Below are 57,671 nucleotides of genomic sequence, written 5' to 3'. Positions count from 1 at the left end.
CCGAGGAACCGCCCGCAGCTCCCTGTTGGCCAGTGCCGTCGACCTGATCGCCGCGCACGGCGTGAACGCGGTCGGCGTGGACGCCATCGCCGACCGCGCCGGCACCACCAAACGCACGCTCTACCAGCATTTCGCGAGCAAGGACGCACTCGTCGCCGAGGCGCTCTCGGCCAACAGCACGACCTGGCACGAGCGAGTGTCGGCAGCCGTCGCGGCCCGCGCCGAGGACCCCGAAGGCCAGCTGCTGGCGCTGTTCGACCTCATCGGCGAGGACGCGGCCCGGCCGGCGTACCGGGGGTGCGTCTTCGTCAACGCCGCCGCCGACCTGCCCGACCCGGCCCATCCCGCGCGGCCGGTCGCCAGCCGCCACAAGCAGCGGCTGCTCGACTTCCTCACCGAGCGGACGAGCCGGCTGGGCGTACGCGATCCGCAGCGGCTCGCCCGGCAGATCAAGGTGCTGCTGGAGGGCGTGGTCGCCACCGCGCTCGTCGATCCCGGACCGCAGCCGGCCCAGGACGCCCGGGCCGCCGCCGAAATCCTCATCATGACCGAGAAGGGCGCATCGTGACCGATGAGACCGGGCGCGGCACCGCCGACGCCACCCCCGACACCACTGTGGACCTCCTGTCGACCTGGCTGGCCGACCTCGCCACCGCCGTACGCCGACGCTTCACCGATCTTCCCGACGACGCGGTCGCGTACCGGCCCGATCCCGGGGGCAACAGTGTCGGGCTGACGCTGTGGCATTTCACCCGCTGGCTCGATCTGCTGACCCAGCGGGCCTGGCGCGGCCTGCCCGTCGCCGGCGAGCTGTGGCACAGCGACGGGTGGGCGGCGCGTACGGGCTATGACCCGAGCGGGCACGGGTTCCAGGGATTCGGCGTCGTCACCGGCTATACCGCCGAGGAGGTCGCCGAGGTGCCGTTCCTGCCCGCCGACCAGCTCCTCGCCTACTTCGAGGAGGTCGTCCGGAGCCTGGCGAAGGAACTCGGCGCGCTGGCCCCCGACCAGCTGAACGAGGCCGCGCCGGGGCTGGGTGGCGAGCGCAGCCGGTACAGCTGGCTCGCACCGGTCCTGCAGGGCAGCTTCGGGCACGTGGGCGAGATCGACGCACTCCTCGCGATGCGCGCCCGCGCCGCCGTCTAGGCTGGGCGGCCGTGGAGCCGTCGAACCCCTGGCTCGCCGATCCGGCACCGGCGAAGCGCCTCGACCGCGAGCGGCTGGAGGAGCGGATCCTCCAGCTCCTGGCCTCGCAGAACATGTGCGTCCTCGCGACGGCGGGCCCCGACGGTCCACTTGCGACACCGGTGCGCTATTCGTCGCTCGGGTTCGCGGTCATGTTCACCGCCAGTCCCCGGTCGCCGAAGATGCGCAACCTCGCCGCCGATCCACGTGTGTCCGTCGGCGTCTTCGCGCCGCTGGTCGGGCTGGCGAGCAGCCGCGGCGCCCAGCTGTTCGGGACCGCCCTGGTCCTCGGCCCCGAGGACCCCCGGCGCGCCCGCTACTGGCCGGCGTTCCGGTGGGAGAACGAGCACGCCGAACGCGGGCGGCCGCTGACCGAGCCGCCCGCCGACACCCTCGTGGTGGTGGCGGCGGAGCGGATCGTCTACACCGAGCACTGGCTGCGCCGCGAGGGGTACGCCCCACGCCAGTTCTGGCGGCGCGCCCCTGACTGACGGGGAGGCGGACCCATGGTGGGCCGGGGATCAGGCGGGAACGAGGTGGCGGGCTCTCGGACGGCGGAGGATCCACTCGACGAAGGCGATGTTGATCACCCAGCCGGCCGCCATCAGGACGGCCCGGACGTTGTGCGTCGGAACCCCGACCAGCAGCGCGTAGGGGACGTGCGTGAAGACCTGCGTACCGGCGCCCATCGCCAGGGCGTAGCCGCGCATCATCCACGCCCGGTGCGTACGCACCTCGCGGCGGCGGATCGCGAGGAAGGCCAGCACGATCGAGACGAGCATGCCGACGCTCACGAACAGCCGGATCACCCGCACCGGCAGCCCGTCGCCGGGCGCGTCCGGGTAGAAGACCGTCATCCAGAGGCCGGACAGGCCGACCGCCAGTCCGGCGACCACGGTCACCCGGCCGGCCACGCGGTGCCAGCCCCGGCCGCCCCGGCGCAGGCCCGGGACGAACTGGAAGGCGCCGAGCAGCGCGAAGACCGCGGCACCGAAGATGTGGACCAGCACCGGGACGGGCGCGTCGAAGAACCGCGCGTTCTCCCGCGTCACCTCGGCGCCGCTCACGAGCGAGGCGACGCGTACGGCGCCGCCGGCCATGGGAACCAGGGAGAACAGGACCAGTCCGGCCGGGATCAGCCACTGGCGCCGGGTAGTGGAGGTGGGTCGCGTCATGCTTCGATCGTCGCGACCGCAGCCGTCCGCTTCATCGTTCCGCAGGCCCGCGTCGCGGCTTCGCGGTAGGGCGGAATCGGGCGTACTTTCGGCCGGCCGCGCACCTCACCGTTCCGCGGCGCGGACCCGGCCCGTCTCGTACGCCCAGATCGCGACCTCCACCCGGTTGCGGGCGCCGAGCTTCCCCATCAGGCTCGCGATGTGGGTCTTCACGGTGCTGAGGCTGATGTACAGGTCGGCGCCGATCTCCTGGTTCGTCCGGCCCCGGGCCACCTCGAGCAGGATCTGCTCCTCCCGGTCGGTCAGGGGCTCGATGGGCTGGCGTGCCGGTGTACCGGGGGCCGCCTCGGCGAACGCCCGCAGCAGCCGCGTCGTCACGTTCGGCGCGATGAGCGCGTCGCCGCCGGCCGCGGCGTGCACGGCCTGGGCGAGCAGCGCGGGACCGGCGTCCTTGAGCAGGAAGCCGCGGGCGCCGGCGCGCAGCGCGGCGTAGACGTACTCGTCCAGATCGAACGTCGTGATCACCACGACCGCGGGCGGCTGCGCCGACGCGTTCAGCCGGCGGGTGGCCTCGATGCCGTCGACGCCCGGCATCCGGATGTCGACGAGGCACACGTCGGGCCGGACCTCCAGGGCGAGTTCGACGAGCCGCAGACCGTCGGCCGCCTCGCCGACCACCTCGATGCCCGGCTGCGCGTTGAGGATCATCACCAGGCCGGTCCGCACGATCTCCTGGTCGTCGGCCACCACCACGCGTACCACGCCGGTCATGCGGCGGGCGCCTTCCTGGGCAGCGCGGCGGTCACGAGCCAGCCGCGCTCCGGGCCCGGCCCGGCCGTGCAGACGCCGCCGAGCAGGTTCGCCCGCTCGTGCATGCCGACCAGTCCGTAGCCGGGCTCCGCGCGCCGGCCGGGGACGATCTCACCGTCGTCGCTGACGCGCAGGCGTACCTCGTCCTCGGCTGCGGTCACGCTCACCGTGACCCGGGTGGCGTGCCGCGCGTGGCGGCGCGCGTTGGTCAGCGACTCCTGGACCAGCCGGTAGACGGCCGTGTCCACAGCGGACGGCAGGTCGGCCAGGTCGCCGTCGAGCCGCACCCGCACCTCCGGCCCCGACCCGAACCGGCCGGCGAGCCGCTCCAGGTCGCGGATCCGGGGCTGCGGCGACAGGTCGGCCGGTTCGTCACGGCGCAGCACGCGGACCATCGAACGCAGTTCGGCCAGCGCGCGGGTCGCCTCCGCCTCGATGAGCCGCAGCGCCTCGACGGCCGCCTCGGGCCGGGTCGCCGCCACCGCCTGGCCCGCCTGCGCCCGGATCGCCATCGCCGACACGTGGTGCGCCACCGTGTCGTGCAGGTCACGGGCCAGGTTCTCGCGTTCCAGCAGCTTCATCCGGTCCAGCTCACGCTGGCGGGCCCGGCCGCGGTAACGCAGCGCCGCCCCCAGCGCGCACACGGCCGTCAGCACGGCCGCCCCGCCGATGCTGTCGCCCAGGCTGACGTGCCCGGTTCCCAGCGAGAACCCGAGACTCGCGAGCAGGAGCCCGGAACCGATCACCATGGCCCGGCCCGAGCCCCAGCGGTACAGGCTGAAGGGCAGCAGGAGCAGATAGGCCGTCGCGTACATCTCCGCCTTGCCGCCGTCGATGAGCAGCGGGACCAGCGCGCTGATCGAGAACGCCGCGGCCACCGTCAGCGCCGGCCGGCTGCGCCGCCACAGCAGCGTCGGGACCAGGCCCGCCGTCACCACCACGGACACCGCGCGGTGGGCGAGATCGGTGCGCAGCCACGCCTCCAGCGCGATCAGAGCCAGGAGTACGCCGGCCAGGGCGAGGTCGCGTACCCGCCGGCCCGGGGGCGGTTCGGGGGCGGGTTCACGCCAGAAGGACCGGAGCAGCAGCACACGCCCATGGTACGAAGCCACCTGCCCGGCCAGATCGGCCCAAAGTATGACCGGCGTACGCGCAGCCGCCCCATTCTCCGATGTGGACGCCAGCCGCGTGGCGGAACTATTTCACATGCGATACCATTATCGAATCTGAAACTAGTTCGGAGGAGATCGCATGCGGGAGGTGCCCGGGCAGCTGCTGCCCGTCAACGGCCGCACCGTCTACGTGGAACAGTCCGGCCGCACCGGCGACCCGGGACAGCCCGGCGCCGGGAAGCACGTCGTGTTCGAGGCCGGCTCCGGTTGCGGCCGCACCTTCTGGGATCCGTTGCTGCCGCTGCTGGCGGACGAGGCCCACCTGGTCACCTACGACCGGGCGGGCCGCGTGCGCACCGGTCCCCTGTCGACACCGCTGACCGTCGACGGGATGGCCGACGACCTCGTGGCCCTGGTCGACGCCGTGGTGCCGGGCGACTTCGTGCTGGTGGCGCACAGCCTGGGCGGTCTGGTCACCCGCCGGGCCGCCGAACGCCTCGGTACGCGCCTGCGCGGCCTGCTGCTGATCGACACGCTGCCGGAGAACTCGCCGGTCTACGACGAGGTCGCGTGGGCGAAGACCACCCAGCAGGTCGACCGGGTGCTGGCGGTGGGCCAGGCGCTCAGCCGGTTCCGGCCGCTGGGCCGCCTGTTCAGCGCGAACGTCCGGCCGTACTACTCGGCCGACACCTACGAGACCATGCTGGCCGAGGACTTCACTCCGGCCGGGACGGCGCAGACCCGCCGCGAGATGCAGGCGGTCGCCGCCGCGATTCCGCAGTTCCGCGCGGATCCGCCGAAGCCGCCCGCCTGCCCGGCGATCCTGCTCTCGGCCGCGAAGCCGGCCAAGGGACGCGAGCGCCAGAACGCCCTCACCCGCGAACACCAGCGCCGGTACGCCGAATCCCTGCCCGACTGCCGCTACGAGAGCGTCGACTCGGCACACCTCGTCCAGGCCGAACAGCCCGAGCTGGTGGCCGCCCGAATCCGGGAACTGCTCGCCCACGCGTGACACACCACGGCGGACGCACACCACCTCGGCGATCTTGCGCGAATATCTCGAAAATCGTCGGCAATGCCCGAATAGCCCGGACATTCGCGCAAGATCGCCGCAGACGGGCGGGGGCGGGGGCGGGGGTTACGGGTGGTTGCCGGGGGTGTGGCCGAACGTCCGGCGGAACACGTCGATGAACGCGCTGGCCGACGCCCATCCGCACCGGTGCGCCACCGCCGTCACCGGAACCCCTTCGGCGAGCAGGATCAGCGCGTGGTGCAGCCGCAGCTGCGTACGCCACTGGGGGAAGGTCATCCCCAGGTCGGCCCGGAACAGCCGCGACAGCGTCCGGTCGCTGGCTCCGACCGCGCGGCCGAGTTCGGCGAGCGTGCGCCCGTCGGCCGGGTCGGCGCGCAGCAGGTCGCAGACCTCTCGCAGCAGCGGGACGGTCGGTGCCGGGACGTGCAGCGGCTGCTGCGGTGACGCCCGGATCTGGTCGAGCAGCACCGCCCGCAGCCGCGCCCGTTGCGGTCCCCCGTCCCCCGGATCCCGCGTGTACGCGACGATCAGTTCCCGCAGCAGCGGCCCCACCGCGAGCACGGTCGGCGTACGCAGCCGCAGCGGGTCGCCGGGGATCCCGATCAGGTGGAGTTCGACCTCGCCGTGGGCCTGGTGGGCGTGCACAGTCCCGGCCGGCACCCAGATCGCCCGGTTGCCGGCGGCCACCCACGAACCCGCGTCGGTCGTGACGGTCAGGACGCCGCGGCCCGCGTACGCGATCTGGTGGTCGTCGTGCCGGTGCGCGTCGATCACGCCGCCGGCCGCCAGCCGCTGGGCGCGGGTGGGGGCGACCGGATCGTGGCGGATTTGCGGCATCACCCGGCAGTTTATCGGAAGCGCGACAGGGCGTCCGGGCCGGATCATGACCGGGTGCGCCGAACCTCCGCCATCCCCCTGCTGTCCGTCGGACATGCCAGCGTCGACGTCTACCAGGGCATCGTGGCCGCCCTCGTGCCGTACTTCGTCGCCGAGCGCGCGTACGGCTATGCCACCGTGTCCGGCCTCGTGCTCGCCGCGTCGCTTCTCTCTTCGGTGGCGCAGCCGGTCTTCGGCGCGCTGACCGACCGCTTCGCGATGCCCTGGCTGCTGCCGGCCAGCACCCTGCTGTCCGGTGCGGGGGCCGCGCTGAGCGGGCTCGCCGGCTCGTACCGGCTGACGCTCGTGTTCATGGCGGTCTGCGGGGTGGGCGTGGCCGCGTACCACCCGGAGTCGGCGCGCGTCGCCCGGCTCGCCAGCGACGGCAGTCACCGCGCGATGAGCTGGTTCTCCGTCGGCGGCAACATCGGATTCGCGGCCGCCCCGCTGGTCGTCGCCGCCGTCGTCGGCACCGGCGGGCTGCGCCGCACCCCGCTGCTCCTCCTGCCCGCCCTCCTCGGCGCCGCGGTCTGCCTGCCGGTCCTGCGCGGCCTGCGCCGCACCGGCACCGCCGCGACCGCCGCGGCCCGCTCCGGCACCGACGACGTCCCGTCCTTCCTGCGGCTGTCCTGCGCCGTCGTCTGCCGCTCGATCGTCTTCACCGGCCTCGCCACCTTCCTTTCCCTGTACGCGCACCAGCGCGTACCGGATGTCCCGGCGGCCGGGACCGCGGCCCTGTTCGTGCTGTACCTGGGCGGCGCCTTCGGTTCCGTCCTCGGCGGTACGCTCGCCCAGCGCTTCGATCGCGTACGCGTCTCGCAGTGGTCGTACCTGGTGACGGTCGCAGCGGTCGCCGGGGTGGTGTTCGTGCCCGGCCCGGCCTTCTTCGCGTTCGTGGCGCTCACGTCGGCCGGGCTCTACATCCCGTTCTCCCTGCAGGTGACCCTCGGCCAGGATTACCTGCCGTCGCGGGTCGGCACCGCCAGCGGCATCACCCTGGGGCTGACCGTCTCCATCGGCGGCCTCGCCAGCCCGGTGATCGGCCGCGTCGCCGACGTGACCTCCCTGCGTACCGCGCTGGCGCCGCTGGTGGTACTGCCGGCCCTGGCCTGGCTGCTGTTCCGGACCCTGCCGGAGCCGGCGTTACCGCTCACATCGCCGGGTGCGGAGGTTCCGTCAGCGGCGTCGACGGCCGCAGCATCGCCTCCCCGAGCGGCGTGACGGTGTGCAGCGCGGTCCGGCCGTACCGGATCGTCGTGATGAGACCCGCGTTGCGCAGCACGGTCGCGTGCTCGCTCGCCGACGCCGCCGAGATACGCAGCCCCCGGGCCAGTTCCCCGGTGAGACTGCCCGGCGACGCCGCGATGGCGGCCAGCAGGTACGCGCGCGTACGCCCGAGCAGGGCGGCCAGCGAATTCTGCCCGCGCAGCACGGCCGGCCGGCCGTCGGTGGTCGCCGGATACACCAGCGTCGGCGGCCCGTCCCGGCGATCGTGGTGCCACAGCGCCGGCTGCGCGCCGGTGAACACGGACGGCTGCAGGTGCAGCCCGCGCCCGCCGAGGTGGACGTCCGCCTCGTAGGTCGTGGACAACCCCACCCGCAGCACCGGCTCGCGCCAGCTGATCTGATGGTGCAACGTGTTGAGCAGCCGGTCGAGCCCGCCGTCGGCCAGCACCCGATGGCGCACCGCGAGGTCGCCGTCCACCAGCGACCGCACGTCGTTCCAGTAGGGACCGATGGCGGTGTCGAAGTACGCGGTCACCGCCGAGCTGAGGTCGCGCAGCCCGGCGCTGCCCTCGTCGGCGTACCGGGCGGTGGCCGACGGCACGTCGTAGTAGGTTCCGATGTCGTTCAGGTAGCCCCGGATGGTCGGCGTCGTCGTCGACACCACCTGCGCGAGGCGCTGCTCCCCCGAGCCCTCGATCGTCCTCGGGTCCAGAAAGTCGGGCAGCACCCAGCCGTACGGTACGAACTCCATCAGCGGGCGTACGCGCTGGTCGAACCGGCCGCGCAGGGCCCGCCGCCAGTTCGCCAGCCGGTGCGAGCCCGGCGTCAGGCCGCGGATCGCCCGCAGGCTCATGGTCATCTCGATCATCGGGCTCGGTGCGGTGGTCAGCCGCGTACGGGCGAGGTCGTCGGCGGTGAAATGGATACGTAGTGCCCCCATGGCGGCGCCTCCGGTCGTACAGGTCGATACGGACACAGCGGTCGTCTCTGCATCCGTATCGACACGCATACCGGATTGAATGGGTTGCAGCGGAAAAGTGAGACGAGGCACACGGGGCGGGATGGCAACCCGTCCCGCCCCGTGTGCGAGGGGTCAGCGCGCAGCCGTCAGGGCAGGCGCGATGGATCCAGAATCGGGTAAGGCAGCTGATAGGGCAGTTGCGTGTACCCGGTCACCTGCGTCTGCACGTCCACGTAGGTCTTCGCCTTCATCCACCAGAACGAGCGCGTCTTCCGCAGGACCTTTCGCACCTGAATGATCGGGACGACGGTGAAGTACTGGGTGTACGGCACGTTGGCCTGAGGTTGTGCGAGGAGGAGCTTCTGTGCCGTGGTCGAGGAACTGCTCGAGCTCGAATTGCTGGAATAGTTGCCGTTGAAGGTGACGAACTTGGTGAAGGTGGCGCTCACCCCCCAGCTCTTGGTCTTCACCACGGACTGCACGTCCGTGACCGACAGTTCCACCGGGCCCGGCGTCGTGTTGGGCGGAATCGAACCGGCCTGCCCGATGGTGGTGGAGTAGTCCACGAACGTCGTCCATCCTGCGTTGATGACGGTTCCGCATTCGCCGAACGCCGGCGGGTCGCAGTCGTCGCCGAGTACCGGCAGGGCGTCGACCGCCGCCTGATCGAGATGCGGATAAGGGAGCAGCTGGTCGTACCCGTGAGCGTCGGCGGGGTACGCCATTCCCGACCCGGGGACGGCGACGGTGCCGCTGCTGGTGGGGGCCGGCGGAGGGGCGGGGTCGGAGTCGGGGTCGCCGTTGTTGACGGGGTGGTAGTCGGGGTCCCGGGTGTGACCCTGCCGGGGCTGGTCAGGACCGCCACCGAGGTAGATCTCGGATGGCCCGTACCACTTGTCCTCGGTGCGCAGGCCCGACGGGTCGCTGCGGTTGACCGGGTCGTCGGCGCCGTACGCGAAACCGCCGATCTGGTCGAGATCCGCCGTTTCCAGGACGGGATCGGGTTGCAGGAACCGGCCGAGCAGCGAGTCGTACTGCCGTGGCCCGATGAGCGTCAGGCCGGAAGCGGCGTCGGTCGGCTTGTTGAGGAACGTGCGCTCGTCGGGCCAGGTGCCGAGAGCGTACGAGCCCTGATCGGGGCCACGGGCGTTGCCGTAGGGATCGAAGGTCCGCCGGGCGACCGCCTGGGTGTGGCCGTCGACGTCGACGGTGGAGGTGCCGTGCGGATCCGCGAACGTGAACGTGACCGCCCCGTCGCTGCTTTCGATCGACTGCGCGCCGCCGGGGCCGGCGATGTGCCGGATCCCGGATGCGGTCGCGGTCGCGGTGTTGTAGTGGACCTCCTGGCTGCCCAGGTAGAGGACGTTCTCACCGGGATCGTGCTGAATCAGCAGCGAGCCGCCGGCGTCGTACACGTAGGAACTGGCAGCCGACCCGGTGGTCGCGGTGGCGACCCGGCCCGTGCTGTCGTAGCCGAAGCTCTGACTTCCCTTGGTTCGGTTCTTCGTGCCACCGCTGGCGTTGTAGGTGTATGTGTCCGTGCTGGTCCCGGGTGGACCAGTCGTTGTCACTGATTGCAGGAGGTTGGACGCGGCCGGGTACGCGTACGCGTGCTTGACGTCCTTGGACGTGACCCCGGTGATGTCGTGGATCGTGTCCGCTGTGCGGTCCCCGTTGGACTTGTAGCCGTAGGTGCTCCAGTACGGTGTGGGGCCGCCGATCTGGCTCGCCGCGGTGGCCGAGGTCGGTGCCGCGTGGGCGCACGCGCCGGTGTTCGGCAGGAACTGCGTTCCGGCGGACGTCACCGTGCCGGTGTCGGTCCACGCGGTGGTGACCCGGCCGGCGTAGTCGTAGCCGAAGCACTGCAGGTCCGTGCCGCCGGTGCTGCGGGCGTCCCTGACCGCGGTGATCTGCCCGGCCGGGTTGTAGTAGGTGTCGACGGTGTCGAGCGCCGCCGACTGCGACTCCTCGTTGAACGTCTGGGTGAGCAGGCGTCCGCTGGCGGCGTCGTAGGCGTACGTGACCGCGGCCTGGTTGGGCTTGGTGCCCAGGGTGGTGCGGATCGGCTTGCCGAGCGGATCGTAGGCGACGTCGGTCACCGCCGACACGCTCGATCCGACCGAGACCAGTTCGCCGGGCACGTCGTACGCGCTGGTGACGTCCTCCTGCGCCAGGCCGCCCGCGGCGGGCAGCGTGGTGACGGCGGGCAGGCCGATGTTGGGCGTGAACGTCTGCGCGGTGGTGTAGGTGCCGTCGATGCCGGTGTTGCCGTCACCGGCCGGGATCACGATCTTCGAGCCCGTCGGCGTGTACGCGCCGGCCATGGTCGCGGCGTATCCGCTGACGGTCGTCGTGTACGCGAATCCGTTGTGGTACGCCGTCGAGGACACCGGCTGCCCCTTGGCACCCGACATCCCGGTGTCGTACGTCCAGGCGGCGACCTGCGTACCGGTGCCGGGGGTGGCCGAACCGGTGAACTGGGTCAGTTTGCGGCCCAGCACGTCGTAGGTGAACGTGTTGTAGATCCCGTCGGCATCCTTCGTGGACAGTACGCGGTTGTCGTCGTCGTACGCCGTCGTCGTGTCGCCGGCGGACGGGTCGTGGCTGACCGTCCTGCGACCCCGCAGGTCGTACTGGAATCGCCAGTTGTCGCCGTTGGGGTCGAGGATCGCGGTCTGCCGTCCGGCCGCGTCGTAGGTGTAGGCGAGGACGTCCGCGTCGGTGCGCACGCCGGTGGCGGCCGGTCCGGTGTAGCGCCACAGTTCGGTGGTGTGGCCGCGTACGTCGGTGAAGGTCGAGGTCGGTGCGGTTCCGGCCGGCGGGGTCACGTCGACCCGGCCGGCGCCCGGGTACGCGGTCGTGGTGCTCGTCTGGACGACCGCGAACTGGTAGATCGTGGCCCGCACCGCCCGGCCGAGCCCGTCGTAGGTGGTCGCCGCCGAGCCCGGGACGGCGTCGTCGTCGGTGATCTGGAGAGTGCTGGTCGGGCCGGCGTCCTTGTTGAAGTAGGTGGTGTGCGTCTTGGCCGCCCAGCCGTGCGAGTCGTAGTAGTTGTCGGTGATCAGGCGGCCGGCGGTCCCGTTGAGGGTGTCGGTCTGCGACTGGCGGACCTCGCCGAACCCGTCGAGGATCGCGTACGCGCTGGCGTACCCGCCGTTCTCGCGCAGGGTCTGCGTCAGCGTGTACGCGGGCACGCCGCCGCCGAGGCCGTAGGAGTACTTCTGGTTCGGGCTGTCGGGGAAGGCGGACATGGCCCGGCCCGGCAGCCACACCTGGGTCAACCGGCCCAGTGGGTCGTACCGCAGGTCGGTGAGGCGGCCGTTGGGGTCGGTGATCTCCGTCGGCGCCGAGCGGCCAGGATCGACCGTCGTGGTCGTGACGAAGCCCTTCGGGTTGACGGAGACGAGCTGCGTCGGCAGGGCTCCGGTGGCCGGCGTGTAGACCGTTCTCGTGATGCCGGCCGCCGGGTGGGCCGGGTCGGCGTTCGGGTCGGTCGCCGTCAGCGTCCGCCCGTACGCGTCGAACGTCGCCGTCGCGGTGTTGACATAGGACGGTGTGCTTCCGTTGTAGGAGGCGAGGATCTGCGTACCGGTGACGTCGGCGACCGGCTGGCCGCCCGCGTACGCGGCGTTGTCGAGCGATCCCGCGGCGGTGTTGCCGTCGTACAGCGTGACCGCGTCGCCGAGTGTGGTCGTCGGGCCCGGCGTCGTGGCGCAGCCGCCCGCGACGGTCAGCCTCTCGTAGGGGTAGGTCAGCAGGTTCGGGTTGGCCGACGTCGCGTACTTGACGAGGGAGCAGGTCTCGGGCGATGAGGCCGAGCCGTCGCCCTTGTCGTCGGTGGCGGTGAGCCGGTCGCCGTGCGCGGCGTCGTAGGTGTAGTCCACCTCGTGGGTCCGCCAGGTGCCGCCGGCGAGCAGGTCGCGGGTGACGGTCTTGGTGGTGTCGGTCTGCACGGAGGTCTGCGCCGGCAGCGGCGTCGGCCGGACGTGCGTGGCGAGCGGAGACGAGACGTGCGGCGTGCTCACGACGTCGCTGACGACATGGCCGCCGTCGCTGTCGAAGGTCTCGGTCTCCAGGACGGTGCCCGCGAGGGCGTCCGTGTCGCGGTACGCGGCGCCCTGGCTGTCGGTGACGGTGACGGACCGGGTGGTGCCGGTCGCGCTGAGGTCGCCGTCGAGGCCGCGCAGGTAGGTGACCTGCGACTTGGTCACCGGGTCCGGCGCGGCGCCGGTCCGGGTGATCACCTTCTGGTAGCCGCGCCACTGGTCCCAGGTGCGGTCCTCGTTCTTGACGAACTCGCTGTCGTTGTCGTGCCACGCCGGGGTGCCGACGTACTCGTAGGTCGTGACGCGGGCCGGTGAGGCGGTGGCCGTGATCGAGTCGTTGACGGTCACGGACTTCACGACGTATTTGGTGAACCAGTCGGTGATCTTCGCGCCGCCGACCGGCGTCCAGTTGACCGGGTAGCAGAGCATCGTGTTCGCGTCCGCCGAGGCGGGCAGGTTCACCGGTGCCGACTGCGAGCAGGTGGGGTCGGAGTAGGCGACGGTCACCTTTGCACCGAGCTCGTCGGTGATCGTCTGCAGCCGGTAGTGGATCATCGACGGCAGCGTCTGGCCGTTGGCCGTGCGCCCGGGGACGCGGTTGGCCATCTGCTTGCCCGTGAAGGAGATCGCGGGCTCCGCCTGGCCGGTCACCCCGTCGGCGGCGTACCCGGTGTGCTGCACCGAATCCAGCCACAGGCTCGCGGGGTAGCCGTCGCCGGGCTCCGGCCACGAGTGCGCCAGGGTGTAGGTGTCCACCGGCCGCGGCGTACCGCCGACGGTGACCTGCGTGGTGATCGCGTGCAGCATCCGGGTCGACCAGAAGGTCGGCGAGTACTGCGTACAGGTTCCGGTGGCCGGGCAGTTCAGGTAGAACGGCGTGTCCCGCCAGTAGCCGGCCGTCGAGCCGTTGAGGCCGCCCGGCTGGCAGCCGCCCGGGTCGCCCATGCACCGCTCGACCACGTCGAAGTCGACCTCGGCCGCGGGCTTCGCGGTCCCGGTCGCCACGTCCCCGGTACGCCAGCCGTAGCCGATCTTCCGCAGGTTGCCCGCCCGGACATAGGACGTGACCGTGCCCGCCGCGAGGCCGTCGTATCCCCGCGTGTAGTTGCCGGTCTCCTGCTCGTAGGTGTAGACGGTGGTGTTGCCGTGGGGGTCCACGACGTAGTCCAGGTTCCAGCGGTAGCCCTGCTGGCACCAGGACGACGAGAAGCCGGCCGAGTTGTAGCAGGGCTGGCCGGCCGCGGTCGCGTACACGGGTTCGGTGAACGCGGCGTTGGACGCCGGGTCCGCTCCGGTGCCGCCGGCCGACGGCGGCAGGTGCCCGGCGCCGTAGAAGTACTTCGTCCCGTCCGGCATGGTGATCTGCCAGTAGGTCCGGTCGGCGGTCCCGTTGGACGGGAAGGTCGAGGGCAGCGTCTTCTCCTCGACGGTGGTGCCGTCGTCCGTCGCGAGCTTCCACACGCCGTTGGCGTCGTTGCGGACCAGGCCGCCCGCGTGGGAGCCGCCCGCCAGCGTCGCGTTGTCGTTCTTCCAGCACAGGTCGCCGGTGTGCTGGCCGGCGTCGGCGCAGGACTGGAAGGAGCGTTCGATGAAGCCCGGGTTGTACCCCCAGCCGTCGCCGATCCAGGACGCCTGCGAGTTGGCGTTGACGGACTCGCCGTCCACGCTGCCCGAGTCGTAGTTCAGGGCGACGTTGGGGGTGGCGCCGCCGAGCGCGGGCGGGACCTTGACCGGCACCGAGTACGTGAGCGCGCCGGAGTTGCCGCCCGCGCTCCAGGTGTCCGAACTCTTCAGCGACGTGGCCGAGTACGAGCCGTTCGGGCTCGACGCGGCGGCCGTCGTGGCGACGAGCATCGGGGTGGCGGAGACGCTGACCGCGCTGGTGGCGGCCAGCGGCGTCTGGGTGCGGCAGCCGGCCGCCGACGGCGTCGTCAGGGCGCAGGCGGGCAGCTTCACCAGGTGCAGGGAGGCCGCGTAGTCACCGCCGTACGCGCCGGCGAGCGCGGCGGAGTCCAGGCCGACCGCGAGCGGGGTCGGGCTCGCCGCCGACAGGCTCATGAGGACGCCGTCGACACCGGCGGCGAGTGCCTTCGCGTGGTCGGCGACGGCGACGGAGACGTGGGTGGGCGTACCGGTGCGCAGGGTCAGGCCGGTGCCCGGTACGGCGGTCGGCGCGTCGGGGACGGCGATGTCCACCGTGTGCGCGCCGGGCCATTTCGCGGCGTGGGCCGCGCGGGTGGCGGGCATCGCCGAGCGGGCGGCGCCCGGCTTGCCCGTTGCGGGGTGGCCCGCCACCGACTTCGTCGTCGGCAGCGGGAAAGGGGACCAGACCTTGTGGCTGTCCCCCTGCGACGGCCGGGCGAATGCCGCGTCCGGTGTCGCGAGGCTGAGCACGAGGACGCCCGCGGACAGGGCCGCGAGCATGCTCGTGCGGACGGGCCGGCGCCGTGGCGCCGGCCCGTGGCGGAGTTCTCCCACCAGGACCTCACTTCGTGAGTGCATACAGGTGCGGCCAGCTTTTCGCCGTCCGCCGGGTACTCCGGACATATTTCGGGCAGCGGCGAAACGACGCGCCACCGCGATCGGGCCGGTGCGACGGTCCCAGCCATGAGTCCTTCGACGTCCGCCGGAAAGCGCAGTGAGGCGCTGCGGTCCGGCCCAGCAGGCGCGCGCCTCGCGCGCGGACTTCTTCCCACCCTGGTCGCGGCCCTGGCCGTAGCGACCCTCCCGTACGCGGTCCCGGCCGCCGCCGATGCCGGCCCGGCCCGTACGGCTCCGAACGCGCTCGCCCCCGCTGTCGCCACTCCGGTACGCGGAGCGGCCCGATCCCTCGACGCCCCGCGGCGGACGGCGTCGGCGAAGGCCCGCACGACCGGCAAAGCCGTGCCGGTGACCGAACTGACCGACGAGTACTCGACCACCGTGGCGAATCCCGACGGCACTTTCACCCTGCACACCGCCGTGACGCCGCAACGGGTCAAGCAGAACGGCGCCTGGACCGGCCTGGACACGACGCTCGTGGCCAATCCCGACGGCACGTTCTCGCCCCGCGCTTCGCTGCACCCGGTACGCCTGTCCGGCGGTGCCGCCGGCGTACCGTTGCTGGCTCTGGAGAACGGATCGGCCCGGCTCGCGTACGCGTGGCCGGGTTCCCTGCCCCGGCCGCGGATCGCCGGCAACGAGGCCGTCTACCCCGGCGTGTACCCGGGCGTCGACCTGCGGGTGACCGTGGACGCCAACGGCGGCGCCGAGGACACGCTCGTGATCCGGGACGCGTCCGCCGCGGCGAACCCGGCCCTGCGGCATCTGCGTCTCGGCGTACGGGCGCGGGGCGTGACGCTGCGCCGGGACGCGGCCGGCACGGTCCAGGCGGTGCTGGCGGACGGCAAGGTCGCGTTCTCGTCCGGCGACGCCCGGATGTGGGACTCCAACCACACCGCACCGCCGAAGGGCGCGGCCGACCAGCCGTCCACTGCGGACGGTCCCGGCCGGGGAGCCCGGGTGGCGCACGTCGGCCAGACCATCTCCGCGACCGCCGCCGACATCACCCCCGATCCGGCTCTGCTGACCGGAAGCGGCGTGAAGTACCCGGTGTTCGTCGACCCCGCGGTCGTCAACAGCCCGACGACGGCGCAGCACTTCAACCAGCTGACCCAGGCCGAGCCGGGCGCCACCGCGACCTTCGACCGGGCCCAGCCGTCCGGTGAGGGCGTCGGCTACCAGGGCGGCTACTACGGCGGCTCGACCGGCGGCGGCGCGTACGCGTCCGGCGACCAGTGCCCCTGCGGCATCGACCGGTCCGACTTCCAGATCGGCATACCCACGACCATCTGGGGCGCGACGATCCAGCACGCGTACCTGCAGGCGACCGCGCGGTTCGAGTCGGACCAGTACAACCACAGCGCCACGCTGTCGATGTACTCCACCTGCGCGCTCGTCGCCGGCCAGCGGTGGAACGTGCCGCCGTGCATCGACGCGTCGGCGAACCCGTTCTATCCCGCCCCGGTGTCGACGTTCGACCTGCACACGCCGGAGCGCACGCCGCCGACGAACTATCCCGGCCAGTCGATCCAGATCGGCAACACCAACAGCAGCGACTGGCATGTCACCGCGGCGATGCAGAAGGTCGCCGATCTGCACCTGAGCGCGTGGTCGGTGGAGATCCGCGGGGACGAGTCCAACGCGTACAACTTCATCCGCATCGACCAGACCGCGATCGACTTCGTCATTCAGTACGACTTCCCGCCCGACGCGCCGACCGCGCTGCACTCGTCGCCCAACCCGCACAACGGGGACGGCTCCGCACCCGTGTCCTGTATGAACAATGGCTGGCTCGGCGCCGCCGACGGCAACGCCGTGACGCTGTCCGACTGGGTCACCTCCCGCGTCCACACGTCGACGACCCTCACCAACGCGGTCACGCTGACCGACACCACCACGGGCACGGTCACCAAGCCGACCGCCAGCACCGGCCTGGTCCCCACCGGCGCCCAGGCCAACGCCACGGTCACCGGCCTGCTCGACGGCCACCACTACACCTGGTACCCGACGGTCACCAGCAACGCGCTCAACGGCTACGCCGGGTTGAGCACGACCGGCTCGACCTGCGCGTTCACCACCGACTTCGACCGGCCGACGAACGTCGGCGCGGCGTCGACGGACTTCCCCGCCGCCGGCGCCGGCTACAGCCACCTGGCCGCCGGCCAGGCCGGCACGTTCACCCTGTCCGCGAGCGACCCCGCGCCGTCGAGCGGCTCGGCGTCGGGCCTGTGGTGCTACGGCTACGCGTTCGACTCCCACGTCAGCGTCCCCGGCAACGGCTCCACCTGCACGCCGAACCCCGGCACCGACAGCGGCGTCGTCCTGGCCGGCGCCAACGGCAGCGCTCAGATCAGCTGGACGCCCGCGTGGGGCACGCACACCCTCGAGGTGTACGCGATCGACCGGGCCGGCAACACCGCCGGGCAGACGCAGACGTACACGTTCTACGCGCCGGAGAACCCGAAGGCGTCCCCGTCGCCGGGTGACGTGACCGGGGACGGCGTACCGGACATGCTGCTCCCCGACAGCAGTGGCAACCTGCGCGTCTACCAGATGAGCGTGGACCCGGCGTCGGGCGGCGCGATCGCCGCCGCGGCCGCGGACGCGCCGCCCGGCAGCACCAACGGCTGGGCCGACCCGAACCTCCTGGTGACCCACCGCGGCTCGATGCACGGGCTGTTCGTCGACGACCTGCTCGTGCACCTGCGCGGCAACCCCGTCCTGTACATCTACCGCAACGACAGCACCGGGCACTTCTCCGCCGGCGGCCGGGTCGTGCTGACCCAGCCGTCCTGCCCGGGCTGCGGCAACGGCTATCCCACCGACGGCAGCTGGGCGAACCTGGTGGGGCTGACCGCCCTGGGCGACAGCGACAAGGGCGCGGTCGGCGACGTCCTCGGCTCGGGCATCGGCTCCGACCCGGCGGACTTCCTGGCCACCATGACCGAGGGCACGAAGCGGCACCTGTGGCTGTTCCACCAGTACTCCGCCAACTCGCTGTCCCCGACGGTGATCCTGGCGTCCAACGCGGCCACCGACTCGGCGACGAGCTGGACCACTCCCTCCTTCAGCCCCGGCGACTCCACCGGCGACGGGCTGCCCGACGTCTGGACCCGCGACGGATCCGGCAACCTCCTGCGGTACGCGTCCGCGAAGAAGGCCGACGGCACGGTCGACTGGACGGGCATCGGCGGCGGCCACGGCACGACCACCCTCACGACCGGGCTGACCGCCGCGGCGTACCCGGTGGTGTCGAGCGCCGGCGACCTGACCGGTGACGCCCAGCCCGACCTGTGGGGCACGGGCACGGCCAACGGCGGCCAGCTGCTCGTGTGGCCGGGCAAGGCGGCCTCGCCCTACTTCGCGGCCCCGGTCGTGGTGGCCGGTTCGTCCTACAGCACCTCGCCGGCGTCGGCCCCGCCGGTGCTCACGTGGCTGTTCGGCAACTTCCGGTACACCGACGGCAGCACCGACCTGGTGAGCTCCGGCGGCGTGCTGACCGACAAGGACACCTCCGGCGGCGGCAACGCCGGTACGCTCTCGGCCGGTGTGACCGCCGGCCAGGGCCACGACGGGGCCGACGTGCACCTCAACGGCACGAGCGGCGTGGTGACCAGCGCGGCGAAGGCGGTCGACACCACGGCCGGGTTCACCGTCGCCGCGTGGGTCAACGCGACCGCGGGCACCACCGGTACGCGTACCGCGGTCAGCCAGAGCGGCACGTCGACCTCGCAGTTCGCGCTGCAGTACGACGCCGGGACGGGCAAGTGGGCGTTCACGGTCGCCGGGTCGGACGCCACGGGTCCCGCCTTCACCCGCTCGGTCGCGACGGCCGCCCCCGCCTTCGGCGTGTGGACGCACCTGACCGGCGTGTACGACGCGTCGGCGAAGACCGTCCAGCTGTACGTGAACGGGGCGGCTCAGGGCAGCCCGGTCGCGTACACGGCCGCGTGGAGTGCGACCGGATCCCTGCTGGCCGGTGCGGACCGGCGCAACGCAGCGACGGCCGACTTCTGGAACGGCGACCTGGACGACGTCGAGGTGTACGCGCGTACCCTGCCGGCCGCCGAGGTCGCGGGGCTCTACAACAACCAGAAGGCGCTGCTGCTCAAGCCGACGGCGACGAGCACCGTCCCGGCTCCGGTCAACCCGGCGACGGCCGGCTGCTCCCCGACCGGGCCGTACGGCGTGGTCGCGCCGACGGCGGCGTACCCGGTGCCGGCCCTGGACGTGACGGTCAGCGACACCGACCCGACGGTCACCGCGTCGGCCGACTTCGCCCTGTGGGACGAGACGGCCGGGCAGACCACCGGCCCCTGGAACGCCGGTACGCGCTTCGGCGGAGCGGCGTCGCACGAGTACCGGTTCACCCCGGCGCTCACCAGCGGCCACCGGTACGCGTGGTACGCGCGCACGAACGACGGGTCGACGACCTCGCCGCCGAGCGACGTCTGCCACTTCACGTACTCGGTCCCGTTCGGCATGTGGCCGGGCACCGCCACCCCCTCCCATGTGGACTCCGGCGACGGCGGCGCGATCGAGGTCGGCGTACGCTTCCGGGTCAGCCAGGCGGCGGTGGTCTCCGGTGTCGCGTTCTACAAGTCCGACGCCAACACCGGTACGCACACCGGCAGCCTCTGGACGAACACCGGCCAGCTCGTGGCGAGCGGCACCTTCGCCGGCGAGACGGCCGCCGGCTGGCAGACGCTGACGTTCGCCAGCCCGGTGTTCATCCCGGCCGGCACGACGTACGTGGCGTCGTACTACACGCCCAACGGGCACTACTCGTACGACTCCGGCACCTTCCTGACCGGCGGGGTCTCCGCGAGCGACGCGTCGGGCCTGCAGGTCACCGGGCTGCAGTACGGTGTGGACGGTCCGAACGCGACCTTCCACTACGGTTCGGCCGGCTTCCCGGCCACCGACGCCGGTGCGGCCAACAACTACTGGGTGCAGCCCCTGGTCCGGCTCGGCCTGGACAACGGGCCGCACGTCGTCTCCGCGACGCCCGTGGGCGGCAACGCCGACCCGGTCTACCCGGGTATCGAGGCCACCTTCGCGGCCCCGATCGACCCGGCCACCGTCACGTTCGCCCTGTCCTCACCGGCCGGGACCATGCCGGGCACCGCGACCTACGACGGATCGGGAGTCGGCTTCACGCCGCGCGGCCAGCTCACGCCGGGCACCACCTACACGGCGAGCGTCCGGGCCGCCGATCCGGCCGGCAACGCGATGCCCAGCGCGTACACGTGGACCTTCACGGTGAGCAGCGCGGCGCCGGACACCTGGCAGTGCACCTACGCCCCCTGCGGGCTGTGGGACAACGGCGTGCAGCCGGCGGTGGCGGACTTCGGTGACGGCAGCGCGAACGAACTGGGCACGGCCTTCACGACGGCGGCCGCCGCGCAGGTGACAGGGATCGCGTTCTACAAGAGCAGCGCCAACACCGGTACCCACACCGGCTCGCTCTGGCGGTCCGACGGCACGCTCCTGGCAACGGGCACGTTCACCGGCGAGACGGACAGCGGCTGGCAGACGCTGACGTTCGCGACGCCGCAGCCGATCGTGCCGGGCACGACCTACATCGCGTCGTACTCCGCCCCCAACGGGCACTACGCCGCCGACGTGGGCTACTTCACCAGCCCGCAGACGTACTACCCGATCACCGCGCCGGGGGCCGGCAACGGGGTCTACCGGTCGGGGGCGGGCTTCCCCGGCAACGCCAGCTCCAACCAGTCCAACTACTGGGTCCAGCCGCTGTTCACAGTGAGCTGACCCGCTGACCGGGCGTCCGGTGTGGCCACTGCCCCTGTCCACACCGGACGCCCTCCATACACGATCAAATTCCAGATCATATTCACGGCCCGGGTTCGTCGATCTCACCTCCGCTCCTCCCGCGGGAGACCGCTCCGGCCCCGCCAAACCCGGGCGGGGCCTGCACTGCCAGGCGAGTGGGGCGACGCATCCATCGCCACGGTCCGGTCGCGGTTTCATCCCAGGCATCCGCGATCGCGACCGGGGCGTCGCTGGTTCGACGATGGTGGCCGACCGGGTGATCAAGTACCCGGATTCTGTTGAGGTTGATCTCCATGGCTTGATCAAGTACCCGGGAGCTGCGGAATCAGCCGGTTTTCCGCAGGATTCGGGAACTTGATCACGCCGGCACTCCATGATCGAGCCGCCCAGCGGGGCCATGGCCCGCCGCCGGCCGCGGTGCGTAATAGCGGTATTTGATCACCCACAACCGGCCGGTTCGAACGAACCGCCACGCCGTCCGGCCGGTGCCCACCCGGACAAATGCGGAGAGACGCCGGCCATCGGCGACACGTCCTCGGGCGAGAGCGAGGATGATGGCGGGGTGCGGACGTCGACGAAGAGGAGATTGCCGGATGCCGAGACCTGTCGCGGTGCTGTTCGACTCCGGTGGCGTACTGATGCGGCCGAAGGGCGGCCGGTGGAACCCCCGGGCCGACTTCGAGGACATCCTGCGCGAACACTTTCCCACGCTGACCGACGCGGACCTGGCCGGCGCGGTCGAGGCCGGGGACGCGTACTTCGCCGGCGCGCTGTCCACACCGGACTATGACGACTACCACCGGGTGATGCTGGCGCGGCTGGGCCTCACCGCCACGCCGGAACTGCTGGCCGACCTGCGCCGTCCCGTCGACCCGAAGGTCATCCTGGAGACCTTCCCGGACGTCCTGCCGACCCTGCGCGCGCTCCGCGGGCGGGGCGTACGCATGGCCGTGGTCTCCGACGCCTGGGCGGAACTGCCGCAGCTGCACGATGCCCTCGGCCTCGGCGGCTTCTTCGAGGCGTACGCGATCTCGCAGCTGCTCGGCTGCCACAAGCCCGATCCGCGCATGTATCGGTACGCCAGCGACGCGCTCGGACTGCAGCCCGCCCAGTGCCTGTTCGTGGACGACGCTCCCGACCTGGTCGAGGCCGCGATCGCCCTGGGTTACCAGGGCCGGGCCGTCCTGCGCGAGCCGCCGGCGCAACCGTGCACGGTGGACTGGATCACCGGTATCGATCAGGTGCTTTCGCTGGTCTGAGCCCTTACTATGGCCGGATGATCGAGGCAAGCCAGGACATCCGGCGTCCCATGTGGATGCTCATCGGCCCCGGGTTGGGCACCATGCTCGCGGCGTACCAGGTCGGGGCGCTGCTCGGGCCGGTCCGCGAGACCGTCCAGCGGAACTTGGGCCTCAGCACCGTGACGACGCTGCTGCTCCTGCTCGGCCACCTCGTCGCCCTGGTGGTCGGCGCGGCCGCCGGATTCGCGCTGGGCCGGCGCATTCCCACGTCGATCGCGGTACCGGCGGTCGGCCTGATGCTCCTCGGCGACCTGATGATCGCTCTGGCCCCCAACGGTCTGGTGATGATCGTCGCGGCGCTGATCACCGGCTTCGGCGGCGGCGCGGTCTCCGGCGTCGCCCTGGGCCTGGCCGCCCAGACCGGCGAACGCCGCCTGGCACTGTTGGCCGCAGTCGGCGGGGTCGCGTTCGCCGGCCTGCTGTGCGGCCTGGTGTTCGGCTGGTTCATGACGACGGCGGTCAGCTGGCGGTGGACGTATTTCCTGGCGGTCCCGATGGCGCTGATCACGCTGGCGGTCACCGGCGGCGTCGGCCTCTTCGCCGTGACCCGGAAAGCCTGACCGGAAAGCCTCAGAACCGCACCGACCACAGGTCGACGGCACTGCCGGACACCGCGATCGTGCCGCCGCGCGGCGACCAGGAGACCGACACTGTGCCATGCGGGACGGCCGCCGACCCGAGCAGTTCGCCGTCCTCGGCACGGAAGATCCGCAGGGTCGGATCCTGGTCGAGGGCGGCGAGGTGCCGCCCGTCCGGCGCGTACGCGAGACCGGTGACCCGGCAGCCGTCGAACGACTCCAGGACGGTGTGGTAGCGCGCCTCGGCCAGGTCCCAGATCCGCAACGTGGCGTCGACGCCGCCCGAGGCGAGGTGGCGGCCGTCCGGCGAGTAGGCCACGCTCGTCACCGCACCCCGGTGACCCGCGATCCCGCCGGCGGCCGTGGCCGCGCCCGGCTCCCAGAGGCGGACGATCCCGTCGTGCCCCGCCGAGGCGAGCCACAGCCCGTCCGGCGACCAGTCGACCGAGTGGACGATCCCGGCGTGGGCCGCCATCCCGACGAGCGGGCCCAGATCCTGCGCCTGCCAGAGCCGGACCGTGCCGTCGTTGGCACCGCTGGCGACCATCGAACCGTTCGGCGCGTACGCGACCGTCCGGACCTCGTCCGCGTGCCCGAACGCCTGCCCGAGCCGTCGGCCCGACCGCACGTCGATGAGGTTCACCCGGCCGTCCGAGGAACCGGACGCGATCGTGCCGCCGCGGGGACTCCACGAGACGCAGCCGACCGCGGCCTCGTGGGTCGCGCGTACCAGCGGTTCACCGGAATCGACGTCCCACACGACCACGGCCTGGTCGAAACCCGCGACCGCGAGAGCCGCCCCCGACGGCGACCACGCGGTCGCGAAGCCGGCGCCCGTGCCGGGATGCGCGAACGACGCGGTCTTCTCCATCCACATAGGTACATCGTCACGCCCGCCGTACGCTGATCGGATCGACTGGTCGACACCTATCCGATGCCGGGTGAGCCGGACGACTCCGGACGAATGCGGCCAAGGTCCCGCTGATCATCCGACCGGGCTGTCGACGGAGACGACACACGGCGGGCGGACGGCCGGATCTCCATCGACAGCTGAGAACGACGGAGATCCGGCGACCGTGTGTCAGCCGGTGATGCGCCAGACGCGTACGCCGGTGGGGCCGGCGGGCAGGGTCACCGCCCCGTTGCGCGCCGTCTCGTCCGCGGCCTGGTAGACCCCGGTGAGGTCGGCGTCGAGGGGAAGGCGTACGGGGGCGTGGCCGGCCCGCGCCGCGAGGACGAGCAACGACTCCGTCGGCGTCTCGCGGAGGAAGACGAGCACGTCCGCGTCGGCGTGCAGCCACCGCAGGCCGCCGCGGCGCAGCGCCGGCTCCGCCGCCCGCAGCCCGAACAGCTCCCGGTACGCGGCGAGCGTCGGCTCGTCGACGTCGCCGGGACGGTTCCACGGCATCGGCGTACGCGCGTGTTCGCCGTTCTGTCCGGTGAGGCCGAACTCGTCGCCGCCGCAGATCATCGGCGTACCCGGGAGGGTGGCTTGAAGACCGGCACCGACGAGGTGGTTCTCCCGGGACATGGTGACGGAGCGGAAGCGGCCGACGTCGTAGGAGTCGAGGAGCTGCCAGGAGCGGTTGTAGGTGGACCAGGAGACGCCCGCGGCGACCTGGCGGATGCTGGCCAGCGCGCCGCGGCCGTCGCGCCGGGGTACGCCGCCCGGGGCGTCGATGAAGTAGCGGATGGTGGTGCCGTCGCCGCGCAGCCAGCCCCACAGCGGCCGGGTGAAGCCGGCGTAGTTCATCGTGCCCTGCCAGCCGCCGCGGTCGAGATCGTTCGCGGCGTCGTAGTTGTGCTCGGCGACGACGAGGGCGTCGGGGCGGACGGCGTCGATCTCGGCGCGCAGGCCGGCGGCGATCTCGTGGGCGCGGTCCTCGTCGCGGTTGCGGCCGGTCATGTTGGCGCAGTCGACGCGCCAGCCGTCGTAGACGTCCAGCCAGCGGCGCACGACGGCGGTCATGCGCTCGCGGACGAGGTCGCTGCCCCAGTTGAACTTGGGCAGCGACGGGATGCCGTACCAGGCCTCGTAGCCGCCGTCGGCGTCGAAGTAGAACATCTCGCGCTCGGGGGCGGCCGGGTCGGCCTGGGCGGCGCGGAACCACTCGTGGGTGTCTCCACAGTGGTTGGTAGTGATGTCGCCGATGAGCCGCAGGCCGCGGGCGTGGACGGCATCCGCCAGGCGGGTCAGCGCCGCGTCGCCGCCGAGCAGCGGGTCGACGCTGTCGAAGGTCGTCGCGTTGTAGCGGTGGTTGGACGCGGCCGGGAAGACCGGGCGCAGGTAGATCGCGGTGACGTTGAGCGACTGCAGGTGGTCGAGGTGCTCCGCGATGCCGTCGAGGGTGCCGCCGAAGAACTGCAGCGGGGTGTCCGGGCCCTCGTAGACGACCTCGTCGCGGTCCCACTCGGCGGGGACGGCCCAGTCCGGCAGGTCCGCCGGGTCCGGCGCGTCGGCCGAGCGGGCGTACCGGTCCGGGAAGATCTCGTAGACGACCGCTTCGGCGGCCCAGTCGGGGCCAGGGTCGTGGGTGACGAGGCGGAAGTCGGTGGTGTCGCGGACCTCGTGGCCGACGGCACCGGCCGCGGTCAGCCAGCCGGACTCGCCGGGCCCGCCGAGGAGCAGGAACCGGTAGTTGGTGACGGGGTTGCGCACGGGCACGTCGGCGTACCACCAGACGTCCTTGGCGCCGTAGCCGCCGAAGACCCGGCCGGACCGGTCGTGGTCGATCGCCGCCGGCGTGTAGCGGACGTCCCCGTCGGGAGTCGTCCGGACGCGGACGTCCGTGACCCCCGCGGTGGCGGGTACGCGTACCCAGACGCGGACGGTGCCGCCGAGGACGGGCCGGGCCGGATCGGTGTACAGCGGAGACCCGTCATGGTGCGGATGCTCGCCGAGGGCGTCGGAGTCGAACACCGCGCCACCTCCATTGTGTCCGAAGTCGTTGAGCCGCAGGCCTCGTCGCCCGAGTTCATAGACTGTTATCAGTTTGCTTACTAGTCAACATTATGTTCGGTGCGAACGTACGCGAGCGCGCGGAAGCCTGTCAACCGGCGACGGCCGCGACAAGGCCGTCCGCTCCCTCGTCGACCCCGCGTACGCGCAGCCGCCACGCGTCCAGCGACGCCGGCAGCAGGCGGCTGGTGAGGCAGGAGTTGGCGGGGCGGCAGGCGTACGGGCCTGAGTCGCGGGTCACGGGACCGATCAGGGCCGCCGGGTAGCCCAGCCGCGCGGCGAGCCGGTGTGCCCAGTCGAACCGGCTGATCCGTTCGGGGCCGCCGAGATGCAGCAGCGGCGGGGCGCCGCGGACGGCCGCCAGCGTCACGGCGGCGACGTCGGCCACGTGGACCGGGGTCGTCCACTGGTCGACCGGGGCGGGCACGACCTCGTCCGCCTGCCAGCCGCGTACGCAGGCCGCCGCGAAGTTCGTCCGCTTGCCCGGCCGCGCCGTCTCGGGCCCGTAGACGAGGCTGACCCGCAGCACGGTCGCGTCCGGGTGCCCGGCCAGTTCCGCCTCGGCCGCCAGTTTCGCCGCCCCGTACGCGTTCGCCGGCGCCGTCGCGGTCTCCTCGTCGTTGTCCGGGCTCCGGCCGTCGAAGACGTTGTCGGTCGAGATGAGCACGAGCCGGGTGCGGCCGAGCGCGCGTACGAGGTTGCGGGTCGCGTCGCGGTGCGCGGCCAGGGCGGCCGCGGGCTGCTGCTCGCACCAGGTCACGTCGGACGGGCCGTGGACGGCGACGACCGCGTCCGGGCGTACGCGCTGGACGGCCTGGGCACACCCGGCGGGATCCGTGGCGTCGAGGCGTACCCAGCGGGCGGTGCCGGGAACCGGACGGCGGGACGCCAGCACGGCATGCCCGCCGTCCCGTTCGACCGCCGCCGCCACGGCCTGCCCCACGAACCCCGACCCGACGATCAAGACCCTCATCCCGCGACCCCGTCCAGGGTCAGGAGGCGTCCGGCGCCGAGCAGGCTGTGGTCGTCGTCCGGCTCCCCCATCGTCACGAGGCCGTCGATCTCGGCCGGGCTCAGGCCGAAGCAGCCGGCCTCGTGCAGCGCCTCGGTGAGCAGTTCGGCGTACCGGGCGCCGATCGCGGTCGCGAAACCGCCGATGACGCGGAACCGGCGTACGCCGATGGCACAGAAAACCGACGTCAACGCGGCCGCGAGCGGGCGCAGGGCGGTACGCAGCGTCTCGGTGGCCAGCGGATCGCCGGCACGGACGGCGGCCACGAGGATCTCGTTGGTGAGCCGGTCCCGCGGCCCGTAGGAGACGTGGTCGTAGCGGGCGTCGGACCGGGCGGCGGCGAGCACCCCGCGACCGGAGGCGATGCCGCCGAGGTGCCCGCGGCCCCCGCAGTCGCATGGTGGCGCGTCCGCGTCGGTACGCCACGTCCAGTGGCCGAGTTCCCCGCCGTGCCCCTCGTCGAGCAGGACCCGGCCGTCCCAGTAGACCTTGTTCCCGATCCCGGAGCTGACCGTGACCAGGCAGAACGGCGGCTCGCCGGGGCCGGACACGTACCGCCAGACGGCCGCGGTGAGGTCGTTGACCACCGTCACCGGCACGCCCAGCCGGTCGCGGAGCAGGTCGGCGAGGTCGATCGGGACGCCGCCGCCGCCCCAGACCGTCGGCCCGGCGAGCACCCGCCCGGCCGTGGTCACCGGTCCGGCGAACGCGATGCCGACGGCGGACGCGCCCGACGCGATCAGCGTGGTCTCCGCCTCCGCCGCGATCTGCTCGACGACACGGCGCTGGAGGTCCGCGACCGGCGTACCGGGGTCGAGGCCGATGCCGGCCGTGGGCACCCGCCGCACGCCGGTCACCCGCCCGTCGGGCAGGTAGTGGCCGGTCCGGGTGGTCGTCCCGCCGACGTCCATGACGACGAACCCCGTGTCACCCATGAACCACCGCCTGCACCTCGCCGCTCTCCAGCACGATCGCGCCGTCGACGTGCGCCCCGGGCGGCACGATCGCGCCGGGCAGGACCACGCTGTCGGTCACCACCGCGCCCGCGTGCACCACCGCTCCGGGAAACAGCACCGAGTACGCGACGTCGCCGCGTACGGCCGCGTCGGCCGGGACGACGCTGTGCCGGATCCCGGGGGCGTCCTGGACGAGACGGCGGTCGACGCCCGGCCGGATCGTCCGGGGCATCGCCGCGACGGGTACGGCCGCCGGGTCCTGGCGTACGGACTGGAGATGGGCGCGGTGGTAGCGCTCGACCGTGCCGATGTCGGCCCACGGCCCGTCGACCGGGTAGCCCTCGATGTGCTCGCCCGCCGCGAGCATCGCCGGGATCACGTCCCGGCTGATGTCGTGCTGCCACCCGGTGCGGCCGTCGAGGATGCCCAGGTACTTCTCCAGCTTCGCCGCGTCGAACACGCAGAACGCGGCGAACACGAGGTCGCTCGTGGGATTCTCCGGCTTCTCGACGAACTTCGTCAGCCGTCCCTGCCCGTCGAACTCGACCATCCCGAACAGCCGCACGTACTCCCGCTCGATCCGCTGGTACGCGAGCGTCAGCGCGGCCCCCGTCGCGCGGTGCCGGGCGAACAGCGGCCGGTAGTCGAACCGGTAGACGTGGTCGGCGTGCAGCACGAGGACGTCGCGTACGCCGGGGGTGAAGATGAACTCGGCCTTGCGCAGCAACGCGTCGGCGGTCCCCCGCTCGGGCGGCCCCTCGGGCGGATCGAGGTGCTCGGGCACCCCGGCCCAGTACGCCGTGTCGAAAGGTCCGAAGTGGACCCGGAAGTCCGGCCGCCACCAGGTCCGGCGCAGGTCGTCCATGAGCTGCTTCTCGGCGAACTGGGACAGCAGCAGGACGTCGCCGAGGCCGGAGTCGCGAGCGTTGGCGAGGCTGAAGTCGACGAGCCGGCAGGATCCGCCGAACGGGATGAGCGGCTTGGACCGGCCGGTGCCGAGCGGGCCCATCCGGCGGCCCTCTCCCCCGGCGAGCAGGACCGCCCGGACGTCGTCAGTCATCGCCGGGCTCCGGGGACAGCAGATCCCAGGCGCAGCGGCCGTCCGGCAGCGTGATCAGCAGGTGCCAGGGGCCGGGCTCGGTGACCGCCACCCGGAACCAGTCGCCCTGCCGGACCATGGGCCGCACGGTCGGCAGCGCCCGGCCGCCGGTCGCCGCGCCGGGCAGGACGAGGTCGACCCGGGCCGCGTGCGGCAGCCGGTAGCGCAGGCCGTCGGGGTGGAGGGCGTACCGCTCCCGCAGGCGGGTGGCGAGGTCGGGGAACTCCGCCGCGATCGCCCGGCAGGCCGGAAGGTCGGCCCGGGCCCAGGCGGCGTCGTAGAACCGCTCCGCCGCGGCCGGGTTCAGCTCCCGCACCCGCCGGTACGCGTCGAGGTCGCCCCAGCGCAGCGCGGCCTCGGCGATCTCGTCGGGCCGTGCCGTCCACACGGGAGTGTCGAGCAGGTCGAACCAGCCGTGCTCCAGCGCGCGTTCGACGGGCAGCTCCGGCGTGACACCGTTCCAGAGCGGTTCGAAGGCGGCGAGATGCCGGCGGGCACACCGTTCCCAGGTGAACTGGCGCGCGTTGGCGACGGCGTTCACCGAGAGGCGCGCGTACGCGGCCGGGTCGTCGTGCCACAGCCGGATCGCGCCGTGGATCCGGTCGACGAGCGCGGCAACGAGGAGCGGATCGTCCTCGGCGAACGACCGGCCGACGGCCCAGCCGGTCGCGGTGGCCGCATGCGGCCCGGTCAGCGGGTCGGCCACGTGGCCGTAGTGGGCCATGCCGAGCTGGGCGGTCGCGATCGGCACCGCCCCGGCCGCCATCGCCTCGCCCTGCGCGATGAGGAACGTGTCCATCTCGAACTTCGAGGGGAAGACGCAGAAGTCGGCGGCCGCGGCGTACTGCATGAGCTGCTTGTCGTCGATGCGGGCGGTCTCGACGTAGAGGCGGCCCGGGTGCCGGGCGGCGACCTCGTCGAACAGCGGGTGCAGGCCGAAGTCGGACAGGCAGCGCAGGATGAAGTTGGCCTCGGCCCCTTCGTCGAGGACCCGGCCGACCGCGCGGATCAGCTCGATCTGTCCTTTGTGGTGGACGGCGAACCGGGCGTTGTGGAAGAACGTCGGCAGCGCCGGATCGAGGCCGAGCCCGGTCAGGACGGCCGCCCGGTCGACGGTACCGAAGTCGCTGACCGAACTTCTGGCGGCTCGCGCAAGCGCTCCCCGGCTGGCAGTCCACGCATCGCCGACCGCGCAGCCCGCCTCGAAGTGCTTGTACGCGTTGCGCCGCACCACGTCCGCCACCGGCAGCCGCCGGAACACCTGCTCGAACGGCGTGTCCGCGAGGTCGGACTGGAACCGCTGCTGCCCGGCGGACAGGAAGCCCACCAGGTCCGCATGCTCGGCGACGAGGTCGTGGATGCGTACGTGGTCGGGCGGGTATTCGTAGTGCAGATGCGTCAGCTGCTGGTACGCGCCCGGCACGGCCAGGTCGGCGGGCGGCGGCGGGTCCACCGGCGGCAGCTCGACCGGCGTACCGAGGAAGGCCAGCAGCGTCTCGACCTCGGGCCGGTAGACGCTCTTGGTGATCGGCATGTTGCTCTGCACCGTGCTGACCATCAGCTTCGTCGGGTCGTCGCGGAACGCCGCCGGCATCAGGTAGTGGTAGAACGGTTCGTGCGCGTGCACGATCGCCCGCTCGTCGGCGAACCGGTGGCGGATGAACCGGATGCTGTCCACCTGATAGACGAGCGGCTTGAAGAAGACCAGGTCGTTGCCCTTGGACTCGTAGGGCGGGTACATCCGGTCGGGCAGCCGGTCGAGCATCTCGTTGGACAGGAAGTACAGGTCGACGCCGTCGAGCCGGAGCCGGTGCGCGGTCGTGGTGAGGTTCATGTCGATCTCGTCGGCGAACCCCTCCCGCCAGGTACGCCGATCGAGCACGAGCGGCAGCCGGTAGCGGTCGGAGTAGTCGAGGTCCTCGACGTCGTGCAGGCGGCGCAGGTCGTCGAGGCGACCGTGGGCCGGGGCGACGATCGAGACCCGGTGGTCCTGGCGGGCCAGCGAGCGGGCCAGGTTCCACAGGTAGACGGACGTGCCGCCCTGGATGAGCCGGTGGTCGAAGCCGCCGCACTCGAAGTACGTCTCGATGATGTGCATCGTCAGCTCCCGCTCTGCTCGACGGCGTGCCGCAGCGTGATCGCGGCGTAGTAGGTGCGTTCGTGTTCGTAGGCGTACGCGAGTTCGTGGAGGATCCGCCGCGTTCGCAGCAGCCGCCACGCCGGATGGACGGCCGGGGCGTAGCCGCGCAGGAACAGGTCGCTGATGCGGTTCTGCCAGCCCACCGTCGCCGATCGCAACCGGTCCAGCCGGGCGAGCCGGTCGTCCGTCCACCCGGGACGGTCCGGGGGCAGCCCGGCCGCGCGCAGGAACTCCCACCGGCAGACGTCCTCCTTGCCCGGCACCGGATCGGCGGCGGGGTCCGGGGCGGCGGGCTCGGCGGCGAGATCCCGGGCGGCGCGGGCGGCGTACTCGTCGGCGGTGAAGCAGGCCAGGCCGCGCAGCAGCGCCACGGCGTCCTGCCACGGCGACTGGGCGCTGTGGCGGGGATCGGCCGGGTCGAGCGGCGGCGTCGACAGGTCGATCAGCACCATCCGCCAGCCGCCGTCGGACGCCACCGTCCGCAGGAAGTGCGACAGGTGCAGGTCGCCGTGGCTCGCCCCGGCCGGCCAGTCGACCGGTTCGGCGCAGCCCGCGTACAGGGCGTCGAGCACGGCCCGCCGGGCGGGCATCGGGTAGCCGTCGTCGGCCAGGATCACCGGGGCCAGCTCGGCGATCCGGTCGCGGGTCTCGGCGAGGACGTCGTCGGCGCGTACCGGGGGCGCCGGGCCGAGTCGCCGGGCGAGCTCGCCGTGGAACTCGCGCAGGAACGCCCCCGCGCCGGTCAGCGCCGCGGCCAGGTCGTCGGCGGTCGCCCGCCCGGCCCAGGTCGCGTGCAGGTTGTCCCGCAGCGGCACGTCGAGGCCGTCGCCGTCGGCGTACTCGTAGATCATGCCCAGCGGTACGCGGTCCGTGGCCGTCCGGTACGCGTACTCCCCGAGGGGTTTCTGGGTCTGCCCGCTACCGGACAGGGCGCGCAGCAGACCGGGTTCGCGGCTGCCCGGGGTGATCCTGCGGTAGGTCTTGTGCGCGCAGGCGGTGCCGCGCAGGTCGAGCAGGGACAGCGAGTTGGACGACCAGCCCGGGTCGAACGCGAGCCCGCCGGTGTACGCCTCGGGCGTGCCCCGGAAGTCGATGCTGTGCCCGGCGCGGGTGGGCAGGGTGAGCCCGGCGCGCATGGCGTCGACGACGGCGCGGTCGAAGGCGCCGGTACGGCAGGCGTCCGTGTCGCCGAGGACGGGCGCGAAGTAGCGGGCGTCGCCGCCGGGGTGGCCGAGGATGAGCAGGCGCACCTCGCCGAGGACGGCATCGTCCAGAATGGACAGCCCGGGATCGGCCCACGGCGCGGTGGCCAGCCAGCCCGGCAGCCGGGGCGGGGCGGTCAGCACGGCCCGACCTGGCGCAGCGCGCGGTCGAGCCGCTCCAGGCCCTGGGCCAATTCGTCGTCGGTGAGCGTGAACGGCGGCGCGAGGCGCAGGATGTGCCCGCCCAGCGCGGTACGCAGCCCGGCGTCGAGGGCCGCGCGGTAGACGGCGCGGGCGAGATCGGGCGCGGGTTCACGCGTCTCGCGGTCGCGGACGAATTCGAGGCCGAACAGCAGCCCGGCGCCGCGGACGTCGCCGATCATCGGGTGCCGTTCCCGCAGCTCGGCGAGGCCGGCGGCGAGCCTGTCGCCGAGGGCGGCCGCGCGGGCGATCAGGTCGTCGCGGTCCAGGACGGTGAGGGTGGCGAGGGCGACGGCGATGCCGAGCGGGTTGCCGCCGAACGTGGAGGCGGTCGACCCGGCGGCGGCCGCCTCGGGGCTGCGCAACAGGTCGGAGCGCCCGGCCAGGACGGCGAACGGGAAGCCCGAGCCGAGTCCCTTGGCCAGCAGGACGAGATCGGGTTCGACACCGAGCCAGGTGCACGCCAGGAACGCCCCCGTACGCCCGCCGCCGGTGAGCACCTCGTCGGCGACCAGTAGGACGCCGTTGTCCCGGCACGCCTGGGCGATCTTCTCCCAGTAGCCGGGCGGCGGGACGATCACGCCGCCCGCGCCGAGGACGGGTTCGAAGACGAGCGCGCTGATCTGCGGCTTGGTGGCGACGTGCTTGACCACGAGATCGGCGCAGCGCGTCTCGCAGCTGGGATAGGTCAGGCCGAGCGGGCAGCGGTAGCAGTAGGGCGAGTAGCCGAGGATGCTGTTGCCCGCGAACGACTGGTGGCCGATGTCCCAGTGCACGAGCATCCGGGCGCCCATCGTCTTGCCGTGGAAGCCGTTGCGCAGCGCCCCGATCCGGTTGCGGCCGGGCTCGGCGACGGCGGCGACCACCCGCAGCGCGGCCTCGACGACCTCCGCGCCGGTGCTGAAGTACGCGTACGTGTCGAGGTGTTCGGGCAGCAGGGCGGACAGGAGTTCGCCGAGCGCCGCGCGGTCCTCGGTCGCGCTGTCGTGCACGTTCCACAGCCGGCCCGCCTGCCGCGTCAGGGCGGCGACGACGTCCGGGTGGCAGTGGCCGAGGGACTGGGTCAGCGTACCGGCGGCGAAGTCGAGGTACTCGTGTCCGTCCACATCGGTCAGGACGCTGCCTGCACCGGTCGCGAAGACGCGCCCGCCCGCTTCGGCCTCGTCCGTCGCGCCGGGGGCGAGGTGGGCGGCCTCCCGGGCGAGCAGTTCACGCGTACGCGGGCCGGTCATGCGGGCGCCTTCTCGAAAACGAGCAGGTGCAGGTCCTCATGGCCGTCGTTGACCAGCCCGTGCCGCCCGTACGCGTGGTTGGCGATCAGGTCGCCGGCGGTCACCGGGAACGTCTCGTCGTCCAGGGTCATCGTGCCCGAGCCGCGCAGGATGACGTAGGTCTCCTCGTCGTCGCCGTGCCGGTGCAGCCCGACCGAGCTGCCCGGCGGCAGGATCACGAGGTCGATGAACGCGATCCCGCTCGGACTGGCCGCCCGGTCGAACGCCCGGTACGCGTACAGGGCGCCGACGCCGTCGTGATCGTTGTGGACGGTGCGCATGAGGTCCGCCAGCCGCTGGATCATCGGACCGCCCCCACGAGCGGGGCCTCGGCGGCCAGGTCGGCGAGGGCGGCGGTGAGCAGGCTGTCGGGGACGTCTTCGAGGTCGTCGATGAAGACCGCCGAACCGATGCCGTCGGGGACCACCAGGTGCAGCCGGCGGCCCCGCCGGGACCAGGCGGAGCGCATGGCGGCGTGCAGGCGGTCGGGCGTACAGGTGGCGGGGTCGTAGACGGGCAGGCCGAGAGCGCGCAGCAGGCCGGTGATGCGGGCGCAGGTGGCGGCGTCGATGAGGCCGAGCCGGCGGGCCAGGTGGCAGGAGACGGCGATGTCGATGGCGACGGACTCGCCGTGGGCGATCCGGTAGCCGCTGTCGGTCTCGATCGCGGGGCCGAAGGTGTGTCCGAAGTCGACGAGCCGGGCGAGATCGACCTCGCGCAGGTTGGGGCAGAGCTCTTCGAGCATCAGCTCCATCGACCGGCGCAGCACGTAGTCGTCGTGCTCGCCGCCGGGCCGCTGGAAGACACCGGGGTCGCGTTCGAGGGTCGCGAAGAGGCGGGCGTCGCGGATGACGGCCATCTTCACGATCTCGCCGAGCCCGCAGGCGATCTCCCGCCGGGGCAGGGTCGCGAGGAAGCCGGGATCGTTGAGCGACCCGTGCGGCGGATGGTACGCGCCGAGCATGTTCTTCGTCCCGTACGCGTTGACGCCCGTCTTCACCCCCACGCCGACGTCCACCTGCGCGACGAGCGTCGTGTTGACCTTGACGTGCCGGATGCCGCGGGCGTAGACGGCGGCGGCGAACCCGACGATGTCGCTGGCGATCCCGCCGCCGAGGGCGAGCATGACGCCGTGCCGGTCGAGGCCGCTCTCCTTGGCGATGGCGCAGATCCGCTCGACCGAGGCCATCGTCTTGTGCTGCTCGCCGGTGGGGATGACGTGGACGTCCCAGCTGCCCGGGGCGAGCCAGGCCGACAGGTACCGGCGCAGGTCGGCCCCGTAGAGCCGGTCGACGGTCGGCCCGGCGAACGCCAGCACCCGCCGGTCGGCGAGGTAGCCGGCGAGCCGGGGATTGGCCGGATGCAGCACGCCGGGCTCGATGTCCACCCGGTAGGCCACCCCGTCGGGGCTGCGCAGGCTGAACCCGTCCGGGTCGGCCGCGACGCCGTGTCTCGCCATCGTCGTCCTCAGAGCGTCGAAGTCATCTGTCGGAGCGCGCGTACGCCGGCAGCCGCCGGTCGCCCGCCGCACCAGGAGGTGGTGCGGCCGCCGCGGACGGCGGCCGCACCCGAGGGTCAGTACTGCCAGCTGACCGTGGTCGAGCCGACGCCCGAGCAGGGTGTCGTGTAGCTGTGGTTCGAGCCGTTCTCCCAGGTGACGACGCCACCGGAAGTGATCTTCTCGAACTTGAACTGGATCGTCGTGCACGCCGGCACGCTCGCCGTGACGAACCAGTTCGGGTAGTTCGGCGTGTTCATCGGCCCGATGGCGATGTTCTTGCTCGTGGACCAGTTGCCGAGCTCGGCGACGCTACCGGTGAGGTAGATGTTGTCGCCGGGGCTGGTCGGTGAGGCGTTGTTGACCGTGAAGGTCACCGGCACCTGCGCCGCGGTCTCGTTGGTGACGTCGTAGCCGTTGCTCGTGCCACCGCCCGTGGTCACCGTGACCGACGCGGTTCCGGCGGTGACGCCGCTCGGCACGGTGCCGATGATCCGGTTGGCGGTCCAGCTCGTGGTGGTGGCGGTGACGCCGCCGACCTTGAGCGTGCCGGACGAGCCGAAGCCGCGGCCCTCGACCGTGATCGTGTTGCCGGTCCGGGTCAGCGTCGGGCCGACGCTGCCGATCAGCGGCGCCGACGGCTCGCTGGCCGCCTTGTAGGACCACACCGCCGTGTTGCCCGCCGCCAGCGTGAACGTGCTGACGGGGTTGTTGCCGCCGCTGCCGGCAGAAACCGTGATGCTGCTGCCGCCGAGCAGGCCGGTCAGCTGGTCGGAGTAGGTGCCCGCCGGCATCGCCGTGTTCAGGCCGGTGATCGAGTAGTTCGACGTGCCCTTGTTGATGGCGGTGAGCACGACGTCGGTGCCGAACTTGCGCTCGTAGATGTAGACGTCGTTGTTCATCCAGCGCTCCTGGTGCGTGCCGTACGCGAGCGCCGGGTTGGACTGGCGCAGCGCGGACAGCTTCGCGATCTCCTGGTACGCCGTCGTGGTCGTCGACCAGCTCGACATCATCGGCCGGTTGTACGGGTCGCCGCCGCCGCTGGTGTCGTTGTGCAGGTACTGCTCGGTGCCGTAGTAGAGGCAGGGCGTACCGCGCAGGGTCATCATGAACGCGATCGCCTGCTGCAGCAGCGAGTTGTTGTTGTTGGCCGTCAGGAACCGCGACATGTCGTGGTTGTCGAGGAACGTGACCAGGTTTTCCTTGTACTTGTAGTCCGTGCCGGTCTTGGTCACGGCCGCGTCGAGCGCCGACATCGACCCGCCGTACGCGAACGCGTTGCGCATCGCGATGTTCATGTAGAAGTCGAGCACCGAGATGCCGCTGGTGTTGGCGAAGCGGACGTTGGCGTCGTAGGTCGCGTCGGTCTGGCTGCCGAGGTACCACTCACCGAAGAGGGTGGTGTCCTTGTGGTTGAGCACGGTGTCGGCGAACGACTGCTGCCAGCCCGGGGTCATGTGCTTGACGGCGTCCATGCGGATGCCGTCGACGCCGCGGTCCATCCAGTAGTTCGCGTCGGTCTTCAGCAGCGAGTTGACCGTGGTGTTCTGCTGCTCCAGGTCGGCCAGGTCGGCCATGTTCAGGTACTGGTCCTGGTAGCGGTCGTCGTAGTTCGTGATGCCGCCGTTGTGGTGGAAGACGCCGTTGGGGTCCGAGCCGTACTTGGCGACCAGCGTCCCGTTGTCGTACAGGGCGCCGTTGTCGGCGAACGTGGCGTCGGTCGAGCTGGCCGGGCTGGAGTGGTTCGGCGCCCAATCCATGATGACCTTGATACCGGCCGTGTGCGCCGCGGCGATCAGGTTGTCGAAGTCCGTGAGCGAGCCGAAGTGCTCCTCGGTCTTCTTGAAGTCCCGCGTCCAGTAGCCGTGGTAGCCGGTGTTGGTCACGCCGCTGTAGCTGACCGGGACGTCGATGTTGTCGGTGTGCGGCGAGATCCAGATCGACGTGACGCCCATGTTCTTCAGGTACGTCAGCTTGGCCTGGATGCCGGCGAAGTCCCCGCCCCAGTATTCCTTCCAGTTGGTCTTCGTCGAGTCGTACAGGCCCGGGCTCTTGGCCGGGTTGTCGTTGCTCGTGTCGCCGTTGTTGAAGCGGTCGGTGACGATCTGGTAGCAGAGGTCCTGCTTGAGGCTGGACCGGTTGCTCACCGGTGCGTCGGCGTGACCGACCGCGGCTGCGCCGAAGGTCGCCAGCAGAACTGCGGCGGACGCTGCGGACAGCACGCGGCGACGGGACGGTCGCTGCATCATTACTCCTTCGAGTAAATCGCGGGGCGTCAGGTGTGGGCGGAAGCCTCGTGGTGCGGTGGGTGCGGTGGATGTGGTGGTGCGCCCCGCGCTGGGAGACGTCAGCGCTGGGCGAGGTGCTTGCGGAGGTGCTGGACGAGGCCGGTGAGGTGGTCGAGCAGGTCGGCCGCGGCCGGGTCGCCGAACTCGGCGAACCGGGCCGCGTTGAGCTCCGACCGCTCGGTCTCGGCGGCGGCCAGCCGGGCCGCGCCGATCGGGGTCAGGTACACCCGCACCAGCCGCTGGTCGCTGGGGTCGGGCCGGATCTCGGCCAGGCCCGCCTCGACGAGCCGCTGGACGAGCCGGGTGACGTTGCCCCGGGTGCACAGGGTCAGCTCGGCGAGCCGGGTGATGGTCCGCCCGGTCCGCCGGTCGGGCGCGAGCTGCCGCAGCAGGTTGAAGTGGGCCGGGGTGAGTCCGGCGCCGCGCATGGCGCCGCGGTCACCGTCGTCCAGCAGGACGCCGATCTCCTGCACGGTCTGGCAGATGCGCTCGGCGAGTTCGGCCCGGTCCACTTGTCACCTCCACGGCGCGCGTCGCACCGGACAACAATGATTGACGATTACCTATTTGTTGACTAGGCATCGAATTGGCTGACCGCGATCGTAAGAACGCGCCGAGAGTCCTGTCAACGCTTGTCGCCAAACCGGCAGTCCTTGCAGGGCATTTCGGAAATCTCTTGCAGTCGCGGTTGACTAGGTTCCCGGCCCGTCGTAGATTCGGCCCACTCGGAGTTTGGTGATTGGTAAATAAATCGTCTGTTGCCAATGTATTAGCGCATTCGTCGGGACGCGAAAGGATCGCCATGCCGCTGCGGGAACCGGACCGGCTCGCCGCGCTGGAGCTGCCCGACGGCGGGCGCGCGTACCATCCGTCGCCGGTGGACTGGCGCGACGAGGTCGGCTACTCGATCCTCGTCGACCGGTTCGCGCACGACCGGTTCCGGCGTACGCACGGGGATCCGGCGCACGGGGAGACCCGGCACGGCGGCAACCTGCCCGGCGTCACCGCCCGGCTCGACTACCTGCGCACGCTCGGCGTCACCCTGCTCCAGCTGTCACCGGTCACCCTCGCCGCCCCCGGCTGCTACCACCACTACGGCCCGCTGCACCTCACCCGCGTCGACCCGCACCTGGGCACGCTCGACGATCTCGTCGAGCTGGTCGACCAGGCCCACCGGCGCGGGCAGCGCGTCCTGCTCGATCTGGTCGTCAACCACATGGACCGGATCTTCGAGTACGCCGACGGCGACCACTTCCGCGCCGAACCGGCCACCGTGGACGAGCTGGCCGCCGAAGTCGGGCCGGCCGAGTTCGCCGATCCGCGGCGGTTCACCCGGCGCGGCGTGATCCACGACTGGAAGCACCCCGACCAGGCCGTCCGCGGCGACTTCCCGCCCGGTCTGCGGCGGCTGGCCAGCGAGGACCCGCGGACCGCGGACCTGCTCGTCACCGTCGCGAAGTGGTGGATCGCCGCGACCGACGTGGACGGTTTCCGGATCGACGCCATCCGCCACCTCGAACCCGCCTTCGTCACGCGGCTGACCACCGAGGTGAAGGCGTACGCGGCCGGGCTCGGGAAGGCCGACTTCCTGATCCTCGGCGAGTACTCCGCCACCGACGACCAGCCGATCGCCGACTGCCTGCGACTGGGCATCGACACGGTCTACAACTACCCCGAGTACCGGCGGCAGAGCTGGGCCCTGCACGGCCAGGCGCCCACCACCGACCTGGAACGCAGCCTGCTGACCGCCCGGGCCGCCTGGGGCGGGACCGCGCACGACCGCAGCGTCCGATTCATCGACAACCATGACGTCTACCGGTTCCTGCGCGACGGCGAACCCACCGGGCGGCTCGCGGTGGCGACGGCGTTCCTCCTCTTCTCCACCGGTCTGCCGATGCTCTACTACGGCACCGAGCAGGGTTTCCGCCAGCCCACCCAGCGGCTGGAACGCGAATGCTCGGCCGATCGCGCGTCGCCGCACAACCGCGAGGACATGTTCGCCGACGGCGCGTTCGTGTCCCCCAGTTCCACCGGCGACCGGTTCGACACCGGCAGCGCGACCTTCGACTGGACCCGCCGCCTGCTCGGCGTACGCGCGGAGTGGCCGGCCCTGCGCCGCGGCCGGCAGGCGCCCCGGTACGCCGACCCCGACGGCCCCGGCCTGTACGCGTTCAGCCGCCACACCGACACGCAGGAAGTCCTCGTGGTGCTGAACACCAGCGGCGAACCGCGGAAGGCCACCGTCCCAGCGGGACAGTTGCTCGACGGACGCCTGCTGACCGACGTCCTCGACCCGGCGTACACGGTGGTGGGCGGGGCTGACGTGCACGTTCCCGGCTTCGGAGCGCGCGTGCTGGTGGACGCCCCATGAGTTTCGAGCGGATCGTCATCGAACAGGTCGCGCCCGTCGCGGAGGCCGGGCGGTATCCGGCCAAGACCGTCGTCGGCGAGCACCTGCCGGTCCGCGCGGTCGTCTGGCGGGACGGCTACCCGCCGGTGACCGTGGCCGTCCGCTGGACCGCGCCCGACGGCAAGCACACGCTGATCCCGATGACCGAGGACCCGGGCGAGCCCGACGTCTGGCGCGCCGACGTGGTCGCGACCGCTCCCGGCGACTGGACTTTCCAGGTCACCGCGTGGACGGACGGCGAGGTGCGGCAGTACGAGACGGCCGGTACGGCGTACCCGGTGTTCGCCGAGCGGGAACGGGCCGCCTTCGGAGCCTGGTACGAGGTGTTCCCCCGCTCGACGGGCGGCCGGGACGCCGAGGGACGCCCGGTGCACGGGACGTTGCGTACGGCGGCCGAGGATCTGCCCCGCATCGCCGCGCTCGGGTTCGACGTCGTCCACCTCACCCCCATCCACCCGATCGGCCGCCGGGAACGCAAGGGCCGGGGCAACAGCCCGGTCGCCGGACCCGGCGATCCCGGTTGCCCGTGGGCGATCGGCGCGGCCGAGGGCGGTCACGACGCGATCCATCCCGACCTCGGCGACGAGGCCGACTTCGTCGCGTACGCGGACCGGGCCCGGGAACTGGGGCTCGAAGTGGCGCTGGAACTCGCCTGGCAGTGCGCGCCCGACCATCCCTGGCTCACCGAACATCCGGAGTGGTTCACCGTACGCCCCGACGGCACGATCGCCTGCGCCGAGAACCCGCCGCGGGTGTGGACCGACATCCACCCGCTGAACTTCGACAACGACCCCGAGGGCCTGTACGCCGAACTGCGCCGGATCGTCGCGTACTGGGCCGGGCTGGGGGTGACGGCGTTCCGGGTGGACAACCCGCACACGAAACCGGCCGGGTTCTGGCAACGGCTGATCGCCGACGTGAAGCAGGCGTACCCGGGCGTGGTCTTCCTCGCCGAGGCGTTCACCCGGCCGGCCGTCCAGCAGGGACTGTCGCGGCTCGGCTTCGACCAGACGCTCACCTACTTCATGTGGCGCGAGACGAAGGCTGAGCTGACCGCGTTCGGGGCTGACCTCGTCGCCGGGGCGGACTTCCTGCGGCCGAACCTGTTCCCGAGCAACCACGACGTGCTCCCCGTGCACCTGCACCACCAGGGCCCGGCCATGTACGCGATCCGCGCGACCCTCGCGGCCACGCTCGGCCCGAGCTGGGGGATCTACAGCGGCTACGAGATCTGCGAGAGCGAACCGGCCGCGCCGGGCCGCCCGGTCCCGGCGGACGCCGAGAAGTACGAGCTGCGTCCCCGCGACTTCGAAGCCGCCCGGGCCGCCGGCCGCTCGGCCGAGGACTGGATCACCACCCTCAACCGCGTACGCCGGGCGCACCCCGCCTGGCGGTCGCTGCGCACGCTCCGGTTCCACCCGGTCGACGACGACGCGCTGATCGCGTACTCGAAAAGGGACCCGGAGACCGGCGGCGCGGTGCTGTGCGTGGTGAACCTCGACCCCGACGGGCCTCGGACGGGAACCGTGGCGGTGACGCCCGGCGACCTCGGCCTGGGCGCGGGCCGCCTCACCGACGAGATCTCCGGCCAGACGCTGACCTGGGACGGTCCGTTGGCCGTCACCCTCGACCCGCGGCAATCCGTTGCCGCGTTGTACCGCATGGAAATGATCACCGAAGTTCAGGAGCAGGCATGAGCACCGACATCGACGTCCTCGTTCTCGGCGGGTCCGGAGTGGACACCATCGTCTACGTCCCCGAGCTCCCGCTGGCGTACGCCGACAGCTACATGGTGCCGCCGATCGAGCAGAAGGCCGGGCAGACCGGGGACAACGTGGCGCTCGGCGTGCACGCGCTGGGGCTCGCGACGCACCACATCGACCTGCTGGGCGCCGACCACGAGGGCGACCTGCTGCGGGCGCTGCACCGGGACAACGGGATCCCGTTCACCGACGTCCCCGTCGCCTCGGGTACCAAGCGGGCCGTCAACCTCGTCGGCCCCGACGGCCGACGGCTGTCGCTGTACGACGCGACCCGGGGCGAGGGCGACGACCGGCTGCCGCCCGGCACCGTCCGCGATCTCGCCCGGCGCAGCCGGCACGCGCACGTGTCGATCACCTACCCGTGCGGGCACGCCCTGCCGATCCTGCGCGAGGCCGGCGTCACGATCTCGACCGACCTGCACAACTGGGACGGCGTGGAGAGCTACCACGAGACGTTCGCGTACGCGGCCGACATCGTGATCCTGTCGGCGACCGCGCTGGCCGACCCGCACGCCGTCATCCGCAAGATCGCCGACCGGGGCCGGGCGCAGGTGGTCGTGGCCACCGACGGCGCGCGCGGTTCCCACGTCTGGGCCGACGGCGAGATCACCCACGTGCCGGCGGTCGCTCCGGCGGACCCGGTCGTCGACTCCAACGGCGCGGGCGACGCGTTCGTGTCCGGGTTCCTGTTCGGCTGGCTCGACGGGCAGAAGCCGCTGCGCAGCGCGTTCTACGGCGCGCTCGCGGGCGCGTACGCGTGCACGATCCCGGCGACCCGGACGGCCTCGATCGGCCGGGCGGAGCTGCTGGACTGGGTCGCCCGGCTGGAGCAGACCGAATGAGCGTCTACGATGTCGTCATTCTGGGCGGCGGGGTCGCGGGTTGCGTGCTGGCCGCCCGGCTCAGTGAGGACCCCGGCCGCACCGTCTGCCTCGTCGAGGCCGGCCCCGACTACGGCCCCGACGTGCGCGCCTGGCCCGACGCGCTGCGGGATGCCCGCGCCCTGCCCCGCGACGACGTGTGGGAGCGGCACGTGCCCATGCACCGCGTACGCGCGAAGGTGCTGGGCGGCTCGTCCTGCGTCAACGGCTGCTGGCACACCTGGCCGTCGGCGGCCGACCATCGCGAGTGGACGGACCTCGTCGGGCCGCAGTGGTCGGCCGCCGCCCTGGAACCGTTCCGGCAGCGGGCGATCGCCCAGATGGAGCTGATCCCGCCGCCCGCCACCGAGCTGTCGGCGTTCGCCACGGCGGCCGTCGACGCCGCCCGGGCCCTGGGATTCGCCGAGGTCGACATGGCCGCGACCGGCAGCACGCCCGGGTACGGCGTACCGCTGCTGAACGCGATCGACGGGGTGCGGTGGAACGCCGCGTTCGCCTACCTGTCGGCTGCGCGTACGCGGCCCAACCTGACCGTTCTCGGCGACTCCCCGGTCCGGCGGCTGATCGTCCGCGACGGGCGCGTCCGCGGCGTCGTCGTGGACGGCCGGGCCGAGCCGGTCACCGGCGGCGCCTACGTGCTGGCGGCCGGCGCGCTCGGCTCCCCCGCGATCCTGCTGCGCAGCGGCGTCGGGCCGGCCCGGCATCTCAAGGAGGTCGGCGTCGAGACCGAGGTCGACCTGCCCGGCGTCGGCGCGAACCTCAGCGACCAGCCCGGGGTGTTCATGCCGCTCGCGCCGACCCCGGAACTGAACGCGACCCTCGCCGCCCAGCAGGCCGCCGGTGACCTCTACGTCAGCCGCGTCCTCGCCCGGGCCGCGACCGCCGGTGCCCCCGCGGGCGGCTGGGACCTGCACATCCTGCCGGTCGCCGGGCCGCCCCTGTTCGGCAAGCTGCCACCTGGCCAGTACGAGGCGGGGATCTCGGCGTACCTGATGAAACCCGCGTCCCGCGGCCACGTACGCCTGCACTCCGCCGACCCGGCCGACCCGCTCGACATCGACCCGGCGGTGCTGTCCGACCCGGACGGTCTCGACCTGGCGACGATGCGGGCGGGGCTGCGCCTGGTGGAGCGGTTCGCCGACCAGCCCGCGGTCGCCCGCTGGACCCGCCGGACCGGCCCCTCCCCGGCGGAGCTGACCGACGAGGAGCTGCGGCGGCGCGCGAGCGTCTACTGGCATCCCGTCGGCACGTGCGCGGCCGGTCCCGACGCCGATCCCGACGCGGTGGTCGACGGCGAGGGCCGCGTACGCGGCATCGCGAACCTGCGGGTGGCCGACGCGTCGATCCTGCCGACGGCGCCGGCCGCCAACACCCAGCTTCCCGTCCTGGCCATCGCCGAGCAGCTGGCCGACACGCTCCGGCGGACGCTGTGAGCACGGAGATCGCCGCGGGCACGGACGTCCGGGAGCACCGGATTCTCTACGGCTGCATGGGTCTGGGCGGCGGCTGGGACACCGAGCCGTACACGGCGGCCGACGTCGACACCGCGGAGGCCGCCGTCCGGGCCGCGCTCGACGCGGGCATCACCGCCTTCGACCACGCCGACATCTACAAGCACGGCAAGGCCGAGGCGGTCTTCGGCGAACTGCTCGCCCGCGACCCGCAGCTGCGCGGCCGGATCACGCTGCAGACCAAGTGCGGCATCCGGGTACCCGCGCGCGGCCGGGTGGGGCTGTACGACCTGCGGGCCGACACCATCCGGCAGCGGGTGGCCGAGAGCCTGGAGCGGCTGCGTACCGACCATGTCGACGTGCTCCTGCTGCACCGGCCGGATCCGCTCATGGAGCCCGCGCAGATCGCCGCGGCCTTCGCCGACCTGCACCGGCAGGGCCTCGTGCGCCAGTTCGGCGTGTCCAACATGGACGCATCCACGATCGGCTTCCTCCGGGCGCAGGTGAGCGTGCCGCTCGTCGTGAACCAGGTCGAGCTGAGCCTGGCCCGCCGGGAGCTCGTCGAGTCGCCGGGCACCCTGGAGCACTGCCGGGCGCACGGGATCGGCGTACAGGCGTGGGGGCCGCTCGCCCGCGGCCGCTACACCGGCGCCGGACCCGACGACGAGACCACCCGACTGGTGGCCGAACTCGCCGAGCGCAAGGGCACCACCCCGGAGACGATCGTGCTGTGGTGGCTGCGCCGCCATCCGGCCCGGATCGCCCCGGTCATCGGCACCGCCCGGCCCGAGCGGATCCGCGCCTGCCGCGACGCTGCGAACGCCGAACCCGACCTCAGCCACGACGAGTGGTACCAGCTCTGGATCTCCGCGCGCGGCGCGGCCCTGCCGTAGGAAAGGCTGAGTCATGGCGTTGCCCAGCGCCACGCGTACGGCGGCGGCGATCAGCGGCCACCTGCGCGGTGCCCCCTGGCTGGACGAGACCGGCCGGGCGGCCCACCGCTTCGACCTCGTCGACCACATCGAGCTGGAGCCCGGCACCGGCACCGCGATCGCCCTCGTCGCGCCGGACACCGACCCCGACCGCTGGTACGCCGTACCCCTCGACGGCTCCGGCGGACCGCGCGAGGGCGGACCCGCGTTCGACGCGCTCGTCGTCGCCGTCCTGCGCGAGAACCGTCGCATCACGACGGCCCGGGGCGGTGTGCTGGAGTTCCACGGCGACCCGCCCGCCTTCGAGGGACCGCTCCCGTTCGACGGCGGCTATTCGACCAACGCCCTGTCCCTGGTACGCCTCGGCGGCCACCCGCACGTGCACAAGCGCTACCGGGTGCTGCCGCCGGACGGCCACGAGCCGGCGGCGCTGCGCCGGTCGCGGGGTGGCGACTGCCTGCCCGAGTACGCCGGGCACTACGCGTACGTGAGCCCGGCCGGGCAGCGGCGCCCGGTGGGCCTGCTGTACCGCCTCGTCGAGGGACGGCCGCTGGAGGACCTGCTGCGGACCAACCTGCGGACACTGTGGACGGAGGTGGACACCGAGGCGGCCGTGCGGCGGCACGTCGACCGGATCGGCCCCGTCCTGACGGAGGTGGGTGCCCTGGTCGGCCGGCTGCACCGGTCGCTGGCGACCCCCGCGGCGGTGGCCTACCGCGGCGACCTGACCACGCCGCTGGAGAACGTCACCGCGCTCCTGCTCGCCGACGAGCGGCACCCCGCGGCCGTCCGCGCCGAGCTCGCCCGACGCCTGGCGGCAGCCGTCCCCGCGACCCGGCCGCCGATCGCCGCAGGGATCGCGCACGGCGACCTGCACCTGTCGCACCTGCTCTACCGGTCCACACCGGACGGTTGGACGGTACGCGCGATCGACCCCTCCCCCGCCGCCATGGACCCGGCCGACCCGGCGTACGCGTACCAGACGCCGGGGCAGGATCTCGTGGCCGTCCAGCGGAGCCTCGAATCATTCGCGGCGCACGAGGCGGCGGTGGAGACCGGGCGGCTGCTCGGCGTACACCGGCGGGAGGTGTGCCGGGCGGCGGTCGGCGACCTGCTCCCCGGATCGGCCGTCGACCCGGTCCGCGCGCAGGTGTTCGCCACCGGCCGCCAGTGGACCCGGATCGTCGTGGAGCACATCCTGGCCGGCTACCGCACGCCGGAACCCCTTGCGGAACGCGGGCGTCCGCAAGCACGTTCGGCGCACACGCGTGCGGCCGAGCCGAACGAAGCTTGGTGGCGGGCGCTGTACCTCCAGCGGATGCTGCACGAACTGGCCTACAACTACGCCCACCGCCGCCATTACCAGGTCGATGTGGACCTCCGGCACGCGGGCGGGTTGCGATGAGCGGATTCCGGGTGGTCGCCACCGACCTCGACGGCACGCTGCTGCGCTCCGACCTCACCGTGTCGGCGCGTACCCGGTCCGCGCTGGCCGCACTGCCCCGCCACGGCGTACGCCATCTGGTGGTGACGGGCCGGCAGATGGCCGGCTGCCGGGACCTGCTCGCGGGACTCGGCTACCGCGGCCTCGCCGTGTGCGGCCAGGGTACGCAGCTCTACGACGCCGACACCGGCCGGTTGGTCTGGTCGACCACATTGGACATCGCCGCGGCCCGTGCGGCGGCCGACCGCATCCGCCGCGCGTACGCCCCGGTGTGGATCGGCGTGGCCACCGCGGGCCCGGCGGGGCACATCCTGGTCGAGCCGGGCTTCTACAGCCGGGCGAGCGGCGACTGCGTGGCGGTCCCGGCGGGTGAGCTGTGGGCGGGGCCGATCGAGAAGGTGTTCGTCCGCAGCCGGGCGGTCCCGGCGGCCGATCTGGCCGAAGGGCTGGCCGCGCTGTGCGGGGACGCGTTCACGGTGACCCACGCCCACCCGACGGTGGTCGAACTGCTGCCGCCGGGCGTGACCAAGGCGCACGGCCTGACCCTCGCGGCGGACCGGCTCGGGTTCGCCGCGGCCGACACGATCGCGTTCGGCGACATGCCCAACGACATCCCCATGTTCGCCTGGTCCGGCTACGGCGTCGCGATGGGCAACGGCGACCCGCGCGTGCTCGCCGCCGCCGACGAGGTCGGGCCCGGCAACGACGACGACGGCGTCGCGGCCGTCCTCGAACGCCTCTGGAGCGCCTCATGATCTCCGACACCCCCATCGCCGGTACCGCGCTGGTCAAGCGGTTCGGCGAGTTCACCGCCGTCAACGGCATCGACCTGGCGGTACGCCGCGGCGAGTTCTTCGGCATCCTCGGCCCGAACGGCGCCGGGAAGAGCTCGACGATGCGGATGCTCGGCTGCGTGTCGCCGCCCACCGCGGGAACGCTGCGCGTCCTGGACATGGACCCGGTACGCGACGGCCACCGCATCCGTGCCCGGCTCGGGGTGTGTCCGCAGGCCGACAGCCTCGACGCGGAGCTGACCGTCCTGGAGAACATCACCACGTACGCGCGCTACTTCCGGCTGTCCCGCCGGGCCGCCCGGGAGCGGGCGCTGGAGCTGCTGGACTTCATGCAGCTGGCCGACCGGGCGGGCAACCACATCAACACGCTCTCGGGCGGGATGAAGCGGCGCCTGGTCATCGCGCGGGCGCTGGTGAACCAGCCGGAGGTGGTCCTGCTGGACGAGCCGACGACCGGCCTGGACCCGCAGGCCCGGCACCTGGTGTGGGAGCGGCTGTTCCGGCTCAAGGAGCAGGGCGTGACGCTGGTGCTGACGACGCACTACATGGACGAGGCCGAGCAGCTCTGCGACCGGCTGGTCGTCATGGACGGCGGGAAGATCGTCGGCGACGGCGCCCCCGGCGACCTGATCCGCCGGCACGCCAGCCAGGAGGTCGTCGAGCTGCGGTTCGCGGCCGGATCCACAGTGGATCTCGACGGCATCGGCGACCGGGTCGAGCGGCTGCCCGACCGCACGCTGCTCTACTGCGCCGACGGCGAGAAGGCCGTCGGCGCGCTGCACGACCGGGGCGTCACCCCGGCCGGCGTCTACATCCGCCGGGGTTCGCTGGAGGACGTCTTCCTGCGGCTCACCGGCCGGCAGCTGATCGACTAGGGGCGCGCGATGTCCACCGGTGTCTTCTCCGTCTTCGAGTACTACCTGGTCGGCTTCCGGCGGGCCTGGCCGGCGACGCTGCTGTCAGCGTTCGGGCTGCCGCTGCTGACGCTGCTCGGCATCGGGCTCGGGGTCGGCCACTACCTGACGACCGACTTCGACGGCATCCCGTACCTGCGGTGGATCGTGCCGGGGCTCATCGCCTCGACCGCGCTGAACCTCGCCGTCGGCAACTCGACCTGGCCGGTGCTGGCCAAGCTGTCGTGGACCGGCACCTACGGCACCCAGCTCGCCACTCCCCTGCGGGTCGCCGACATCCTCACCGGACACCTGGCCTTCGTCCTGTTCCGCGTCCTCACCAGCTGCCTCGCCCTGCTCGCCGTCGCCGCCGGATTCGGCGCGCTCGGTTCGGCCACCGCCCTACTGACCATCCCGATCACGCTGCTGCTCGCGCTGTCCGTGGCCGCGCCCACCTTCGCGTACGCGTCCGCGGTGCCGTCCGAGACGTACTTCAGCGCCCTGAGCCGGTTCGCCGTGATGCCGATGTCGCTGTTCGCCGGGGTGTTCTTCCCGATCAGCACCCTGCCGGAACCGGTACGCGTGCTCGCGTACGCGTCGCCGTTGTGGAGCGCGGTCTGCCTCATCCGGGCCGCGGTCCAGGGTGTGCCGACGCCGTGGCCGGCCGCCGCGCACGTGCTCTACCTGGCGGTCTGGGCCGCGCTGGGCTGGCTGGCCGCCTACCGTCTGTTCCGCCGCCGGCTCGCGGGCTGAGAGGACCATCGTGACCAGTCATCCGATCATCTCCGAGCGTCCTCCGGTCCTCGCCGAGCGGGCCTGGCCCGGCTGGACGGACCGGCTCGCGCTGTCCGCCCGGGTGGCCGAGCGCAACGTCTCGGCGCTCAGCGCCGGTTCCTGGATCATCCTGTTCACCGGCTTCTTCGAGCCGCTGTTCTACCTGCTGTCGATCGGCGTCGGCCTGGGCACGGCGATCGGGGACGTGACCCTGCCGGACGGTTCGGTGGTGAGCTACCCGGCGTTCGTCGCCCCCGCGATGGTCGCCTCGTACGCGATGTCCAGCGCCCTGGCCGAGACGACGTTCGTGTTCGTCGGCCGGCTGCGCTACCTGAAGGTGTACGACGCGATCCTGGCGACCCCGGTGCGGCCGGTCGAGATCGCGCTCGGCGAACTCGGCTGGGCCACCGTACGCGTGGCCCTGTACGCGGCCGGCTTCCTCGCCATCATGGTCGGGCTCGGGCACACCACCCCGGTGCGGGCGCTGGCGGCCCTCCCCGCGGCGATCCTGTCCGCGCTGGCCTTCGGCTGCCTCGGCATCCTGGCCGCCACCCTCGTACGCGACTGGCGCGACTTCGACGCCATGGGCCTGGTCCAGTTCGCGATGTTCATGTTCTCGGCGACCTTCACGCCGATCGCGGCGTACCCGGTGGCGGTGCAGTGGATCGTCCGGGCCACCCCGCTGTACCACGCGGTGACGCTGATCCGGGCGATCACGACGGGGACGGCCGGCTGGGCGCAGCTGGTCGACGCGGGCTACCTCGTCGTCATCGTGGTCCTGGGGATCGCGGTCGCGTCCCGCCGCATCGGCCGGCTGCTGTGCGCATGAGCGCCGGGCCACTCGTTGCCGGGCCGCTCTCCGAGACCGGCAAGCGCATGCACATCGTCCAGGTCGCCTACGAGGCGACGGCTTTCGACGTGCGGCTCACCCGGGGCGGTACCGCGACGATGGTCTGGGAGCTGGCCCGCGAGTACACCGCCGCCGGTCACCGCGTCTCGGTCGTCACCCCCGCCCACGGCCACGTCGACCACCTGCGCGCGCACTACGGGATCGAGGAGATCGGGTCGCCGGACGAGCACGTCGTGCCGCTCGTCCTCGACCCCGCGATCTGGCCCGCCTTCCCGGCCGAGGTTCCGCTGAGCGTGCGGACGCGGGCGTACCGGCTGCGGCGGGAGGGCGTCGACATCTACTTCCTGTCCGACGACTACACCGACCTGCTGCCGGACACGCTCTACCCGGCCAACGAGATGCAGGGCACGGATCTGGCGTACGCCAAGCCGCTCGTGTTCCAGGTCGACGCGATCCGGTTCATCGACCGGCACTTCGGCGCCGAACCGGCCGTGATCCAGTGCTACGAGCCCGCGTACGCGTACCTGCTGCCGCCGGTCATGCGCGGCCGTCCACACCGGACGACCGTCAGCACCGTCGTGGTGAACACGCGGATCGACGACGCGGTCTACCGCCCCCAGCTCGAACGCCTCTTCGAGCTCTACGCCGCCCGCGTCGACCTCGACCGCTACGCCGTCGTCGAACACGACGACCCGCTGTCGGCCGCGATGCGCGACCACTCCCGGCCGTCGTTCCTCCAGCGCGATCCCCGCGCGGACTACGTGAACTACTTCGCCATGGTCGCCGACACCTCCGACCTCGTCGACTTCGTGTCCGACGGCCAGCGCGACCACTACTCGACCTTCCGCGACGCACCCTTCGAGCGCCGCTTCCGGCAGCTGCCGGTCAGCGCCGTCATCCAGGACACCGCCGCCCGCCACTTCGTCGGCTGGTGCGCCCTGCCCGGCTGGTGGCTCGACCGCGACCCGCGCGGCGTCGACCGCGACACGACCCTCGCCGCGCTCGGCCTCGACCCCGCCCGCCCGACCTTCTACCACGCCGCCCGCCTCGCCCAGAACCACAAGGGCCAGGTCGAACTCTTCCGCGCCGTCGACGCCGTCCTGCGTACCGATCAGGAGATCAATTTCGTCGTACGCTGTGCGACCGGCGCCGCCGGCAGTACGGCGGCGGTCGGGGACGCGTACTTCGCGGAGGTGGCCGCGCGCTGGCCGCGCAACGTGCACCTCGACTGGCGCATGGCCGAGGAGGAGGTCCTGTTCGAGCACTCCGCATGCGCCGACTTCTGCCTCTTCCCGTCGAAGTTCGAGCTCGACGGCTTCCTCATCACCATGGCCGAGGCGATGGCCTGCGGCGCCGTGCCGATCGCCACCGCGCAGGAGGTGCTGAGCCACTACCGCCACACGCTGCCGGTGTCCCACCCGGACGCCACCGGGTTCGCGGTGCCGCGCTCGTTCCGCACCGACGACCGGCATCTCGCCGACCGCCTGGCCGACCGGATCCGCGAAGCGGTCGCCGTCTATCGTGCCGATCCGGCGACCTATGCCCGGCTGTCCGCCAACGCGGCCGCCCTCGCACGGACGTTCACGTGGCAGCGGTCGGCCGCCGTACGCCTCGACCACTTCGCCCGAGCCCAGGCGGGTGACGAGTTCGCGTACCCGGTCGAACGGGCACTGGACTACGGCTGGTTCGACCGGCTCGGACCCGAGCACCGCGACCGGGTGCTCGCCGCCGCTCTCGCCCGCGGGGACGTGCCCGCCTACCAACGGTTCGCGCCCGTCTCCCCGTCCATCGCGCCCGTCCTGTTCGACAACGCGTACGCGCGGGGCGACTTCGTCCACTGTGCACAAATCGAGGCGCTGGTCGACGGTGCCCGGCGGCAGAAGCTCGCCGACCGTTGCCGGATCAGCGCGACGGCCGGCGGGGTCCGGGTCGCGTACCGGCTGGAGCACGCCCAGTCGGTGGACCTCGTCGTGCCGGCCGGGTTCTCCCCCGGGACGGGCAGCGGCAACCGGTTCACGCTGCCCGTGCCCCGGACGGGACCGGAGTTCGCGATCGACCTCCCGCCCGGCCTCGCGTACGAGAATCTGATCTTCCTGGTGACCCTCGGGTCCGGACGGATCGTCTGGGATCTCGTCAGCGGGTCGGGCCCGTGTCGAGAGTCGGACCGTCCAGCGGCGGATGCCCCTCCTGGATCTTGAGCAGGTCTTCGGGGCTGATCCGCGTCCCCGGCGGCGGCTCCACGGGAGTGGCCTGCGGCGGCGCCACCGGCTCGCCGGCTCCGGCGAACGGGTTCGCGGGGGGCTCACCCGCGCCCGCGAACGGATTCGGCGCGGGGGCCTCCGGAATCGGGAGCCCTTCGGCCGCGCCCGCGAACGGGTTGGCCGCGGCCGCCGCACCCTCGGCGGCGCCGGTCTCGACGGCACCGGTCGCGACCGTGCCGGTGACGGTCTCGACGACCACGGTCCCGGCGCCCACCTCCGCGCCGGCGGTGGCCGCGGTCCCGACGCCGACGGCCGTACCACCCCCGGCAACCGCACCACCCCCGGCGATCAGCGGCCAGAGATAGATGACGCCCACCACGACAACCGCCGCGACCACCAAGACGCCGGCCGCGATCAGCCCGATCTGCCACCAGGCCGGACCGCTCTCGGCACCCGGGCCCGGCGGACCGATCCGGGTGAACGTGAAGGGCTCCTCGCAGCAGCCCAGTGACGCCGGATCGGTGTAGCGGAGAGTCAGCTTCTTGCCGTCCCGCGCGACGTCGATCGTGATCGCGGCGGCCTGCGGGTTGCCCGTGCAGTTGCCCGCCGCGTCGTAGTCGTAGAGGTTCATCGAACCGGTGAAGTGGCGGTTGTCATCGCCGTTCACGAGGATGTTCCAGCTCCAGCACGGCCCGCTGCCCGGCCGCGCGAGGTCGCCCGCGTACCGGCCGCCGGCCGTCGGGGAGAACTTGATGACGCTGCCGTGCTCGGTCTGCCACAGCCCGCCGAGCAGGTCCCCCTTCGCGTACGCCGCCGTCGGGGTGGCCAGCGCTCCGGCCAGAAGAGCCAGCAGCGCCAGCAGGAGCCGGATCGGGCGCGCGGCCGCACGGGAAGCCAGCAGCATGATCATCCTTCGTCTCGCCGCGCCCGGCACCCTCCGGTACGCGTGTCCTACCGACCGTAGTGATCCGCCCCGTCCACGGCGCATCGCACAAGCGGGCAGACGATGTGGACCGTGCGCGGCCGAACAAGGACCGCCCCGCGTACCCGGCGAAGCTGACGGCGAACTTGGACGACGCGACCGCAGATCGACGGCTGGCACAGATGGCGCGGCGTCGGGCTGGTGTGCCCGACCTGCCAGACCATCGCAGAGTCCGAAGCGTTCGACCACAACGCTTCCCGCGATCTGGAGGTCGGCGGCCGCCGGGTCGGCGACGATGAACCGTATGGCGGAGGCGACCGATCCGATGACCCGACACTGTGGAGGAATTCGGGCCGATAGCATCGCTCGTCGAGGTGATCGCAGTGACGGTGGCGGACGACGCGGTACGGCTGGCAGTGGTACGGGACGCGGATGTCGACGACGGCGAACTGGCGAAGCTCGCCCAGCTGCTGGGCGACGAGCTGCGCCGGCTGGACGTGGAGCGGGTCGCCAAGATCCCGGCCGATGAACCGGAGCGGGCCAAGGGCCTTGGCGAGGTCATCGGTGCGCTGGAGGTCCACCTCGGCGGCGTCGCGTCGCTGCTGTCGGTGCTGGCCGCGATCGGTTCGTGGGCACGGCGTACGCGGCACTCCGTCGAGATCCACGACGGCGACCGCAAGCTGATCCTGAGCAACGTGTCGGCCGAGCAGCAGGAGCGCCTCATCCAGGACTGGCTGGCCGGCCGTGCGCCCGGCGCCTGAGCTGCCGCCCGAGCGGCGGCTGGCCCTCGTGGTCGCGATCAGCGAGTACGAGGACCCTCAGCTGCGGGCGCTGCGCGCGCCGGTACGCGACGCCGCCGACCTGGCCGAGATCCTGGCCGACGCGCAGCTCGGCGGTTTCGAGGTGACCCAGGTGGTCGACGCGTCCGCCCGCGAGATGATGATCGCCTTGGAGACGTTCCTGCAGGGCACGAGCGTCAACGACCTGGTGCTGGTGTACCTGTCGTGTCACGGCCTGCTCGACGAGTCCAACCGTCTCTACTTCGCCGCCCGGGACACGGTCAAGAAGAACCTCGCGGCGACGGCCATGGAGTCGGCCAGGATCAAGCAACTGCTGGACGACTGCCGGGTGTGGCGGCAGCTCGTGATCCTCGACTGCTGCTACAGCGGCCGGTTCGTCGAAGGCAAGTCGGGCGGCGAGCCGGGGCTCCGCGAGGTCGAGATCACCAAATTGCAGACGCAGGGCCGCGGGCGGGTGGTCCTCACCGCCTCGCGATCCACCGAGTACTCGTTCGAGGGCGAGCAGGTCGCAGGGGCGCAACCCGCGGGCTCGGTGTTCACCACGGCCCTCGTCGAAGGGCTGCGGTCGGGCGACGCGGACGCCGACAACGACGGCTACGTGACGGCCGAGGAGGCCTACGCGTACGCGTACCGGCGCGTCAAGGACTTGGAAGCGAAGCAGAATCCGCAGTTCTCCGTGGCCGGCGGCGAAGGGCCGATCTCGATCATCCTGGCGCGCAGCGCCGCCGGCGTCCGCGAGCTGCCGACCCCGCCCGCCGCCGGGGAGGCGCCGGGCGTGGCGACGTTCCGGCTCGCGGCCGAGCTGACCGGGGACAGCGATCCGCTGGTGCGGGCGAGGGCCGCGATGCAAGCCGCCGCACCACAAGGCGCCGCGAGCGAGTTGGCGACCCTGCGGCGGATCAGCCGAGCCCTCGACGATCCGCACACCCTCGACACCGCCGCCAAGGACCGGCCGATCGCCGACGTCGTGACCCTCGTTGCCGCCGTACGCGCCATCGGCAAGGACGCCCACGCGGTCGGCCTGCTGAAGAAGGCCGCCGTCACCCGCCCGCCGGGCGACGTCGCGGATCTGGCCGCGGCCGTGCGAGCCGCCGGCCGCCCGAGCGACGCGGACGTCTTGCTGGCGGCGGCCGGTGGCGGCCGCCCCGCGCACGAGACGGCACTGGTGGCGCAGGCTCTGCTGCACGCGGGCGGGCCCGACGACATCACTGCGATGCTGACCTCGGCGGCCCAGGTACGCCCGCCGTCGGAGGCGGTCGAGCTGGCCGCGATGCTGCGCCTCTCCGAGCCGGCCGACCTGAACGCCTACGCGGACGCGATGCTCCGGTCGGTGGCGGTGTCCCGGACGCCCGCGGACGTCGCCGAGGTGCTTTCGCTCATCGCCACGGCCGCGCGGACGGGCGAACTGTCGGAGATGATCGACGAGTTCCGCCAACGGCCGATGTCCGACGCGGCACAACTGGTCGTGGCCCTGCGGGATCTGGACCGCGACGACGCCGCCAGCTTGATACTCGGCTGGGCCGAAACTCTGTCCTTCGAGGACTTGGCTGCGATGGTCGCGGCACTGCGGGCGGTGCCCGGCGGTGAAGAGGACGCCGAGGCGGTCCTGCGCTGGGCCGGCTGGCGGCGTACCCCCGACGTCGTCCACAAGCTCATCGGCCTGCTCCTCAAGGAGGGCCGGACCGCCGACAGCGAGGCGGTCGTCAGCGCCACCGAATCGCGGCCGGTGAACGAACTCGTCGACCTGGTGCTCGCGCTGCAGAAGGCGGGTGATTCCGTTGCGGCGTCAGACATTCTGGCGCTGGCCGCAACGCGCAGCCGATCCGACGTCCAAGCCCTCTGGCTGTGGTTGCAGCCGTCCGCCGAGCAACAGAGGGCCTTGCGTCTGAGCCCGAGCAGCACCGAGGCTCGCGCGCACACCCGTTCCACCGCCGCTCTCGGCGTACATCTGGCGGCGCGCGCCGACGCGGTGGAGCTGACCACGGAATTCGGAAGGCAGGGCGAGGCCGGGCTCGTCTTGGCGATATATGCCGGCGCGGGTCACGGCCAGCCGACCGAGGAGGTCCTTGATCTCCTGACGACCGCGACGGCGGATGTCCGCAAGGCGATCGTCGCCGGTGTCGCGGGCCGATCGGCGCAGGCCACGGCTGACCTGCTCGACCGGATCTGCCCGGCCGGCACCGAGGAGTACACCCCTGTGGGCCTGGAAATCCTGGCCGTCACCGCGAAACGCACCGAGCAGGACCTCGCCGGGATCGTCGCCGTGCTGGACGGCAAGGGACGCGAGGATCTCTGCTACGCGGTCATGAACAGAACCGCCTTCGACCGATGGACGAGAGGCAGCCGGGCGGCGGCGACGATGGCCGATGCGTCCCCGAGCGGGCGAGCCTGGATCGACGGCGTCTGGGACCTCCAGTCAAAGGAAGCACGGGCTCGCAGCCGCCAGCGGATTCCCAAGGCCGCACTGGGACTCCTCGGCGCCGCCGTCATCGCCGTCATCGCCTTCAGCGGTGGCGCGGCGTTGTCGCGCCTGCTCGTCAAGCCACACCTGGACGGCGGCGACTGGTTCGCCTTCATCGGTACCTTCATCGGTCTCACGATCATCGTGTTCATCGTCGGCGCCGTCGTCGCGGTCGCCGAACTCTTCGGCGGCGACGCCGACGTGTCGGCCGGGGTCGCCGGGGCCACGGGACTGCTCAGTCTGGCCCTCGGCTTCGTCCTCGGGTTCTTCGTCGTCGCCGTGGCGCACTGGGGTATCGACGCCCGAGCGTGGATTGCCTGGAACTTCTGAAGAGGGCGTCTGTGTTCGCGGATCGTGTGACCGCGGCCCGACCTGTATGACGTGCCACGTATGTGACGGCCGCGCCGGCGGAGCCGGCCCGGTTCTTCGAGGAGGCGCTTACTGGGACAGCTGGAACAGCTGCCGCGCCAGGCGCGTGAGGGTGACGGTCGACTCCTCGGCCGCGCCGGTGTTCCAGCGGGCCTCGGCCTGGGCCGCACTGGACAGCAGATGACGCCCGTCCGTCCAATGTCGATTGTGGCAGGCCAGCTCGACGCGCAGCCGTGCCAGGTCGCCGTTGATGCCCTGGCCGCCGTTGCGGTGTATGGCGGGCAGGATCGCCTCGTTGATGATCAGGTAGCACTGCCAGGCGGCGGTCTTGTCAGCTCGCATGGTCGCCCGCCACGGTGTCCTCCCGTGCCGGCATGAGAAGTCCGAGCTCCCGGTCGTAGCGCTGGTAGAGGACGTTGCCGCGGCCGGTCGCGGCGTCGGTGAAGAAGACGAACGGCGACTGCGCGTTCTTGAGCCGGATGATCGCCTGCGCGAGGGTCAGCGTCGGCACTTCGGCGTCCACGGTGGGCGCGCCGGTCGGGGTGATCGGCGCCCGGCCCGAGCGCGCCACCCGCAGGCCGTGCCCGAGGCGGTACACGGCCGCGTCGGCACCGGTCGCGCTGTCGGCGTACAGGTGGATGTGATGGTCGAGGTCGGCCAGGACGGCGGCGGCCTCAGGCGGCGTGAGAGTACGCAGCTCGCAGGTCTTCCGGCGGGCGATGAGCGCGGCGGCGTGCTGGCCGGCGAACGGCCGGTAGGGGCTGGACCACGTGGCCCCGCCGGCCCTGATGCGCTCGATCTGGCTGCGGAGGCGGTCGGCGGCCATGACGATCGTGGTGCGGGTGACGGTACCGGCGACCTGGACGCGGGCGTCGGTGGCGCCGACGCGCAGGTTGACCTGGACGAGGGCGTAACCGGGCCGGGCGGTGACGCGCAGCCGGGCGTCGCGCGCGGGCGGGTGGCCGCGCAGCACCTCACCGATCGTCTCCGCGGCGGCTTGCTCGTCGGCCGCGGACACGCCTCCCCTGGTCCGTACGCACAGCAGCGTCGGCCAGCGGGACGCAGGATCGTGGAGCATCGACCGCCTCCCTGACCCGTCCCCGTCTTCGGATGACGACTTGCGAATCTTAGCAAGTCATCATCTCCGGCGGAGAGGGTACGACCCCAACGTGTCGCGGCACGCGCCTCCGCCCCGGGACGGGCGCCCCGGAGGCGGTAAGGTCGGTCCAACGATCGCGGAAGGGGGAGCATGAGCAGGCCGCTCTATCAGGTCAAGGCCGAGTTCTTCAAGGCGCTCGCGCACCCGGCCCGCATCCGCGTCCTGGAGCTGCTGTCCGAGCGTGAGCACTCGGTGTCGGAGATGCTGCCAGAGGTGGGCATCGAGGCCGCCCACCTGTCCCAGCAGCTGTCGGTCCTGCGCAAGATGAACCTCGTGGTCACCCGCAAGGAAGGTTCGACC

At 72.2% G+C, this 57,671-nt stretch carries 43 protein-coding genes (2 of these 43 running past the window's edge); 22 read left to right on the top strand and 21 right to left on the bottom strand.

Features of this window, described 5'->3' with window-relative positions:
* The 3 genes in view from G401_RS55665 to G401_RS0108235 are tightly spaced (at most 11 nt apart) and all read left to right on the top strand, a layout consistent with a single transcriptional unit that may run on beyond the window.
* Positions 1-568 carry the 3' portion of a TetR/AcrR family transcriptional regulator gene (locus tag G401_RS55665; RefSeq protein WP_027342123.1) on the top strand. 8 nt of this gene lie to the left of the window's left edge, so 568 of the gene's 576 nt are visible here — the last part of the coding sequence; the start codon falls outside the window, past its left edge; its stop codon occupies positions 566-568.
* On the top strand, positions 565-1,146 hold the full coding sequence (locus G401_RS56670) for a DinB family protein (protein ID WP_027342122.1): 582 nt from the start codon (positions 565-567) through the stop codon (positions 1,144-1,146). Before G401_RS55665 ends, G401_RS56670 begins: the two co-directional genes overlap by 4 nt.
* A gap of 11 nt (positions 1,147-1,157) precedes the next feature.
* Positions 1,158-1,676 carry a pyridoxamine 5'-phosphate oxidase family protein gene (locus G401_RS0108235; protein WP_027342121.1) on the top strand — a complete coding sequence of 173 codons (519 nt, stop codon included), beginning with the start codon at positions 1,158-1,160 and terminating at the stop codon, positions 1,674-1,676.
* 30 nt (positions 1,677-1,706) lie between these two features.
* On the opposite strand, the gene G401_RS0108230 is transcribed toward G401_RS0108235, so the two are convergent.
* The 3 genes from G401_RS0108230 to G401_RS0108220 all read right to left on the bottom strand — a co-directional run bounded on the left by G401_RS0108230 (position 1,707) and on the right by G401_RS0108220 (position 4,261).
* A complete protein-coding gene (locus G401_RS0108230; protein WP_027342120.1) occupies positions 1,707-2,360 on the bottom strand; it encodes a DUF2306 domain-containing protein in 654 nt (217 codons plus the stop codon).
* Between the two features lie 105 nt (positions 2,361-2,465).
* Complete coding sequence (locus G401_RS0108225) at positions 2,466-3,131, bottom strand: response regulator (protein WP_027342119.1); 666 nt, start codon at positions 3,129-3,131, stop codon at positions 2,466-2,468.
* Complete coding sequence (locus G401_RS0108220) at positions 3,128-4,261, bottom strand: sensor histidine kinase (protein WP_027342118.1); 1,134 nt, start codon at positions 4,259-4,261, stop codon at positions 3,128-3,130. Before G401_RS0108220 ends, G401_RS0108225 begins: the two co-directional genes overlap by 4 nt.
* 160 nt (positions 4,262-4,421) lie before the next feature.
* Between G401_RS0108220 and G401_RS52480 the strand changes: the two genes are divergently transcribed.
* Entirely contained in the window at positions 4,422-5,294 is an 873-nt protein-coding gene (locus G401_RS52480; RefSeq protein WP_027342117.1) for an alpha/beta fold hydrolase, read from the top strand.
* Positions 5,295-5,420: 126 nt separating this feature from the next.
* Here the strand turns inward: G401_RS52480 and G401_RS0108210 are convergent, their stop codons facing one another.
* Positions 5,421-6,152 carry a helix-turn-helix transcriptional regulator gene (locus G401_RS0108210; protein ID WP_027342116.1) on the bottom strand — a complete coding sequence of 244 codons (732 nt, stop codon included), beginning with the start codon at positions 6,150-6,152 and terminating at the stop codon, positions 5,421-5,423.
* A 54-nt stretch (positions 6,153-6,206) separates the two neighbouring features.
* On the opposite strand from G401_RS0108210, the gene G401_RS0108205 reads away from it, so the two are divergent.
* The gene (locus G401_RS0108205; RefSeq protein ID WP_027342115.1) at positions 6,207-7,412 is read left to right on the top strand and encodes an MFS transporter; all 1,206 of its coding nucleotides are present in this window, start codon (positions 6,207-6,209) and stop codon (positions 7,410-7,412) included.
* Here G401_RS0108205 and G401_RS52475 read toward each other — a convergent pair.
* On the bottom strand, positions 7,342-8,358 hold the full coding sequence (locus G401_RS52475) for a winged helix-turn-helix domain-containing protein (RefSeq protein WP_051366362.1): 1,017 nt from the start codon (positions 8,356-8,358) through the stop codon (positions 7,342-7,344). The two genes, G401_RS0108205 and G401_RS52475, sit on opposite strands and share 71 nt — an antisense overlap.
* A 167-nt stretch (positions 8,359-8,525) precedes the next feature.
* Positions 8,526-14,927: an RHS repeat domain-containing protein gene (locus tag G401_RS44295; RefSeq protein ID WP_157545458.1), complete on the bottom strand. Its 6,402-nt coding sequence runs from the start codon at positions 14,925-14,927 to the stop codon at positions 8,526-8,528.
* A 105-nt stretch (positions 14,928-15,032) separates the two neighbouring features.
* Between G401_RS44295 and G401_RS52470 the strand changes: the two genes are divergently transcribed.
* From G401_RS52470 to G401_RS52465, 3 genes are all read left to right on the top strand, one after another.
* Complete coding sequence (locus G401_RS52470; RefSeq protein ID WP_051366360.1) at positions 15,033-20,741, top strand: DUF4082 domain-containing protein; 5,709 nt, start codon at positions 15,033-15,035, stop codon at positions 20,739-20,741.
* 614 nt (positions 20,742-21,355) lie between these two features.
* Positions 21,356-22,021 (top strand): HAD family hydrolase, encoded by a 666-nt coding sequence (locus G401_RS0108185; protein WP_027342114.1) that lies wholly within the window; start codon positions 21,356-21,358, stop codon positions 22,019-22,021.
* A gap of 17 nt (positions 22,022-22,038) precedes the next feature.
* Positions 22,039-22,623 (top strand): MFS transporter, encoded by a 585-nt coding sequence (locus tag G401_RS52465; protein ID WP_157545456.1) that lies wholly within the window; start codon positions 22,039-22,041, stop codon positions 22,621-22,623.
* Positions 22,624-22,633: 10 nt separating this feature from the next.
* On the opposite strand, the gene G401_RS0108175 is transcribed toward G401_RS52465, so the two are convergent.
* From G401_RS0108175 to G401_RS44270, 12 genes are all read right to left on the bottom strand, one after another.
* Positions 22,634-23,518, bottom strand: a complete 885-nt coding sequence (locus tag G401_RS0108175) for a WD40 repeat domain-containing protein (protein WP_027342113.1) — start codon at positions 23,516-23,518, stop codon at positions 22,634-22,636.
* A 204-nt stretch (positions 23,519-23,722) separates the two neighbouring features.
* Complete coding sequence (locus G401_RS0108170; protein ID WP_027342112.1) at positions 23,723-25,561, bottom strand: glycoside hydrolase family 13 protein; 1,839 nt, start codon at positions 25,559-25,561, stop codon at positions 23,723-23,725.
* A 130-nt stretch (positions 25,562-25,691) separates the two neighbouring features.
* The gene (locus tag G401_RS44280) at positions 25,692-26,573 is read right to left on the bottom strand and encodes an SDR family oxidoreductase (protein ID WP_084556947.1); all 882 of its coding nucleotides are present in this window, start codon (positions 26,571-26,573) and stop codon (positions 25,692-25,694) included.
* Positions 26,570-27,547: an ROK family protein gene (locus G401_RS0108160; protein WP_027342111.1), complete on the bottom strand. Its 978-nt coding sequence runs from the start codon at positions 27,545-27,547 to the stop codon at positions 26,570-26,572. Before G401_RS0108160 ends, G401_RS44280 begins: the two co-directional genes overlap by 4 nt.
* The gene (locus tag G401_RS0108155; protein ID WP_027342110.1) at positions 27,540-28,628 is read right to left on the bottom strand and encodes a sugar phosphate nucleotidyltransferase; all 1,089 of its coding nucleotides are present in this window, start codon (positions 28,626-28,628) and stop codon (positions 27,540-27,542) included. Before G401_RS0108155 ends, G401_RS0108160 begins: the two co-directional genes overlap by 8 nt.
* On the bottom strand, positions 28,621-30,765 hold the full coding sequence (locus G401_RS44275; protein ID WP_034591017.1) for a glycosyltransferase: 2,145 nt from the start codon (positions 30,763-30,765) through the stop codon (positions 28,621-28,623). Before G401_RS44275 ends, G401_RS0108155 begins: the two co-directional genes overlap by 8 nt.
* A gap of 2 nt (positions 30,766-30,767) precedes the next feature.
* A complete protein-coding gene (locus tag G401_RS0108145; protein ID WP_027342109.1) occupies positions 30,768-32,153 on the bottom strand; it encodes a hypothetical protein in 1,386 nt (461 codons plus the stop codon).
* Positions 32,147-33,442, bottom strand: coding sequence for an aspartate aminotransferase family protein (locus tag G401_RS0108140; protein WP_027342108.1), 1,296 nt, complete (start codon positions 33,440-33,442; stop codon positions 32,147-32,149). Before G401_RS0108140 ends, G401_RS0108145 begins: the two co-directional genes overlap by 7 nt.
* Positions 33,439-33,786 carry a cupin domain-containing protein gene (locus tag G401_RS0108135; RefSeq protein WP_027342107.1) on the bottom strand — a complete coding sequence of 116 codons (348 nt, stop codon included), beginning with the start codon at positions 33,784-33,786 and terminating at the stop codon, positions 33,439-33,441. Before G401_RS0108135 ends, G401_RS0108140 begins: the two co-directional genes overlap by 4 nt.
* On the bottom strand, positions 33,783-34,940 hold the full coding sequence (locus G401_RS0108130; protein WP_034591016.1) for a sedoheptulose 7-phosphate cyclase: 1,158 nt from the start codon (positions 34,938-34,940) through the stop codon (positions 33,783-33,785). The genes G401_RS0108135 and G401_RS0108130 overlap by 4 nt, the downstream gene beginning before the upstream one ends.
* A gap of 116 nt (positions 34,941-35,056) precedes the next feature.
* Positions 35,057-37,225 (bottom strand): alpha-amylase family glycosyl hydrolase, encoded by a 2,169-nt coding sequence (locus tag G401_RS0108125; protein ID WP_027342105.1) that lies wholly within the window; start codon positions 37,223-37,225, stop codon positions 35,057-35,059.
* A 101-nt stretch (positions 37,226-37,326) separates the two neighbouring features.
* Positions 37,327-37,779 (bottom strand): MarR family winged helix-turn-helix transcriptional regulator, encoded by a 453-nt coding sequence (locus G401_RS44270; RefSeq protein WP_051366357.1) that lies wholly within the window; start codon positions 37,777-37,779, stop codon positions 37,327-37,329.
* Positions 37,780-38,069: 290 nt separating this feature from the next.
* On the opposite strand from G401_RS44270, the gene G401_RS0108115 reads away from it, so the two are divergent.
* The 11 genes from G401_RS0108115 (at position 38,070) to G401_RS44265 (ending at position 51,657) form a co-directional block, all read left to right on the top strand.
* Positions 38,070-39,638 carry an alpha-amylase family glycosyl hydrolase gene (locus G401_RS0108115; protein ID WP_027342104.1) on the top strand — a complete coding sequence of 523 codons (1,569 nt, stop codon included), beginning with the start codon at positions 38,070-38,072 and terminating at the stop codon, positions 39,636-39,638.
* On the top strand, positions 39,635-41,374 hold the full coding sequence (locus tag G401_RS0108110) for a maltotransferase domain-containing protein (RefSeq protein ID WP_027342103.1): 1,740 nt from the start codon (positions 39,635-39,637) through the stop codon (positions 41,372-41,374). The genes G401_RS0108115 and G401_RS0108110 overlap by 4 nt, the downstream gene beginning before the upstream one ends.
* Complete coding sequence (locus G401_RS0108105) at positions 41,371-42,282, top strand: adenosine kinase (RefSeq protein ID WP_027342102.1); 912 nt, start codon at positions 41,371-41,373, stop codon at positions 42,280-42,282. Before G401_RS0108110 ends, G401_RS0108105 begins: the two co-directional genes overlap by 4 nt.
* The gene (locus G401_RS0108100; protein ID WP_027342101.1) at positions 42,279-43,754 is read left to right on the top strand and encodes a GMC family oxidoreductase; all 1,476 of its coding nucleotides are present in this window, start codon (positions 42,279-42,281) and stop codon (positions 43,752-43,754) included. Before G401_RS0108105 ends, G401_RS0108100 begins: the two co-directional genes overlap by 4 nt.
* Positions 43,751-44,665 (top strand): aldo/keto reductase, encoded by a 915-nt coding sequence (locus tag G401_RS0108095; protein WP_245601657.1) that lies wholly within the window; start codon positions 43,751-43,753, stop codon positions 44,663-44,665. Before G401_RS0108100 ends, G401_RS0108095 begins: the two co-directional genes overlap by 4 nt.
* 13 nt (positions 44,666-44,678) lie before the next feature.
* Positions 44,679-46,109: a hypothetical protein gene (locus tag G401_RS0108090; RefSeq protein WP_027342099.1), complete on the top strand. Its 1,431-nt coding sequence runs from the start codon at positions 44,679-44,681 to the stop codon at positions 46,107-46,109.
* Entirely contained in the window at positions 46,106-46,903 is a 798-nt protein-coding gene (locus tag G401_RS0108085) for an HAD family hydrolase (RefSeq protein ID WP_027342098.1), read from the top strand. The genes G401_RS0108090 and G401_RS0108085 overlap by 4 nt, the downstream gene beginning before the upstream one ends.
* Entirely contained in the window at positions 46,900-47,817 is a 918-nt protein-coding gene (locus G401_RS0108080) for an ABC transporter ATP-binding protein (protein ID WP_027342097.1), read from the top strand. The genes G401_RS0108085 and G401_RS0108080 overlap by 4 nt, the downstream gene beginning before the upstream one ends.
* A 9-nt stretch (positions 47,818-47,826) precedes the next feature.
* Entirely contained in the window at positions 47,827-48,588 is a 762-nt protein-coding gene (locus G401_RS0108075; protein WP_027342096.1) for an ABC transporter permease, read from the top strand.
* Positions 48,589-48,679: 91 nt separating this feature from the next.
* Positions 48,680-49,438 (top strand): ABC transporter permease, encoded by a 759-nt coding sequence (locus tag G401_RS0108070; RefSeq protein ID WP_051366429.1) that lies wholly within the window; start codon positions 48,680-48,682, stop codon positions 49,436-49,438.
* Positions 49,435-51,657, top strand: a complete 2,223-nt coding sequence (locus G401_RS44265) for a glycosyltransferase (protein WP_157545454.1) — start codon at positions 49,435-49,437, stop codon at positions 51,655-51,657. The genes G401_RS0108070 and G401_RS44265 overlap by 4 nt, the downstream gene beginning before the upstream one ends.
* On the opposite strand, the gene G401_RS0108060 is transcribed toward G401_RS44265, so the two are convergent.
* Positions 51,593-52,564, bottom strand: a complete 972-nt coding sequence (locus G401_RS0108060) for a hypothetical protein (protein ID WP_157545452.1) — start codon at positions 52,562-52,564, stop codon at positions 51,593-51,595. The genes G401_RS44265 and G401_RS0108060 overlap by 65 nt on opposite strands.
* A 401-nt stretch (positions 52,565-52,965) precedes the next feature.
* On the opposite strand from G401_RS0108060, the gene G401_RS0108055 reads away from it, so the two are divergent.
* Complete coding sequence (locus tag G401_RS0108055) at positions 52,966-53,343, top strand: effector-associated constant component EACC1 (RefSeq protein WP_157545450.1); 378 nt, start codon at positions 52,966-52,968, stop codon at positions 53,341-53,343.
* A complete protein-coding gene (locus G401_RS52460) occupies positions 53,327-56,173 on the top strand; it encodes a caspase family protein (protein WP_027342092.1) in 2,847 nt (948 codons plus the stop codon). The genes G401_RS0108055 and G401_RS52460 overlap by 17 nt, the downstream gene beginning before the upstream one ends.
* Before the next feature lie 108 nt (positions 56,174-56,281).
* On the opposite strand, the gene G401_RS0108045 is transcribed toward G401_RS52460, so the two are convergent.
* Entirely contained in the window at positions 56,282-56,554 is a 273-nt protein-coding gene (locus tag G401_RS0108045) for a hypothetical protein (RefSeq protein WP_027342091.1), read from the bottom strand.
* Positions 56,544-57,290 carry a sigma 54 modulation/S30EA ribosomal C-terminal domain-containing protein gene (locus G401_RS44255; protein WP_084556945.1) on the bottom strand — a complete coding sequence of 249 codons (747 nt, stop codon included), beginning with the start codon at positions 57,288-57,290 and terminating at the stop codon, positions 56,544-56,546. Before G401_RS44255 ends, G401_RS0108045 begins: the two co-directional genes overlap by 11 nt.
* A gap of 171 nt (positions 57,291-57,461) precedes the next feature.
* Here G401_RS44255 and G401_RS0108035 point away from each other — a divergent pair, with 171 nt between their 5' ends.
* On the top strand, positions 57,462-57,671 hold the 5' portion of the coding sequence (locus G401_RS0108035; RefSeq protein ID WP_027342090.1) for an ArsR/SmtB family transcription factor. The gene runs 135 nt beyond the window's last position; the window shows 210 of its 345 coding nt (coding positions 1-210); its start codon is at positions 57,462-57,464; the stop codon falls past the right edge of the window.

Origin of the sequence: Hamadaea tsunoensis DSM 44101, assembly GCF_000428945.1 — a bacterium.
GTDB classification, from domain to species: Bacteria; Actinomycetota; Actinomycetes; order Mycobacteriales; family Micromonosporaceae; genus Hamadaea; species Hamadaea tsunoensis.
The sequence above is the reverse complement of the archived record's forward strand: the minus strand, read 5'-3'. Positions and strand labels throughout refer to the sequence as shown.

Excerpts from the sequence above, each read along its gene's own strand:
- G401_RS44280 (WP_084556947.1), bottom strand. The coding sequence starts at position 26,573 with ATGAGGGTCTTGATCGTCGGGTCGGGGTTCGTGGGGCAGGCCGTGGCG.
- G401_RS0108125 (WP_027342105.1), bottom strand. The coding sequence starts at position 37,225 with ATGCAGCGACCGTCCCGTCGCCGCGTGCTGTCCGCAGCGTCCGCCGCA.
- G401_RS0108160 (WP_027342111.1), bottom strand. The coding sequence starts at position 27,547 with ATGGGTGACACGGGGTTCGTCGTCATGGACGTCGGCGGGACGACCACC.
- G401_RS0108155 (WP_027342110.1), bottom strand. The coding sequence starts at position 28,628 with ATGACTGACGACGTCCGGGCGGTCCTGCTCGCCGGGGGAGAGGGCCGC.
- G401_RS0108185 (WP_027342114.1), top strand. The coding sequence starts at position 21,356 with ATGCCGAGACCTGTCGCGGTGCTGTTCGACTCCGGTGGCGTACTGATG.
- G401_RS52480 (WP_027342117.1), top strand. The coding sequence starts at position 4,422 with ATGCGGGAGGTGCCCGGGCAGCTGCTGCCCGTCAACGGCCGCACCGTC.
- G401_RS52465 (WP_157545456.1), top strand. The coding sequence starts at position 22,039 with ATGATCGAGGCAAGCCAGGACATCCGGCGTCCCATGTGGATGCTCATC.
- G401_RS0108075 (WP_027342096.1), top strand. The coding sequence starts at position 47,827 with ATGTCCACCGGTGTCTTCTCCGTCTTCGAGTACTACCTGGTCGGCTTC.
- G401_RS0108210 (WP_027342116.1), bottom strand. The coding sequence starts at position 6,152 with ATGCCGCAAATCCGCCACGATCCGGTCGCCCCCACCCGCGCCCAGCGG.
- G401_RS0108085 (WP_027342098.1), top strand. The coding sequence starts at position 46,106 with ATGAGCGGATTCCGGGTGGTCGCCACCGACCTCGACGGCACGCTGCTG.
- G401_RS44265 (WP_157545454.1), top strand. The coding sequence starts at position 49,435 with ATGAGCGCCGGGCCACTCGTTGCCGGGCCGCTCTCCGAGACCGGCAAG.
- G401_RS52470 (WP_051366360.1), top strand. The coding sequence starts at position 15,033 with ATGAGTCCTTCGACGTCCGCCGGAAAGCGCAGTGAGGCGCTGCGGTCC.
- G401_RS0108045 (WP_027342091.1), bottom strand. The coding sequence starts at position 56,554 with ATGCGAGCTGACAAGACCGCCGCCTGGCAGTGCTACCTGATCATCAAC.
- G401_RS0108130 (WP_034591016.1), bottom strand. The coding sequence starts at position 34,940 with ATGGCGAGACACGGCGTCGCGGCCGACCCGGACGGGTTCAGCCTGCGC.
- G401_RS44275 (WP_034591017.1), bottom strand. The coding sequence starts at position 30,765 with ATGCACATCATCGAGACGTACTTCGAGTGCGGCGGCTTCGACCACCGG.
- G401_RS0108080 (WP_027342097.1), top strand. The coding sequence starts at position 46,900 with ATGATCTCCGACACCCCCATCGCCGGTACCGCGCTGGTCAAGCGGTTC.
- G401_RS0108225 (WP_027342119.1), bottom strand. The coding sequence starts at position 3,131 with ATGACCGGCGTGGTACGCGTGGTGGTGGCCGACGACCAGGAGATCGTG.
- G401_RS0108090 (WP_027342099.1), top strand. The coding sequence starts at position 44,679 with ATGGCGTTGCCCAGCGCCACGCGTACGGCGGCGGCGATCAGCGGCCAC.
- G401_RS44255 (WP_084556945.1), bottom strand. The coding sequence starts at position 57,290 with ATGCTCCACGATCCTGCGTCCCGCTGGCCGACGCTGCTGTGCGTACGG.
- G401_RS0108140 (WP_027342108.1), bottom strand. The coding sequence starts at position 33,442 with ATGACCGGCCCGCGTACGCGTGAACTGCTCGCCCGGGAGGCCGCCCAC.
- G401_RS52475 (WP_051366362.1), bottom strand. The coding sequence starts at position 8,358 with ATGGGGGCACTACGTATCCATTTCACCGCCGACGACCTCGCCCGTACG.
- G401_RS0108135 (WP_027342107.1), bottom strand. The coding sequence starts at position 33,786 with ATGATCCAGCGGCTGGCGGACCTCATGCGCACCGTCCACAACGATCAC.
- G401_RS0108175 (WP_027342113.1), bottom strand. The coding sequence starts at position 23,518 with ATGTGGATGGAGAAGACCGCGTCGTTCGCGCATCCCGGCACGGGCGCC.
- G401_RS0108100 (WP_027342101.1), top strand. The coding sequence starts at position 42,279 with ATGAGCGTCTACGATGTCGTCATTCTGGGCGGCGGGGTCGCGGGTTGC.
- G401_RS0108230 (WP_027342120.1), bottom strand. The coding sequence starts at position 2,360 with ATGACGCGACCCACCTCCACTACCCGGCGCCAGTGGCTGATCCCGGCC.
- G401_RS44295 (WP_157545458.1), bottom strand. The coding sequence starts at position 14,927 with ATGCACTCACGAAGTGAGGTCCTGGTGGGAGAACTCCGCCACGGGCCG.
- G401_RS0108060 (WP_157545452.1), bottom strand. The coding sequence starts at position 52,564 with ATGCTGCTGGCTTCCCGTGCGGCCGCGCGCCCGATCCGGCTCCTGCTG.
- G401_RS0108115 (WP_027342104.1), top strand. The coding sequence starts at position 38,070 with ATGCCGCTGCGGGAACCGGACCGGCTCGCCGCGCTGGAGCTGCCCGAC.
- G401_RS0108105 (WP_027342102.1), top strand. The coding sequence starts at position 41,371 with ATGAGCACCGACATCGACGTCCTCGTTCTCGGCGGGTCCGGAGTGGAC.
- G401_RS0108110 (WP_027342103.1), top strand. The coding sequence starts at position 39,635 with ATGAGTTTCGAGCGGATCGTCATCGAACAGGTCGCGCCCGTCGCGGAG.